General features: G+C 62.6%; 59 protein-coding genes and 1 pseudogene (2 of these 60 only partly in view). 36 read left to right on the top strand and 24 right to left on the bottom strand.

What is annotated here, in order from left to right; genetic code table 11:
• From pth to NKI73_RS04235, 3 genes are all read left to right on the top strand, one after another.
• Positions 1–311: the end of an aminoacyl-tRNA hydrolase gene (pth, locus tag NKI73_RS04245; RefSeq protein ID WP_352627604.1), read on the top strand. 415 nt of this gene lie to the left of the window's left edge; only the last 311 of its 726 coding nucleotides appear in the window; the start codon falls outside the window, past its left edge; the stop codon is at positions 309–311.
• Positions 312–402: 91 nt separating this feature from the next.
• Positions 403–1,506 (top strand): redox-regulated ATPase YchF, encoded by a 1,104-nt coding sequence (gene ychF, locus NKI73_RS04240; RefSeq protein ID WP_023760727.1) that lies wholly within the window; start codon positions 403–405, stop codon positions 1,504–1,506.
• A gap of 179 nt (positions 1,507–1,685) precedes the next feature.
• Positions 1,686–2,438 carry a DUF5131 family protein gene (locus NKI73_RS04235; protein WP_352627603.1) on the top strand — a complete coding sequence of 251 codons (753 nt, stop codon included), beginning with the start codon at positions 1,686–1,688 and terminating at the stop codon, positions 2,436–2,438.
• On the opposite strand, the gene NKI73_RS04230 is transcribed toward NKI73_RS04235, so the two are convergent.
• Positions 2,393–3,307 (bottom strand): three-Cys-motif partner protein TcmP, encoded by a 915-nt coding sequence (locus NKI73_RS04230; RefSeq protein ID WP_352627602.1) that lies wholly within the window; start codon positions 3,305–3,307, stop codon positions 2,393–2,395. The genes NKI73_RS04235 and NKI73_RS04230 overlap by 46 nt on opposite strands.
• A 93-nt stretch (positions 3,308–3,400) precedes the next feature.
• Between NKI73_RS04230 and NKI73_RS04225 the strand changes: the two are divergent.
• From NKI73_RS04225 to NKI73_RS04210, 4 genes and pseudogenes are all read left to right on the top strand, one after another.
• Positions 3,401–3,712, top strand: a pseudogene (locus NKI73_RS04225) (DUF933 domain-containing protein); the annotation flags it as partial.
• 223 nt (positions 3,713–3,935) lie between these two features.
• Positions 3,936–4,910: a magnesium/cobalt transporter CorA gene (gene corA, locus NKI73_RS04220; protein WP_352627601.1), complete on the top strand. Its 975-nt coding sequence runs from the start codon at positions 3,936–3,938 to the stop codon at positions 4,908–4,910.
• Between the two features lie 107 nt (positions 4,911–5,017).
• Positions 5,018–5,494: a MaoC family dehydratase gene (locus NKI73_RS04215; protein WP_352627600.1), complete on the top strand. Its 477-nt coding sequence runs from the start codon at positions 5,018–5,020 to the stop codon at positions 5,492–5,494.
• Positions 5,491–5,961 (top strand): MaoC family dehydratase, encoded by a 471-nt coding sequence (locus NKI73_RS04210; protein ID WP_352627599.1) that lies wholly within the window; start codon positions 5,491–5,493, stop codon positions 5,959–5,961. The genes NKI73_RS04215 and NKI73_RS04210 overlap by 4 nt, the downstream gene beginning before the upstream one ends.
• 73 nt (positions 5,962–6,034) lie before the next feature.
• Here the strand turns inward: NKI73_RS04210 and NKI73_RS04205 are convergent, their stop codons facing one another.
• The 5 genes from NKI73_RS04205 to petA all read right to left on the bottom strand — a co-directional run bounded on the left by NKI73_RS04205 (position 6,035) and on the right by petA (position 10,700).
• Positions 6,035–6,580: an adenine phosphoribosyltransferase gene (locus NKI73_RS04205; protein ID WP_352627598.1), complete on the bottom strand. Its 546-nt coding sequence runs from the start codon at positions 6,578–6,580 to the stop codon at positions 6,035–6,037.
• A gap of 9 nt (positions 6,581–6,589) precedes the next feature.
• Positions 6,590–7,735: an alpha-hydroxy acid oxidase gene (locus NKI73_RS04200; protein WP_352627716.1), complete on the bottom strand. Its 1,146-nt coding sequence runs from the start codon at positions 7,733–7,735 to the stop codon at positions 6,590–6,592.
• Between the two features lie 186 nt (positions 7,736–7,921).
• A complete protein-coding gene (locus NKI73_RS04195; RefSeq protein WP_352627597.1) occupies positions 7,922–8,794 on the bottom strand; it encodes a cytochrome c1 in 873 nt (290 codons plus the stop codon).
• Between the two features lie 27 nt (positions 8,795–8,821).
• Positions 8,822–10,123, bottom strand: a complete 1,302-nt coding sequence (locus NKI73_RS04190; protein ID WP_352627596.1) for a cytochrome b — start codon at positions 10,121–10,123, stop codon at positions 8,822–8,824.
• Positions 10,124–10,139: 16 nt separating this feature from the next.
• Positions 10,140–10,700: a ubiquinol-cytochrome c reductase iron-sulfur subunit gene (gene petA / locus NKI73_RS04185; protein ID WP_352627595.1), complete on the bottom strand. Its 561-nt coding sequence runs from the start codon at positions 10,698–10,700 to the stop codon at positions 10,140–10,142.
• Between the two features lie 260 nt (positions 10,701–10,960).
• Between petA and NKI73_RS04180 the strand changes: the two genes are divergently transcribed.
• The 3 genes from NKI73_RS04180 to NKI73_RS04170 are packed head-to-tail and all read left to right on the top strand — an operon-like array spanning position 10,961 to position 12,008.
• A complete protein-coding gene (locus tag NKI73_RS04180; RefSeq protein WP_352627594.1) occupies positions 10,961–11,236 on the top strand; it encodes a type II toxin-antitoxin system Phd/YefM family antitoxin in 276 nt (91 codons plus the stop codon).
• Complete coding sequence (locus NKI73_RS04175) at positions 11,236–11,658, top strand: type II toxin-antitoxin system VapC family toxin (protein WP_352627593.1); 423 nt, start codon at positions 11,236–11,238, stop codon at positions 11,656–11,658. The genes NKI73_RS04180 and NKI73_RS04175 overlap by 1 nt, the downstream gene beginning before the upstream one ends.
• Before the next feature lie 5 nt (positions 11,659–11,663).
• Entirely contained in the window at positions 11,664–12,008 is a 345-nt protein-coding gene (locus NKI73_RS04170) for a cupin domain-containing protein (protein ID WP_352627592.1), read from the top strand.
• 58 nt (positions 12,009–12,066) lie between these two features.
• Here NKI73_RS04170 and NKI73_RS04165 read toward each other — a convergent pair whose 3' ends face one another.
• Genes NKI73_RS04165 through NKI73_RS04145 form a run of 5 tightly spaced genes read right to left on the bottom strand, consistent with a single transcriptional unit; the run spans position 12,067 to position 17,232 of the window.
• Positions 12,067–12,372, bottom strand: a complete 306-nt coding sequence (locus tag NKI73_RS04165) for a DUF6665 family protein (RefSeq protein ID WP_352627591.1) — start codon at positions 12,370–12,372, stop codon at positions 12,067–12,069.
• 1 nt (position 12,373) lies between these two features.
• Positions 12,374–12,865: a GNAT family N-acetyltransferase gene (locus tag NKI73_RS04160; protein WP_352627590.1), complete on the bottom strand. Its 492-nt coding sequence runs from the start codon at positions 12,863–12,865 to the stop codon at positions 12,374–12,376.
• 3 nt (positions 12,866–12,868) lie between these two features.
• Positions 12,869–14,752: an ABC transporter ATP-binding protein gene (locus NKI73_RS04155; RefSeq protein WP_352627715.1), complete on the bottom strand. Its 1,884-nt coding sequence runs from the start codon at positions 14,750–14,752 to the stop codon at positions 12,869–12,871.
• Between the two features lie 10 nt (positions 14,753–14,762).
• Positions 14,763–16,649, bottom strand: coding sequence for an ABC transporter ATP-binding protein (locus NKI73_RS04150; RefSeq protein WP_352627589.1), 1,887 nt, complete (start codon positions 16,647–16,649; stop codon positions 14,763–14,765).
• 28 nt (positions 16,650–16,677) lie between these two features.
• Complete coding sequence (locus tag NKI73_RS04145) at positions 16,678–17,232, bottom strand: hypothetical protein (protein WP_352627588.1); 555 nt, start codon at positions 17,230–17,232, stop codon at positions 16,678–16,680.
• A gap of 284 nt (positions 17,233–17,516) precedes the next feature.
• Here NKI73_RS04145 and NKI73_RS04140 point away from each other — a divergent pair, with 284 nt between their 5' ends.
• The gene (locus NKI73_RS04140) at positions 17,517–17,975 is read left to right on the top strand and encodes a tRNA (cytidine(34)-2'-O)-methyltransferase (protein ID WP_352627587.1); all 459 of its coding nucleotides are present in this window, start codon (positions 17,517–17,519) and stop codon (positions 17,973–17,975) included.
• Between the two features lie 131 nt (positions 17,976–18,106).
• On the top strand, positions 18,107–18,550 hold the full coding sequence (soxR, locus tag NKI73_RS04135; RefSeq protein ID WP_352627586.1) for a redox-sensitive transcriptional activator SoxR: 444 nt from the start codon (positions 18,107–18,109) through the stop codon (positions 18,548–18,550).
• 30 nt (positions 18,551–18,580) lie between these two features.
• On the opposite strand, the gene NKI73_RS04130 is transcribed toward soxR, so the two are convergent.
• Positions 18,581–18,838: a hypothetical protein gene (locus NKI73_RS04130; RefSeq protein WP_023770299.1), complete on the bottom strand. Its 258-nt coding sequence runs from the start codon at positions 18,836–18,838 to the stop codon at positions 18,581–18,583.
• A gap of 168 nt (positions 18,839–19,006) precedes the next feature.
• Between NKI73_RS04130 and hemF the strand changes: the two genes are divergently transcribed.
• From hemF to NKI73_RS04105, 5 genes are all read left to right on the top strand, one after another.
• On the top strand, positions 19,007–19,921 hold the full coding sequence (gene hemF / locus NKI73_RS04125; protein ID WP_352627585.1) for an oxygen-dependent coproporphyrinogen oxidase: 915 nt from the start codon (positions 19,007–19,009) through the stop codon (positions 19,919–19,921).
• A gap of 311 nt (positions 19,922–20,232) precedes the next feature.
• Positions 20,233–20,493, top strand: a complete 261-nt coding sequence (locus tag NKI73_RS04120) for a DUF1344 domain-containing protein (RefSeq protein ID WP_352627584.1) — start codon at positions 20,233–20,235, stop codon at positions 20,491–20,493.
• A gap of 230 nt (positions 20,494–20,723) precedes the next feature.
• A complete protein-coding gene (locus NKI73_RS04115) occupies positions 20,724–20,909 on the top strand; it encodes a DUF1059 domain-containing protein (RefSeq protein WP_023760708.1) in 186 nt (61 codons plus the stop codon).
• Between the two features lie 257 nt (positions 20,910–21,166).
• Entirely contained in the window at positions 21,167–21,745 is a 579-nt protein-coding gene (locus tag NKI73_RS04110) for a hypothetical protein (RefSeq protein ID WP_352627583.1), read from the top strand.
• 18 nt (positions 21,746–21,763) lie between these two features.
• On the top strand, positions 21,764–22,813 hold the full coding sequence (locus tag NKI73_RS04105) for a S8 family serine peptidase (RefSeq protein ID WP_352627582.1): 1,050 nt from the start codon (positions 21,764–21,766) through the stop codon (positions 22,811–22,813).
• Positions 22,814–22,868: 55 nt separating this feature from the next.
• Here NKI73_RS04105 and NKI73_RS04100 read toward each other — a convergent pair whose 3' ends face one another.
• From NKI73_RS04100 to NKI73_RS04090, 3 genes are read right to left on the bottom strand one after another with little or no spacing between them, the layout of a single operon-like run.
• Entirely contained in the window at positions 22,869–24,131 is a 1,263-nt protein-coding gene (locus NKI73_RS04100) for a CCA tRNA nucleotidyltransferase (protein ID WP_352627581.1), read from the bottom strand.
• Entirely contained in the window at positions 24,128–24,760 is a 633-nt protein-coding gene (locus tag NKI73_RS04095) for a CoA pyrophosphatase (RefSeq protein WP_352627580.1), read from the bottom strand. The genes NKI73_RS04100 and NKI73_RS04095 overlap by 4 nt, the downstream gene beginning before the upstream one ends.
• The gene (locus NKI73_RS04090; RefSeq protein WP_352627579.1) at positions 24,760–25,389 is read right to left on the bottom strand and encodes a DUF1285 domain-containing protein; all 630 of its coding nucleotides are present in this window, start codon (positions 25,387–25,389) and stop codon (positions 24,760–24,762) included. The genes NKI73_RS04095 and NKI73_RS04090 overlap by 1 nt, the downstream gene beginning before the upstream one ends.
• A 141-nt stretch (positions 25,390–25,530) precedes the next feature.
• Here NKI73_RS04090 and NKI73_RS04085 point away from each other — a divergent pair, with 141 nt between their 5' ends.
• Genes NKI73_RS04085 through NKI73_RS04070 form a run of 4 tightly spaced genes read left to right on the top strand, consistent with a single transcriptional unit; the run spans position 25,531 to position 32,482 of the window.
• Entirely contained in the window at positions 25,531–26,535 is a 1,005-nt protein-coding gene (locus NKI73_RS04085; protein ID WP_352627578.1) for an AAA family ATPase, read from the top strand.
• Entirely contained in the window at positions 26,535–27,527 is a 993-nt protein-coding gene (locus NKI73_RS04080; protein ID WP_352627577.1) for a DUF58 domain-containing protein, read from the top strand. The genes NKI73_RS04085 and NKI73_RS04080 overlap by 1 nt, the downstream gene beginning before the upstream one ends.
• Positions 27,524–30,346, top strand: a complete 2,823-nt coding sequence (locus tag NKI73_RS04075; RefSeq protein ID WP_352627576.1) for a DUF4159 domain-containing protein — start codon at positions 27,524–27,526, stop codon at positions 30,344–30,346. Before NKI73_RS04080 ends, NKI73_RS04075 begins: the two co-directional genes overlap by 4 nt.
• A gap of 57 nt (positions 30,347–30,403) precedes the next feature.
• Positions 30,404–32,482, top strand: coding sequence for a hypothetical protein (locus NKI73_RS04070; RefSeq protein WP_352627575.1), 2,079 nt, complete (start codon positions 30,404–30,406; stop codon positions 32,480–32,482).
• Between the two features lie 13 nt (positions 32,483–32,495).
• Here NKI73_RS04070 and clpS read toward each other — a convergent pair whose 3' ends face one another.
• From clpS to NKI73_RS04050, 4 genes are all read right to left on the bottom strand, one after another.
• Positions 32,496–32,801 (bottom strand): ATP-dependent Clp protease adapter ClpS, encoded by a 306-nt coding sequence (gene clpS / locus NKI73_RS04065; RefSeq protein ID WP_027039419.1) that lies wholly within the window; start codon positions 32,799–32,801, stop codon positions 32,496–32,498.
• Between the two features lie 126 nt (positions 32,802–32,927).
• Positions 32,928–33,293: a hypothetical protein gene (locus tag NKI73_RS04060; protein WP_352627574.1), complete on the bottom strand. Its 366-nt coding sequence runs from the start codon at positions 33,291–33,293 to the stop codon at positions 32,928–32,930.
• 215 nt (positions 33,294–33,508) lie between these two features.
• Entirely contained in the window at positions 33,509–33,742 is a 234-nt protein-coding gene (locus NKI73_RS04055) for a hypothetical protein (protein WP_352627573.1), read from the bottom strand.
• Between the two features lie 38 nt (positions 33,743–33,780).
• The gene (locus NKI73_RS04050) at positions 33,781–34,083 is read right to left on the bottom strand and encodes a hypothetical protein (protein ID WP_352627572.1); all 303 of its coding nucleotides are present in this window, start codon (positions 34,081–34,083) and stop codon (positions 33,781–33,783) included.
• 233 nt (positions 34,084–34,316) lie between these two features.
• Here NKI73_RS04050 and NKI73_RS04045 point away from each other — a divergent pair, with 233 nt between their 5' ends.
• A complete protein-coding gene (locus tag NKI73_RS04045) occupies positions 34,317–35,033 on the top strand; it encodes a response regulator (protein ID WP_352627571.1) in 717 nt (238 codons plus the stop codon).
• The gene (locus tag NKI73_RS04040; protein ID WP_352627570.1) at positions 35,030–36,436 is read left to right on the top strand and encodes an ATP-binding protein; all 1,407 of its coding nucleotides are present in this window, start codon (positions 35,030–35,032) and stop codon (positions 36,434–36,436) included. Before NKI73_RS04045 ends, NKI73_RS04040 begins: the two co-directional genes overlap by 4 nt.
• A 33-nt stretch (positions 36,437–36,469) precedes the next feature.
• On the opposite strand, the gene choV is transcribed toward NKI73_RS04040, so the two are convergent.
• The 3 genes from choV to NKI73_RS04025 form a co-directional block, all read right to left on the bottom strand.
• On the bottom strand, positions 36,470–37,651 hold the full coding sequence (gene choV / locus NKI73_RS04035; protein ID WP_352627569.1) for a choline ABC transporter ATP-binding protein: 1,182 nt from the start codon (positions 37,649–37,651) through the stop codon (positions 36,470–36,472).
• A complete protein-coding gene (gene choW, locus NKI73_RS04030) occupies positions 37,648–38,502 on the bottom strand; it encodes a choline ABC transporter permease subunit (RefSeq protein WP_352627568.1) in 855 nt (284 codons plus the stop codon). Before choW ends, choV begins: the two co-directional genes overlap by 4 nt.
• Positions 38,503–38,636: 134 nt before the next feature.
• The gene (locus tag NKI73_RS04025) at positions 38,637–39,572 is read right to left on the bottom strand and encodes a choline ABC transporter substrate-binding protein (RefSeq protein WP_352627567.1); all 936 of its coding nucleotides are present in this window, start codon (positions 39,570–39,572) and stop codon (positions 38,637–38,639) included.
• A 258-nt stretch (positions 39,573–39,830) separates the two neighbouring features.
• On the opposite strand from NKI73_RS04025, the gene NKI73_RS04020 reads away from it, so the two are divergent.
• The 9 genes from NKI73_RS04020 to NKI73_RS03980 all read left to right on the top strand — a co-directional run bounded on the left by NKI73_RS04020 (position 39,831) and on the right by NKI73_RS03980 (position 50,542).
• On the top strand, positions 39,831–40,442 hold the full coding sequence (locus NKI73_RS04020; protein WP_352627566.1) for a thymidine kinase: 612 nt from the start codon (positions 39,831–39,833) through the stop codon (positions 40,440–40,442).
• Between the two features lie 128 nt (positions 40,443–40,570).
• Positions 40,571–40,960: a c-type cytochrome gene (locus NKI73_RS04015; protein ID WP_352627565.1), complete on the top strand. Its 390-nt coding sequence runs from the start codon at positions 40,571–40,573 to the stop codon at positions 40,958–40,960.
• 309 nt (positions 40,961–41,269) lie between these two features.
• A complete protein-coding gene (locus tag NKI73_RS04010) occupies positions 41,270–42,358 on the top strand; it encodes a hypothetical protein (RefSeq protein WP_352627564.1) in 1,089 nt (362 codons plus the stop codon).
• 31 nt (positions 42,359–42,389) lie between these two features.
• The gene (locus NKI73_RS04005; RefSeq protein WP_352627563.1) at positions 42,390–43,535 is read left to right on the top strand and encodes a hypothetical protein; all 1,146 of its coding nucleotides are present in this window, start codon (positions 42,390–42,392) and stop codon (positions 43,533–43,535) included.
• A gap of 24 nt (positions 43,536–43,559) precedes the next feature.
• On the top strand, positions 43,560–45,470 hold the full coding sequence (locus tag NKI73_RS04000; protein WP_352627562.1) for an AAA family ATPase: 1,911 nt from the start codon (positions 43,560–43,562) through the stop codon (positions 45,468–45,470).
• 69 nt (positions 45,471–45,539) lie between these two features.
• Complete coding sequence (locus NKI73_RS03995) at positions 45,540–45,950, top strand: endonuclease domain-containing protein (protein WP_352627561.1); 411 nt, start codon at positions 45,540–45,542, stop codon at positions 45,948–45,950.
• 70 nt (positions 45,951–46,020) lie between these two features.
• Positions 46,021–47,319, top strand: coding sequence for a DUF6638 family protein (locus tag NKI73_RS03990; RefSeq protein WP_352627560.1), 1,299 nt, complete (start codon positions 46,021–46,023; stop codon positions 47,317–47,319).
• A gap of 105 nt (positions 47,320–47,424) precedes the next feature.
• Entirely contained in the window at positions 47,425–48,549 is a 1,125-nt protein-coding gene (locus tag NKI73_RS03985; protein WP_352627559.1) for a DUF2333 family protein, read from the top strand.
• Between the two features lie 313 nt (positions 48,550–48,862).
• Complete coding sequence (locus NKI73_RS03980) at positions 48,863–50,542, top strand: formate--tetrahydrofolate ligase (protein WP_352627558.1); 1,680 nt, start codon at positions 48,863–48,865, stop codon at positions 50,540–50,542.
• 67 nt (positions 50,543–50,609) lie between these two features.
• Here the strand turns inward: NKI73_RS03980 and NKI73_RS03975 are convergent, their stop codons facing one another.
• Entirely contained in the window at positions 50,610–51,254 is a 645-nt protein-coding gene (locus tag NKI73_RS03975; RefSeq protein WP_352627557.1) for a cysteine hydrolase family protein, read from the bottom strand.
• Between the two features lie 127 nt (positions 51,255–51,381).
• On the opposite strand from NKI73_RS03975, the gene NKI73_RS03970 reads away from it, so the two are divergent.
• On the top strand, positions 51,382–52,398 hold the full coding sequence (locus NKI73_RS03970; RefSeq protein ID WP_352627556.1) for a GlxA family transcriptional regulator: 1,017 nt from the start codon (positions 51,382–51,384) through the stop codon (positions 52,396–52,398).
• Here the strand turns inward: NKI73_RS03970 and NKI73_RS03965 are convergent.
• The gene (locus NKI73_RS03965) at positions 52,385–52,942 is read right to left on the bottom strand and encodes a sugar O-acetyltransferase (RefSeq protein ID WP_352627555.1); all 558 of its coding nucleotides are present in this window, start codon (positions 52,940–52,942) and stop codon (positions 52,385–52,387) included. The two genes, NKI73_RS03970 and NKI73_RS03965, sit on opposite strands and share 14 nt — an antisense overlap.
• 185 nt (positions 52,943–53,127) lie before the next feature.
• Here NKI73_RS03965 and NKI73_RS03960 point away from each other — a divergent pair, with 185 nt between their 5' ends.
• The 3 genes from NKI73_RS03960 to NKI73_RS03950 form a co-directional block, all read left to right on the top strand.
• Positions 53,128–53,589 carry a DUF4126 domain-containing protein gene (locus NKI73_RS03960; protein WP_352627554.1) on the top strand — a complete coding sequence of 154 codons (462 nt, stop codon included), beginning with the start codon at positions 53,128–53,130 and terminating at the stop codon, positions 53,587–53,589.
• A complete protein-coding gene (locus NKI73_RS03955) occupies positions 53,586–54,962 on the top strand; it encodes an FAD-containing oxidoreductase (protein ID WP_352627553.1) in 1,377 nt (458 codons plus the stop codon). The genes NKI73_RS03960 and NKI73_RS03955 overlap by 4 nt, the downstream gene beginning before the upstream one ends.
• A 126-nt stretch (positions 54,963–55,088) precedes the next feature.
• Positions 55,089–55,316: the 5' end (the start) of an MFS transporter gene (locus tag NKI73_RS03950; RefSeq protein ID WP_352627552.1), read on the top strand. Its footprint extends 951 nt past the window's final position; 228 of the gene's 1,179 nt are visible here — the first part of the coding sequence; it begins with the start codon at positions 55,089–55,091; its stop codon lies off the right edge, out of view.

The following is a 55,316-nucleotide window of genomic DNA, read 5'->3' as shown; positions in this document are numbered from 1 at the left end:
AAATGGTCCAGCATCATGTGCTTGGCGATTTCGACAAGGTCGATCGCGAATGGCTGGAACCGCTGCTCGATGCGATCGCCGACAATGCCGCCATGATCGTCAAGGGCGACGAATCCGGCTTCATGAACAAGGCCAGTCTCGCCGTCCAGGGCAAGGCCGGCGCCGAACCGGAAAAGCCGGCGCAGAAGCAGCAGGGCTCAAAGCAGCAGAGCCACATCCGCCAGGCCCGCCCGCAACAGGCGCCCGCCAAGCTGCCGGAATCCGGCCCGATGGCCGCGATGCTGAAGAAGCTGTTCGGCGGCAAGGACTGAGCAGGATCGGCGCCGCAGGGCTTGACGTTGATCACCCCGATCGCCCATAGCCCTGATCAAATTTCTATTTTCCCGATAGGACCGGACAAAAATGGGTTTCAAATGCGGCATCGTTGGCTTGCCCAACGTCGGCAAGTCGACGCTTTTCAATGCGTTGACCAGGACGGCGGCGGCGCAGGCCGCCAACTATCCGTTCTGCACCATCGAACCGAACACCGGCGAGGTGGCGGTGCCTGATCCGCGCCTGCAGAAGATCGCGGCGATCGGCAAGTCGAAAGAGATCATCCCGACCCGCATCTCCTTCGTCGACATTGCCGGCCTGGTGCGCGGCGCCTCGAAGGGCGAAGGGCTGGGCAACCAGTTCCTCGCCAACATCCGCGAGGTCGACGCCATCGTGCATGTGCTGCGCTGTTTCGAGGACGACGACATCACCCATGTCGAAGGCCGCATCGACCCTGTTGCCGACGCCGAGACGGTCGAAACCGAGCTGATGCTCGCCGACCTCGACAGCCTCGAGCGCCGCATCGTGCAATTCCGCAAGCGCGCCGGCAGCAAGGACAAGGAAGCGACCACCGTGCTGCCGATGATGGAGGCAGCGCTCGAACTGCTGCAGGCCGGCAAGCCGACCCGCATCCTGCTCAAGGGCATCTCGGCGGAAGATCTGCGCATCCTGCAGGGGCTGAACCTTCTGACCTCGCACCCCGTGCTCTACGTCTGCAATGTCGCCGAGGCAGACGCCGCCACCGGCAACGAGCACACCAGCGCCGTGGAAAAGATGGCCGCCGCGCAGGGCGCGGGCACCGTGGTGATCTCGGCAGCGATCGAGGCGGAAGTCGCCCAGCTCTCGGACGAGGAAGAGATGGAATTCCTGTCCTCGCTGGGCCTCGACGAACCCGGCCTGAACAAGGTCATCCGCGCCGGCTACGATCTGTTGCATCTGATCACCTATTTCACCGTCGGGCCGAAGGAGACGCGCGCCTGGACCATCCACAAGGGCGACAAGGCCCCCCAGGCGGCCGGTGTGATCCACACCGACTTCGAACGCGGCTTCATCCGCGCCCAGACCATCGCCTACAATGATTTCATCACGCTTGGCGGCGAAGTGGCGGCCAAGGAAGCCGGCAAGGCGCGTGACGAAGGCAAGGAATATGTCGTCCAGGACGGCGACATCCTGCTGTTCAAGTTCAACACCTGATGGCAGCAGCACGTTCAAACTGAGTGCTTGGGAAGCCACTGCCTGCCCGCTCTGTAGACATCCATAAAGTGAACAATTTCAATCTGAAGATAAATTCCATTATGTGAACAAATTCCTATTCCATTTCTTAATGGCGCATTTACCCTGTTCGGGCACTGTCTCGTCGCGAGGGAAACTATATGGCCGACACATCTATCGAATGGACAGACGCGACCTGGAATCCGGTCGCCGGCTGCACGATTCTTACCGCTGGATGCACTAATTGCTATGCCATGCGTATGGCGGCGCGACTGGAAGCCATGGGCGTCGAGAAGTACGCCGGCCTTACCCGTAAAACTGGTGGCCGCTCAAAATGGACGGGAAAGATAAACCTAGATCGTGCCTCGCTTCTTATTCCGGCCACATGGTCCAAGCCTCGCCGTGTCTTCGTCAATTCAATGTCCGATTTGTTCCATGCCGATGTGCCGCCAGAATTTATCCGTGACGTGTGGAATATCATGGAGGAAACGCAACGTCACACATATCAAATCCTGACGAAGCGCCCTGACCGAATGGCCGATATTTTGTTAAAGGAAGACTTCAAGGTGCTTCCCAACGTTTGGCTAGGGACAAGCGTTGAGGATGGTCGAGTGCTTCATCGTATTGATGAGCTTCGGTTGGTGCCCGCAGCAATCAGGTTCGTTTCCTACGAACCGTTGATTGGATCGGTTGCGGGTGCCAGGTTGGAAGGCATTCATTGGGCAATCGTTGGTGGTGAAAGTGGCCCGAACGCGCGACCAATGGATCCGAAGTGGATCGATGAGATTTTCGATCAATGCACGGACTCCGACGCTACCTTCTTCTTCAAGCAGTGGGGCGGCAAGAATAAGAAAGCAGCAGGTCGGACCTATCGTGAGCGCACATGGGACGCCATGCCGGAACTGAGAATATGATCTCCGAAACGTTTGGCCAAACGAACTGCCGCGTCTGACGGGTTAGCTATAGCAAAGAACAGGGAAAACCGCTGAGGCTTCTGAACAGGCGGCAGAGGAAACGGGTCTAAAACCAGCGGGAAAATCTCCTTTAGTCGGTTTTTCACATATGCCTCCAAGCCGGCTACGTCAGCGTTGCGTTGACGAATCTCGGGTTTCTCTAAGCCTTCCAAAAAATCATTGGGCGCCTGCACGGTGCTGTACAATTCGTCTTCCCAAGCAGATGTTCCGAGCATTCTCGTCAAGGCACGACGCTTGACTTCGTCGACAGCACTAATGTTTCGTGCTGCTTGACGATATAGACCCGAGAGCGGAAAAAGATACCAGACGTCGATGGCTTTTGTATCAGCGATTGCCTTGAGAGTATCCCATTCAACTTCCATTCCATAGGGATCCAAGAACATTACCGCTCGCGTCTGCCTCCAGCCATCCCACTTGATCTCGTCTTGGATCAATCGGTTGGCATCGCCATTTAGCACGGTAATGTCCCGCCCTTTGTAGATGTCGCGCAACGCTTCCAATGCTTCACAATGCTCATGGCTATGATCCATGAACACAAACCGGTCGAATCCAGGTGTAATATCAAGGGCAATACGGGCCGAGCCGCGGCGTGTTTCCGTTCTAGCAGGAGCGGGCGCATCGAAAAGATCGCCATCGCGAGCCTCGACCCTAACGGTCCGCGACCCTGTTCCCGCGAAAGCATCAATATACCAGAGTTGAGAAAACTTCCCTCGAAGTGCGGCAGTGTAAGCCTTCAGATATTTCTCAACCAACTCCAGTTTTATTTCTGTATGCTGACCACCAAATTCGTGATCTGTACCTGTCGTCATTTTATCCCCCAAAGCCCAGAAAATAAAACGCCGAAAATAGCAAACTGTCTAGCGATCGAGTAACGAATTGAGTAACGACAAGGCGGGCACTCGCTCGACGAGCCCGGCCTGAACAAGGTCATCCGCGCCGGCTACGATCTGTTGCATCTGATCACCTATTTCACCGTCGGGCCGAAGGAGACGCGCGCCTGGACCATCCACAAGGGCGACAAGGCCCCCCAGGCGGCCGGTGTGATCCACACCGACTTCGAACGCGGCTTCATCCGCGCCCAGACCATCGCCTACAATGATTTCATCACGCTTGGCGGCGAAGTGGCCGCCAAGGAAGCCGGCAAGGCGCGTGACGAAGGCAAGGAATACGTCGTCCAGGACGGCGACATCCTGCTGTTCAAGTTCAACACCTGACGCCTCAAGCGGCCGGGTATCCAAAACATCCCGGCGAGCTTTTTTCTCGACGAGTTCTTCCGAGCGGCCGACGCCCATCCGCCGGGCAGCCGCTTGTCTTGATTTTGTCATGCCACAGGTCTAAGCGGCAGGCGCGAGGTCGGCGCTGGCGCCGAGAACCGTGCAATCCGACACGACGCGTCAATCCGAACGCACCCTTTAATCCAACAAGGGAGACCCGGCGATGATCAAGGCCTTCGTCGTGGACAATGACCGCCTGCGCGCCGTCGACGATCTCTTGGCAAACAGCGATAGTGTCGTCTGGGCCGATTTGCTCAACCCGACCAAGGAAGAGGAAGCGGCGATCGAGACCTGGCTCGGCGTTGCCATTCCGACGCGCGAGGAGATGGAGGAGATCGAGATTTCGAGCCGCCTCTACGTCGAGGACGGCGCCTACTTCATGACCGCCACCTTGCCCGCCCAGACCGAAATCGACGATCCCCTGATGTCGCCGGTCACCTTCGTGCTGGCCGGGACCAGGCTGATCACCGTGCGCTATCACGAACCGAAGGCCTTCAAGACTTTTCCGCAGCGCGCCGAGAAGGTGGCGACCGGCTGCACCAGCGGCGACACCATCCTGATCGGGCTGCTGGAGGCGATCGTCGACCGTCTCGCCGATATTCTGGAACGCGCCGGCCGCGACATCGAGACGATCTCGCGCGACATCTTCGAGGCGCGGTCGACCAAGGTCTCCAAGCGCAACCGCGACTTCCAGGAGCTGCTAAAAGCCATCGGCCGCAAGGAGGACATCGCCTCCTCGATCCGCGACAGCTTGATCTCGCTGCAGCGCCTGGCCGGCTTTTTCGCCCATGCCTCGACCCGCACCAAGATGAGCAAGGACACCAAGGCGCGCATCAAGACGCTGTCGCGCGACGTGCTGTCGCTCGCCGACCACGCCACCTTCCTGTCGCAGAAGATTTCCTTCCTGCTCGACGCGACGCTTGGCATGATCTCGATCGAGCAGAACGCCATCATCAAGATCTTCTCGGTTGCCGCCGTCATCTTCCTGCCGCCGACGCTGGTCGCCTCGATCTACGGCATGAACTTCGACGTCATCCCCGAGCTCAAATGGGAACTGGGCTATCCCTTCGCGATTGCCATGATGGTGTTGTCGGCGATCCTGCCGTTCTGGTATTTCCGTCGCCGCGGCTGGCTCTGATCCGCCCGCCAAAGGCCATGCAGCCACGACTTGGCGCTATAGAAATCTCTTGACCAAATGTGCTGCGGCCTGCATCCGGAAACCCTTCGTCAGCCGGATTTCAGACCATGACTGCAAAAACAAAAACCTGGGCCTATGAGGATTTCGTCGAGGGTGCGTCGCTCGATCTCGGTAGCAAGCTGGTGAGCGCCGCCGAGATCGTCGAATTCGCCACAGAATTCGACCCGCAGCCGATGCATCTCGACGAGGAGGCGGGCAAGGCCAGCATCCTCGGCGGTCTGGCGGCGTCCGGCTGGCACACCTGCGCCGTGTTCATGCGCATGCTGTGCGATGCGTTCCTGCTGGATTCGACCTGCCAGGGTGCCCCCGGCGTCGATCAGGTCAGATGGAAGAAGCCGGTCCTGGCCGGCGACCGGCTCACCGGCACTCTGGTAGTTGTTGCCAAGCGCCTGTCGAAATCGAAACCGCAACTCGGCTTCGTGACCATGCGCAGCGAGATGTTCAACCAGCGTGGCGAAAGTGTCTTCGAGCTTGAGAATTCCGTCATGTTCCTGACGCGCGATGCCGCGGAGTATCAGGCATGACGCTCGACAAGTTCTTCCGTATCGGCACCACGGTGACACTCGGCTCGCACACATTCGAGCCCGAGGCGATCAAGGCCTTCGCCCGCAAATACGACCCGCAGATCTTCCATATCGACGAGGACGCAGCGAAGAAGAGCGTGCTCGGTGGGCTCTGCGCGTCCGGCTGGCATACCGCCGCCACGTGGATGAAACTCAATCTCGAAAACCGCATGGATGCCGAGGTCGCCGCGTGGAGTGGGCCCGGTCCGGTACCGGAATTCGGCCCCTCGCCCGGCTTCAAGAACCTGAAATGGCTGAAGCCGGTCTATGCCGGGCAAACCATCACCTTCACACGCACGGCACTGTCCCACCGCCCGATCGCTTCACGCCCCGGCTGGCGCCTGCTGGCGCTGCGATGCGACGCTTTTGAGTCGGCCGGCGACAAGGTGCTGGAGTTCGAGAGCGCGGTGCTGGTGAAGACGGAGTAGTGAATGGTGAATGGTGAATGGTCAGTAGTCAAGGCGTCTGTCATCGAAGCTGATATTCAATATTCACTATTCACTAATGCCCCTCGAACCCAATCAGCGTTCGCACCGGCACGCCGAGCGCTTCGAGCTTGGTGCGGCCGCCGAGGTCCGGCAGGTCGATGACAAAGCAGGCGGCGAGGATGTCGGCGCCGATCTGGCGCAGCAGCTTGACCGCCGCCTCTGCCGTGCCGCCGGTGGCGATCAGATCGTCGACCAGGATCACCTTCTCTCCGGGCGAAATACCGTCCTTGTGCATCTCCATTTCGTCCAGCCCGTACTCCAGGCTGTAGGCGACGCGCACCGTCTCGAAAGGCAGCTTGCCCTTCTTGCGGATCGGCACGAAACCGGCCGAGAGCTGATGGGCAACGGCGCCGCCGAGGATGAAGCCGCGCGCCTCGATGCCGGCGATCTTGTCGATCTTTTGGCCGGCATAGGGATGGACAAGCTCGTCGATGGCGCGGCGGAAGGCGCGCGCATTGCCGAGCAGCGTGGTGATGTCGCGAAACAGGATGCCAGGCTTGGGATAGTCCGGAATGGTGCGGATCGCGGCAAGCAATGTGTCTTCGAGGGAGGATTTCATGGTTCGAGATTACCTGAATCGGAGGTTCTTGCGCGACAATTGTTCGATCGAACTGCAGCCCATCAGCTTCATGTCGCGTTCTATCTCGGCCCGCATCTGTTCAAGCGCCCGTTCGACGCCGGGCTGGCCGGCCGCTGCCAGCGGGAACAGGTAGTAGCGCCCGACGCCGACGGCCTTGGCGCCGAGCGACAGCGCCTTGAGCACATGCGTGCCGCGCTGCACGCCGCCATCCATGATGACGTCGATCCTGTCGCCGACCGCATCGACGATCTCGGCAAGCTGGTCGAACGCCGCCCGCGAGCCATCCAGCTGCCGCCCGCCATGGTTCGACAGCACAATGCCGCTGCAGCCGATGTCGACGGCGCGCCTGGCATCCTCCACCGACATGACGCCCTTGAGGCAGAACGGACCCGACCACAGCTTGACCATCTCGGCGACGTCGTCCCACGTCATCGACGGGTCGAGCATCTCGGTGAAATAGCGGCTGATCGACATCGTGCCGCCGCCCATGTCGACATGCTCGTCGAGCTGCGGCAGCTTGAACCCCTCATGGGTGAAATAGTTGATCGCCCAGGCCGGCTTGAGCGCGAACTGCAGCATGCCGGCCAGGTTGAGCTTGAAGGGAATGGCAAAGCCGGTGCGCTTGTCGCGCTCGCGGTTTCCCCCGGTGATGCTGTCGACGGTCAGCATCATCACCTCGACGCCAACCGCCTTTGCCCGCTGCATCATCGCCCGGTTAAGACCGCGATCCCGATGGAAATAGAACTGGTAGACCTGCGGGCTGCTGCTGATCCTGCGCGCCTCTTCGAGGCTGACGGTGCCAAGCGAGGAGACGCCGAACATGGTGCCATATTTGGCGGCAGCCTTGGCGACCGCGCGCTCGCCCTGATGGTGGAACAGCCGCTGCAAGGCGGTCGGCGAGCAATAGAATGGCATCGCCAGCTTCTGGCCCATGACCGTCACCGACATGTCGATCTCACTTACCCCGCGCAGGACGTTGGGAACCAGGTCGCAGGTCTCGAAGCTTTCGGTGTTGCGGCGGTAGGTGACCTCATCGTCGGCCGCGCCGTCGATGTAGTTGAAGATCGGCCCGGGCAGCCGCTGCTGCGCCATGCGGCGGAAATCGGAAAAGTTGTGACAGTCGCGGAGCCGCATCATCGAATTCCAAACACCATGCCGTCGACAATTCTTTCGTCAAAGATGCTGCGTGGCATACCAATCACAGAGCGCCGTGCCAACGGACCTGTTCGACGACCGCACCTGACCACCAGGTCGCCAGCCCCCGGTTTCAGCAAAAAGGGCGCCTCTCAGCGCCCTTTTGCGATTATTTGATTGCGTGGCTTAATGCGCCACGCCTTCCCACACCTTGCGCTTGGTGAGGTAGACCAGCGCGCCGAACAGGAGCAGGAAAACCAGCACGCGGAAACCGGTCTTCTTGCGATCTTCCATATGCGGCTCGGCTGCCCACATCAAGAAAGCGGAAACGTCGCGGGAATACTGGTCGACGGTCTGTGGCGAGCCGTCGTCATAGGTCACCTGGCCATCGGACAACGGCTTGGGCATCTTCAGCGACACGGCGGACATGAAGTACGGATTGTAGTGCGTGCCTTCCGGGATCACCATGCCGGCCGGCGGCGTCTGGTCGTAGCCGGTCAGCAGCGAATGGATATAGTCGGGACCGCCCGCGTCGTACTGCGTGAAGATGTCGAAGACGAATTGCGGAAAGCCGCGCTCGACGCCGCGTGCCTTGGCCAGCAGCGACATGTCGGGCGGAGCGGCACCGCCATTGGAGGCGGCGGCGGCCTCCTCATTGGCGAAGGGCGCCGGGAAATGGTCGGACGGCTTGCCGGGACGATCGAACATGTCACCAGCGTCATTGGGGCCGTCATGGATCGTGTACTCGGCCGACAGCGTCTTGATCTGGGCATCGGAATAGCCGAGGTCCGACAGCGTGCGGAACGCCACCAGGTTCATCGAATGGCAGGCCGAGCAGACCTCCTTGTAGACCTTCAGGCCGCGCTGCAGCTGCGCCTTGTCATAGGTTCCGAACGGGCCGGTGAAGCTCCAGCTCATTTCCTTCGGCTCGTCGATCGGGAAATGCGTGGGTGCCGCGGCGTTGTGGACCTCTTCGGCGGCGATCGCCCAAGTGCCCGCGGCCCCAGTGCCGGCGGCCACAAGGCCGAGCAGCGCCAGCGAGGTGAGAATCTTTTTCATGCCAAATCCCCTTAGATTCTCTACCGCTCAGCCTTTGGTCTCTGGCGCGGCCATGGCGCGCGCCGGATGTCCGCCGCCGCCCTTGTTCTTCTCGAGCACCGCCTCGGTGATCGAGTTCGGCAACCTTCGCGGCGTCTCGATCAGACCGAGCACCGGCAGCGCGACCAGGAAGAAGGCGAAGTAGAACAGCGTCGCCATCTGCGCCATGAACACATAGGTGCCTTCCGCCGGCTGCGACCCCAGCCAGCCCAGCAGGATGGCATCGGCCACGAACAGCCAGAAGAACAGCTTGTACCAGGGCCGGTAGACCGCCGAGCGCACCTTGGAGGTGTCGAGCCAAGGCACCAGGAACAGCATGACGATGGCTCCGAACATGCACAGCACGCCGCCGAGCTTGGAGTTGATCGGCCCGATATTGAAGGTGATGGCGCGCAGGATCGCGTAGAATGGCAGGAAGTACCATTCCGGCACGATATGGGCCGGGGTCTTCAGCGGGTTGGCGACCGTGTAGTTGTCCGGATGGCCGAGATAGTTCGGCAGGTAGAAGACGAAATAGGCGAAGAAGAACAGGAACACGATCATGCCGAACGCGTCTTTGATGGTCGCGTAGGGGGTGAAGGCAACGGTATCGGTCTTCGACTTGACCTCGATGCCGGTCGGGTTCGACTGGCCGACGACATGCAGCGCCCAGACGTGCAGCACGACGACGCCGGCGATCATGAACGGCAGCAGGTAATGCAGCGCAAAGAAACGGTTCAGCGTCGGATTGTCGACGGCGAAGCCGCCGAGCAAAAGCTGCTGAATCCAGTCGCCGACCAGCGGAATGGCCGTGAAGAAGCCGGTGATGACGGTGGCGCCCCAGAAGCTCATCTGGCCCCAAGGCAGTACGTAGCCCATGAAGCCGGTCGCCATCATCAGGAGGTAGATGATGCAGCCAAGGATCCACAGCAGCTCGCGCGGCGCCTTGTATGAACCGTAATAGAGGCCACGGAAGATGTGGATATAGACGGCGACGAAAAAGAACGAGGCGCCGTTCGAATGCATGTAGCGCAGCAGCCAGCCCGAATTCACGTCGCGCATGATCTTCTCGACCGAGCCGAAGGCAAGGTTGGTGTCGGCCGTGTAGTGCATGGCCAGCACGATGCCGGTCAGGATCTGCGCCACCAGCATGATTGCCAGGATGCCGCCGAAGGTCCAGGCATAGTTGAGATTGCGCGGCACCGGATAGGCGATGAAGCTGTCATAGACCAGCCGCGGCAGCGGCATGCGGGCGTCGACCCAGCGTCCGAGACCGGTTTTGGGCGTGTAGGTCGAGTGTCCCTCGCTCATCGAAATATCCCCTGCCTCAACCAATAAGGATCTTGGTATCGGAAATGAACTTGAATACCGGAACCGCCATGTTCTCGGGCGCCGGGCCTTTGCGGATGCGGCCGGCGGTGTCGTATACCGAGCCATGGCATGGGCAGAACCAGCCGCCGAAATCGCCTTCCTGGCCGAGCGGAATGCAGCCCAGATGGGTGCAGACCTGAACCATCACCATCCAGGCCTCCTTGCCAGGCGTGGTGCGATTGGCGTCGGTCGCCGGTGCGTCGGCCGGAAGGTTGGCGTTGCGCGCGATCGGATCCTTGAGGTCGGCCAGCTTGACAGCCTCGCCGTCCTTCATCTCCTGTTCGGTGCGGTTGCGCACCACGACAGGCTTGCCGCGCCACTTGACGATCAGCGACATGCCCGGCGTCAGCGAGGCGACATCGACCTCGACGGAGGCGAGCGCCAGCGTCGAGGCATCGGGGCGCATCTGGTCGATGAACGGCCACGCGACGGCACCCGCGCCGACCACTGCGGCCATGCCGGTGGCGACGTAGAGAAAATCACGACGGTTGGGATCCTGGGTGTCGGTTGCGCTCACGGGTGCCTGATCCTTTCGCCTCTTCCGTGCCGGTGGCTGAGCCTTGTTCCCCGCTCAATTACGCCAACCCGACAGCGCATGGCGAACAGGCTTGCGAATTCCTCCGGCATTTGGACCTCGGTTTATGCGTGAAGCCCGTTTTTGTCCAGACGGATCAAGGCACAAGGGCAGATTGTCGCGGGCGTTCCACACAGCGATGAATTTGACGTGCTTGGCTAAATGTAGCAATATGTCTACATCTTCCGGATGGAGGTGCTGAAATGAACATCTCGACGAAGACGATAACCATCATGTCGAGCCGTGAATTCAACCAGGATACAGCGCACGCCAAACGGGCAGCCAAGAACGGGCCGGTCATCATTACCGACCGTGGCAAGCCCTCTCATGTGCTGATGTCTATGGAGGAATATCGGCGTTTGGAGAAAAAACCGAGAAGCCTCGCGGACGCGATTGCCGACGATCGCCCCGAAGCAGATTTCGATTGGGAACCACCTCGCCTGGAAGGACCGTTTTTCAAGATTCCCGAACTCGACTGATGTTCATTCTTGACACCAATGTCGTTTCGAATCTGCGTCGTCGGGACAAGGCTGATCGCAACGTTCTAGCTTGGTCAGAGACTCACGACATCGCTAGCTTTTTCATGTCAGTCATCTCGATCCTGGAACTCGAAATCGGAACATTGCTCTTGTCGAGGAAGGATACCCGACAGGCGACCATGTACCGTGAGTGGTTGGATCAGACACTAATTCCACAGTTTGACGACCGGATACTGAGCATAGACAGGGCCGTTGTCTTGCGTTGCGCGAACCTCCACGTTCCCGATCCAAAGCCGGAGCGCGATGCCCTCATTGCCGCCACCGCGCTCGTCAATAATTTGACGGTCGTGACCCGCAATACGAAGGATTTCGAAGGTACCGGCGTGAAGCTGTTCAATCCCTGGATGTTGGCGAAGGGTTAGAGGGCATGGCACACGTGATAGACCGCGACACCTGGGCCGTTCGCTCCGACCGCTGGAAGGGCGAACTGCAATGCGGCGTCTACGGCTCCAACTCCTGCCTGATTTTCAACTACCTGCCTGATGTCGGCGGCGGTCCTCGGCTGCACACGCATCCCTACGCAGAGATCTTCATCATCCGTCAGGGCACCGGACTGTTCACGGTCGGCGACAAGGAGATCGAAGCCTCCTCCGGCCAGATCCTGATCGTGCCGCCCAACACGCCGCACAAATTCACCAATCTCGGGCCGGGTGCGCTGGAGACGACCGACATCCACGAGAACGGCAGCTTCATTACCGAATGGCTTGAGTAGACCATGATCCCGAAAAGTGGGAACCGGTTTTCGGAAAAGATCATGGTCAAAGACAGAGTTATTTGGCGCCGAGCCTCGCAAGCACGGCCTTCGGGATGTTGTATTCGCGGATGACGGCGTCATGCCTACGCAAGCCGCACAGCTCGCGCTGGATGAAATAGCCGTGCACCGCCTCGGCGGCATCCCTAAGCAGCCGGGGGCGTAGTTGCTCGTCGGCATTGTCGCGCAGCCTGGCCAGCGTTTCCTCAACCCGCTGGCCGGCGCGGCCGAGTGAGGCCGCCTTCTCCGCCAATATTTCATGGCCGAGCGCGTCGAAGGCGGCTTCCGCGGTGCCGGCTAGATGAGATGGCGGACGCAAGGACATTTCAGCCTCCTTTCCCGAAGACCATGCGGTGTGTGACGAATTCTTCGCCTTCCACGCGCTGAAAGCCAAGCCGTTCGTAGAAACCGAAGGCTTCTTGCGGCGCGCGGGTATTCAGCACGGCGAAATGGTGACGTGCTCTGTCGATAACGGTCTCGACCAGCATCCGGCCAAGACCGGTGCGACGGTGGCGCGCACTGACGAACAGGTGCCGGATCCGGCCGTGGCCCCTGCCCTCGAAATAGGAATCGATGTTCAGCCCGCACACGCCCGCGAGTTCCCGGCCATTCCAGGCTCCGTAGAGTGCCTCGCCGCGCTTCAGGAACTTGTTGCGGCCACTTGCCCAGCCATCCGCCAGGCGCACCAGCATCCAGTAGCCCCCCAACCGGCTTTCCTGCTTCAGCGCGTCGAAGACCGGCGTGGTTGGCCGGAGCCGCTTGAGCACATAGCTCACCCCGGGGCCGATCTCTGGAATGACCTCTGCCGATCCAACCATGCCCTACTCCGCAGGGCGTGTCTCTTCGAGCACGCTGTCCTCGTGATAGAGAAAACCGCCGGACTGCCGCTTCCACAGCCGCGCGTAGAGCCCGTCGAGCGCCACCAGTTGGTCATGCGTGCCTTGCTCGACGATGCGGCCGCCGTCGAGCACCACCAGCCGGTCGAGTGTTGCGATCGTCGACAGACGGTGGGCGATGGCGATGACCGTCTTGTTCTCCATCAGCCGTGTCAGATTCTCCTGGATTGCCGCCTCGATGTCGGAATCGAGCGCCGAGGTCGCTTCATCGAGAATCAGGATCGGGGCGTCCTTGAGGAAGACGCGGGCGATCGCCACGCGCTGGCGCTGGCCGCCCGACAGTTTGACGCCGCGCTCGCCGACAAAGGCTTCGTAGCCGGCACGGTCCCTGTTGTCGCGCAAGCCGAGGATGAACTCATGCGCCTCGGCCTTTTTCGCCGCTGCGATCACCTCAGCGTCGGTCGCGTCAGGCATGCCGAGCTTGATGTTGTCGCGCAGCGAACGGTGGAACAGGGCCGTGTCCTGGCTGACGACGCCGATATTGGCGCGCAGCGAATTCTGCGTCACCTCAGAGACGTCCTGGCCATCGATGGTGATGGACCCGCCTTCCAGATCGTAGAGCCGCAGGATCAGATTGGCGAGCGTGGTCTTGCCGGCACCCGACGGCCCGACCAGCCCGACCTTCTCGCCCGGCCGCACGACGAGGTCGATGCCGTCGAGCACACCGAACCCTTTGCCGTAATGGAATTCGACGTTCTTCACCGCGATGCGTCCGCCGGCCACCATGAGCTCCTTCGCGTCGGGTGCATCGACCAGGCCAAGCGGCTGCGAGATCAACGCCTTGGAGTTTTCCAGCACGCCGAGGTTCCGCAATATGCTGTTGAGCTGCATCATCAGCCGGCCGAGCAGCATGTTGAGCCGCAGCACCAGCGACAGCGTGAAGGCGACCGCCCCAACCGTGATCGAGCCTTCGACCCAGAGATACACGGCAAAGCAGCCGATCGCGGTGATCATGATGCCCGACAGCGTCGTCAGCGCCATGCGCACGCCGGTCAGCCGACGGGTGAACGGGCGCAGCGCGTCGAGATAGATGTCGAAGCCATTCTTGATGTAGCGGTCGTCGCCGTCGGCCGAGAACAGTTTCAGCGTCTGCACGTTGGAATAGGAATCGACGATGCGGCCGGTGATCATCGAGCCGGCCTCGGCGGTTTCCTCCGCGTGCTTGCGGATTGCCGGCAGATAGAGTTTGGCCAACCAACCGAAGGCGGAAATCCAGATCACCACCAGCACCGCCAGCCTGAGATCGAGGCCAGCGACCAGCGCCAGCGTCGTCACCGTGTAGACTATCATGAACCAGACGACCTCGATGAAGCTTTCCATCAGGTCGCCGGTCGCTTGCCCCGCCTGCCAGACCTTGGTCGCGATGCGGCCGGCGAAATCGTTCTGGAAGAAAGCGTAGGACTGGCGCGACACGTGCCGGTGCGCCTGCCAGCGCACCAGATTGTAGAAGCCCGGCGTGATCGTCTGTTCGTCGACCAGCGCCGACAGGCCGACGACGATGGTGCGGATGACCAGCACGACCGCGATCATGAACACCAGTTCAGGGCCGGCGGCGTTCCACAGAGAATGCCAGCTGCGCTCGGCGGGAAGCTGGTCGAGAATGTCGACCAGCCGCCCGACGAAGTAGAACAGGCCGGCCTCGACCAGCGGCGCGATGCCGCCGATGACCAGCATGGCGAAGAAGGCGAACTTCGCCTGGCCGACATAGTGCCAGAGAAAGCCGCCGACGCTGGTCGGTGGCCGAAGATTCGCCGGCTCCCTGAACGGATAGACCCAGTTCTCGAACCAGCGATAGACGCCTGTCATCATGCGGCGGCCATCATTCTGCGGCTTGCCCCTTTGCAAGTGCATCATTGGCGACATCGGTCGGGATGTCCTCAAGCAGGAACCCGCCCGATTGACGCTGCCAGAGCTGCGCGTAGAGCCCGCCTCGGGCGACGAGTTCCTCGTGCGAACCTTCCTCGATGACACGGCCCTTGTCCATCACCACCAGCCTGTCCATCGCCGCGATGGTCGACAGCCGGTGCGCGATGGCGATGACGGTCTTGCCTTGCATGAGCTTGTAGAGATTCTCCTGGATCGCCGCCTCGGCTTCGGAATCAAGCGCCGAGGTCGCTTCGTCAAGGATAAGTATAGGTGCGTCCTTCAACATAACGCGAGCAATGGCGATGCGTTGCCGCTGGCCGCCGGACAATTTGACGCCGCGATCGCCGACATGGGCATCGAAGCCCTTGCGGTCTTTGGCGTCCGAAAGCCCAGCGATGAAATCCAATGCTTCGGCGCGCCCCGCTGCCTCGACAAGCAGCTCTTCCGAGGCATCAGGCCGGCCATAGAGGATGTTCTCGCGCACCGAACGGTGTAGCAGCGAGGTGTCCTGCGTGACCATGCCGATCTGGGCGCGCAGCGAATCCTGCGTCACAGCAGCGATTTCCTGGCCGTCGATCAGGATCTTTCCGCTCTCCAGGTCGTAGAAACGCAGCAGCAGATTGACCAGCGTCGACTTGCCGGCGCCCGAACGGCCGACGATACCGACCTTTTCGCCCGGCTTCACCGCCAGTGACAGGTTCTCGATCACCCCTTTCTGCTTGCCATAGTGGAAGCGGATGTCCTCGAAGCGGATTTCACCCCTGGAAACGGCGATGTCCTTCGCACCCGGCCTGTCCTCGACCAGGCGCGGCAACGAGATCGAGGCGATGCCGTCCTGCACCGTGCCGATATTCTCGAACAGGCCCGACATTTCCCACATGATCCATTGCGACATGCCCCATAGTCTGAGCACCAGACCGATGACCACGGCGACCGCACCGATCGTCACCGACTGCCCGAGCCACAGCCACAGCGCCATCGCCGTGACCGAGAACAGCAGCAGCGAATTCATGATGTAGAGCAGGCCGAAAAGCACCGTCACCAGCCGCATCGACCGGTAGACCGTCTGCAGGAAGCCGGCCATGCCTTCCCGCGCAAACGACGCTTCGCGGCGTGCATGGCTGAACAGCTTGACCGTCTGGATGTTGGAGTAGCTGTCGACGACGCGGCCGGTCATGGTCGAGCGCGCATTGGCTTGCTCCTCGCCGACCTTGCCCAGCTTCGGGATGAAATAGCGCAGCAACAGGATGTAGCCGACCAGCCAGACGCCGAGCGGCGCCGCCAGCCGCCAGTCGGCCGAACCGACGATGAACAGCATGCCAAGGAAATAGACGATGACGTAGTTCAGGACATCGATCAGCTTGATGACGCATTCGCGCACGGCGAGCGCCGTCTGCATCAGCTTGGTGGCGATGCGGCCGGCGAACTCGTCCTGGTAGAAGCTCATCGACTGCTTGAGCAGGTAGCGGTGCACCTGCCAGCGAATGCGCATGGGATAGTTGCCCATCAGCGTCTGCTGGTTGAGCAGCGAATGCAGCCATACCGTACCCGGCAGCGCGAACAGCACGATGAAGGCCATGCCGGCGAGCTTCCAGGCTTCCGTCTGCAGGAAGGTTTCGCGATTCTGACCCGACAGCCAGTCGACGATGCGGCCGAGGAAGCCGAACATCCACACTTCCGCAATCGCGATCGCCGTCACCAGCACCGCGTCGAGAAGAATATAGGGCCAGGCGCCGCGCGTATAATGCACGCAGAAGGCAACCAGCGTCCTGGGCGGCTCGACCGGTTCCGCCGCGGGGAACGGATCGAGCCGTCTTTCAAACCAGCTAAACAACAACATAGGCCATGCTCACAAATCTGTTTTCCGCTTATGCGGCGCGGGAGCGTACGAAGTCCCCGGACCGCACGGCGCCGAGGGCCGACGGTCCGGAATCATCCGGACCGTCGGCCCTGCTTCGCGCAATATAGGGGCTCGCGGGCTTTTCGCCGACAGCTGTGCCTGACGATCCTGACGGCGCACTGTTCACGATCCGGATTTTCGCACCGGGCCTGATCAGCCGGATGATCCGGCGCACCAGCGACGGCCGGCTCGGGTCGGGAACCGCGTGCGAGAAATCGACATCCGGCAGCATGCCGCGATGCGGCCGGCGGCGGATCTCGGCGTGAACCGCCGACGAATAGGTGTCGCCGATCAGCAGCGCCCAAGTCGGCAGTCGGTGAATATGCAGGCTCCTTGAGCCGGGTATTCTGTAGGGATCGAACATCGGTCCGTCCTCCGTGTGAAAATAGAGATAAAAAGGCGAAGCAACATCGTCCGCCGGCATTCGGCCGGAGGCACGCATTGCGTCGGTCTGGACACGATAGGCATCGGTCTGGACATGCTCAGGTGGGGCGTTCAGCCCTTTTGACTTTTTGAAAAACATCGCAGGATTCCTTCGAGAGCCGAAAAATCGTTTCGGCGGGAATCGGTGCGATCAAGTCTTAGAGAGTCAGGAGAATTGTCGTACCGAAGCCGCCGGCAGGCAGGTAAGCCCACGAGAGGGGCGCTGGATGTGCATGGTCATCATGAATTACCCCTCCATCGGTTCGGGTTGACAATGGAGCTGACATACCCGACTTCGCAGAAAATGGCCACCCGCAGGTCCAGCAATTTCCAAAACCGCGAGCCCGCTGTGGCCGATTTGCCACTTATTAGAAAGACGCGGAAATGAACTGTCGTCTCCGCATCGCGCTCTACCAGCCGGATATCGCCGGCAACACCGGGACAATCCTGCGCTTCGCCGCTTGCCTCGGGCTCGGCGTAGATATCATTGAACCGGCCGGCTTTCCGCTTTCCGACAAAGCGCTCAAGCGAGCCGGGATGGATTACCTCGAAATGGCTGCTCTGACCCGGCATGTCGACTGGCACGCCTTCGAGGACTGGCGCAAAGCCCGCGCACACCGGCTGGTGCTGCTGTCGACCAAAGCCACGACCGCTTACACCAGCTTTGCCTTCGCCGATGGCGACATCCTTCTGGTTGGCCGCGAATCCGCAGGCGTTCCGGATCCCGTTCATCAGGCGGCGGATGCGCGGCTGACCATCCCCATGCAGGGCGCGGCGCGCAGCATCAACGTCGCGCTTTCCGTCGCCATGGTGGCGGGCGAAGCCATCCGGCAACTGGGATAACGGCACTCCGTCTCCCGTCATCTTGACCCAGGCGCACATCGCCTTCTCCTTCGTTTGCAGATCCTGGGTTTCTTCGCTACAAGCTCAACTTAACTTGAGGTCAAGCGGAAAAATCGGGACGAAAAACAGAGATGGCACCGGTAACGGAATTGACGGTCGGCCAGGTGGCCATGCGCAGCGGTGTCGCGGTATCGGCGCTGCATTTCTATGAGGCCCGCGGCCTGATCCGCAGCCACCGCACGTCGGGCAACCAGCGCCGCTACGGCCGCGACGTGCTGCGGCGCGTGGCGATTATCAAGGTGGCGCAAGAGGTCGGCATCTCGCTGGCCGAGATCGGCACGGCCCTGGCATCGCTGCCCGAGGGCCGCACGCCGACGCGCGATGACTGGAACCTGCTGTCAACCGCCTGGCGCGACGGGCTCGATCACAAGATCGCCCAGCTGAAGAAACTGCGCGACGGGCTGACCGACTGCATCGGCTGCGGCTGCATGTCGATCGACAAATGCCCGCTGCGCAACAAGGGCGACCGGCTGGCAAGGGAAGGCACCGGCGCGAGGCGGTTGGTCGCAGGCTGAGCACCCTCCCCTCGTGGAGGAAAGCGCGCTTCAGTCAGCCGCCGGCAAGCGCCTGATGGTGAACTCGATCAGGTCGCCCGGCCGCTCGAACCAGCTTTCGATCTCGGTCCAGTAGGCCTGCTTGGGAAAGCGCTCGAACCATTCCTTGGCCTTGAGCCGCGCATCGGAGCGCGGCAGCACGAAGGTCTCGCGCAGGAAACCGTCGCGCGGCATGCGCGCGCGCTCGGCCCGGCTTTGGTCGAGCCTTTTCTTCAGGCCATCCAGCGGTGGTCTTGCCGGGGTGCGCACGAAACAACTCCTTGCACCTAGCGCATGACCCCGAAATCGGAATCGAGTTTCGGAAAGGATCATGCGCAAAACCAAAGTGACTTGACCCTTGCCCCTAAGAGATTAGGGATCGCGCCGGCAAAAGACGAGTCATTTGTAGGGCTCGCCGCCCACAACCGGAGACGGCACTTGGAACGACCCGAAATACCGGCAGGCCTGCCCGCCGACATCGAACAGAAGAAGATGAAGGCGCGACTGTGGTTCGAGGCGCTGCGCGAACGCATCTGCGCCACCTTCGAGCAGATCGAGCAGGATCTTGGCGGGCCACTGGCCTCATGGTCGCCAGGCCGTTTCGAAAAGACGCCATGGGAACGCGACGCAGGTAAGGGCGGCGGCGGCACCATGTCGATGATGCACGGCCGCGTCTTCGAGAAGGTCGGCGTCCACACCTCGACCGTCCATGGCGAGTTCTCGCCCGAATTCAGGAAGCAGATGCCCGGCGCCGAGGAAGACCCGCGCTTCTGGGCATCCGGCATTTCACTGATCGCGCATCCCTGGAACCCCAACGTTCCGGCCGTGCACATGAACACGCGCATGGTCGTCACCTCGCGCCAATGGTTCGGCGGCGGCGCCGATTTGACGCCCGTGCTCGACCGCCGCCGCACCCAGGACGACCCCGACACGGTCGCCTTCCACCGCGCGATGCAATTCGCCTGCGAGAAGAACGTCGCGGTGGCCGATTATCCGAAATTCAAAGCCTGGTGCGACGAGTACTTCTATCTATCGCACCGCAATGAGCCCCGCGGCACCGGCGGCATCTTTTTCGATTGGCTGCATTCGGGCGAAGACAAGGGTGGCTGGAATGCTGATTTCAACTTCGTCCAGGATGTCGGCCGCTCTTTTCTCGTCGTCTATGGCCACCTCGTACGCGCCAACTTCAACGAGAACTGGACCGACGGTGACCGCGACGAACAGCTCATCCGCCGCGGCCGTTATGTCGAATTCAATCTGCTTCACGATCGCGGCACCATCTTCGGACTGAAGACCGGCGGCAATGTCGCGGCAATCCTCTCTAGCCTGCCGCCAGAGGTTCGCTGGCCGTAACAATTTGGTGAGCGCGGCGTGAGCCGCATTGATGTCCCATTTGCGCGAAATGGGCATGGAATGTGGCACGCGGTGCGGTGAAAAATTTCTTTTTCGTCTAATAGGCTATTGAAAAGGCTGGCCTATTTGTGGCGCCGGGTCGGGAAGCGCCGGCGGTTCGCCCGAGAGCAATTCCAGGAAAGTGTGAAACGGTTTTCCGTTCGGAATTGCCTCAAAACAAGCGAGCCGCGACCCGACGCGACCGGACGGCCCAGACGATGCGGGACACCTTCGTCAAAAAGGATGCCCGCCCCTTCCAGGAGTACTTTGCAATGCGCAAGATCATTGTTTCGGCTGCAGCCGCTGCCCTTCTCGCTTCCGGTTCGGTGGCGTTCGCCGCCGTCAAGCACACCACCGGCACGATCAAGACCTTTGACGCAGCGGCCAAGAGCCTTGTCCTTGATGACGGATCGTCTTTTACGCTTTCCAAGACCTTCAAGGATCCTGGCCTGCAGACCGGCGAAAAGGTCCGCGTCTCTTGGGACATGAGCGGCAAGAAAAAAATCGCCGAGGCTGTCAAGATCGCGAAGTGATGGCCTGCCAAAGCAGGGCAAGATGATGTCTGGTCCTGCTTCGGGCTAGCGCGAAAGGGCGGAGCAGAGCTGTTTCGCCCTTTTTGCCGTTGACGGCAACCGATACCACCCCATCTGTGTTATGCTTTCCACCCGCTCGCGGCTCCGCGGATTCAACCCTGAAATCGGACCATGAGCCAAGAAAGTGCCGGAGCCTCGATCGGGCTCCACGGAGGAAAAGGAGAAATCGCATGAAGGAATTTCACTGCGGGTCGCTCGTGCCCGGCTGTGACTGGCACACACGTGCCGATGAGGAGGCCGAGGTCATGCGCCGTGTCGTCGAGCACATGCGCGAGACCCATGGCGAGACGGTCATCCGCGAGACGATGATCGAGGCGATCCGCTCGCGCATCGAAAAGACCCGCGACGCGGCCTAGCATTTGCCGCTCGGATTCATCCGCAACACCAACAAGCCGCGTTGGCACTTCAAGGTTGGTCGAGAAGCGCCATCGCGGACGTTCTGCCGGCAAGACACGCAGGTCAAAGAATTATATTTTCCTCAGCTAAAATAAACCCTGCGGTAACCGACCCCGTGCAACTGTCGGGGTAGATAATCCGGCTACAGTGGGGCTGCAAGAGAAGCCCGTCGCCACCAGGCACTGGTCCGGGATCGGTGGGGCGAGGTGTTTCGCGCATGCGCGAAAAGTCCGGCAATCGAGTGAGTTTCCGCACGACGGCGCTCCTGCTGTACGGGCTCCTTTCAGCGTCTCCGGCGATAGCCCAGGAAGTGACCACATCGCTGGTCGACCTCCATCAAGGCTCGCCGCTCAGCGATCGCGCGCGCGGCCTTGGCGGCGGCGGTTATGAACTGCAGGACGGAAGCCGGATATCGTTCAACCAATGGTACCACGCAAGCTGGGTCGACATGCATGTCGAACTTTTGACCCAGATCACGGAAGACACCGGCATCCTCTGGGGATTTGGCACCGGAGAAGAAGGTGAGAAATATCGCATCGAGCCCAGCCTAAAGCTGGGTTTCCTCACGCAGATGCATCCGGGTCCGAACAGCACTCTTTCCTTGTCGCTCACCACGACCCTCGGCGGCAAGCTTACCGAAAAGCCATGCGAAGCGAACTACGGCGATTTCGGTACTTACAGCGTCAATTGCCGGCTCGCGGCCAGCGAGATGGCACCAGAGGAAACTTTGAAATATCTGGTTAACGCTAAACCGGAGAGCCAGCACCTCTGGCTGAATTACCGTGTTACTTTCTGATCACCGGGGAGGATGCAAATGAGAAAATCATCTCGTCCCGAAATTCACGTTCGCCCGCCCTGGTTCCTGTTTGAACGGAGTAAGAGCATGTCCGGTAGTTGCTTGAAATTCGTTATCGTTGCGGCTCTCACCACCCTGTCGGCGCCGATGGCTTCGGCACAGGAGGCGGTCAATGCGGATGAGATGGCCGCGCTGTGTCACGGCGGCGGCCGATCCACATGCGCGAGTGCAACGATACCGGCTGCGACCACACAGGCGGTGCAGGGGTGGATGAGCCCCGACGTCGGCGCGGCATGGGCCGCGGGGTACAAGGGCAAGGGCGTCACGATTACCATTGTCGACGATTTCTCCAGTACATCGCGCTTCTCGGGCAATTTCGGTGTCGGGGTTCAAACCCAGCGCCACGGTGAGTGGACGCGCGAGGAAGCCAGCATGATCGCGCCCTTGGCGACCATCAGGTCGAAGGACTTTTCAACCAGTTCGGCCGTCAGCCTGACGCGTGGCCTGAACGTGCTCAATCTGAGCTATGGCATGTACGCCAACGCCGGTTACAGTTCGAACCAGATCGGATGGAGCGCCGAGGAAGCCTCCATCATCTCCTATGCCACCAAAGGGTCGGCCTTTGTTTCGAAGGCGGCGGGCAATGATTCGGTTGCCGTGGGCGGTGTCACAAGCGGTCAGCAGGACTATCTCGACATCGCCTTGGTTGGCAAAGCCTCTGCGGTCTTCGTCGGCGCCCTGTCGACGAACGGCACAACAACCAACAAGGCCCAGCTTGCCTGGTACTCCAACTATGCCGGCTCCGACCCGCTCGTGCAAAGCCACTTTCTTGTGGTTGGCGTCGATGGGAGCAAGACAGGCCTATATGGCACCTCCTTCGCAGCGCCGATCATTTCAGGATATGCGGCGATACTAGGCAGCAAATTCACCAAGGCCACGCCGACCCAGATCACCAACGATCTGCTCAATACGGCTCGTACCGACACCCTGGTCAACTATAGTGCTTCCATGTACGGCAAGGGCGAAGCGAGCCTTTCACGCGCCCTGGCTCCCGTGGCAATCAGGTAGCTTCGCTCGTTCGACGACATTAGACCGTCACGGAGCACAGACTTCGAGCCAAGGCCTAGGTTTCCAGTGCCTTCGCGGCGCGATCAAGCAGTGCGTCGCGATCAGGCGCAAATCCCGTTTCGATCCATTCCGCCTCGAGGTTCTTGAGGATTTCGCCCAGCTTCGGTCCTGGCGTTGCGCCGAGCGCCGTCAGATCGGCGCCTTTCAGCGGGAATACCGGTTTTTTCCATTTGAGCGCGAAGGCCAGCAGCCGCGAAAACCCGCCGGCTTCAAGCAGCGCGTCGGTGTCCTCGACAGCGCGCGCCCGTGCCCCGGCGAGCGACAATCTGAGCCGGTCGACAAACCCCTGCCGGTCGCCGCGATAGAGCCTCTTCGCCAGCTCGCCCTCGGTCGTCTTCGGCTCGACGGCGGTGGCAAGCGCCCAGTGGCGCAGGCGATCCGCTTGGGCAGTCGAAAATTTGAGCCGCTCGGCGAGCGTCTTCGTGCGCGCGGCATCCGGCGGCACGATCGCTTCCAGCCGCAGCAGCGGGTCAGGTGCCCAGCCCAGATCCTTCTCGGCCTTGGTCAGCCCGTGGATCGCATCGATGCCCCATTTCTCGCTTTCCGGCAGCGCGGCGGTCAACACACCAGCCTGCCGCATCCAGAGCAGCGCCCGCGAGGGATCAGGTGCTGACAGAAGCTTCTTCAGTTCCGACCAGATGCGCTCCGCCGAAAGCTGGGCCAACCCTTCCTTCAGCCGGGCACAGGCCTTCAGTCCCTCGGCGTCCGGCCGGCCATCGCCGTACCACGCGAAGAAACGGAAGAAACGCAGGATGCGCAGATAATCCTCACGGATGCGCGCTTCCGCATCGCCGATGAAGCGCAGCCGGCGTGCCTCGATGTCGGCGACGCCGCCGACCAGGTCGACAACCCTGCCATCGGCCTCGGCATAGAGCGCGTTGATGGTGAAGTCGCGCCGCTCGGCATCAGGCTTCCAGTCGCGCCCGAACGACACCTTGGCGCGCCGCCCGTCGGTCTCGATGTCGGCGCGCAAGGTGGTGACCTCATAGGGCTTGCCGCCGGCGACCACCGTGATCGTGCCATGCTCGATGCCGGTTGGCACCGCCTTGAAGCCCGCCGCGTCGGCGCGGCGGATGGTTTCCTCAGGCAAGCACGTGGTGGCGATGTCGATGTCGGCGACCGGCTGGCCCATCAGCGTGTTGCGCACGGCGCCGCCCGCGACACGCGCCTCTTCGCCGCCCTCGGCCAGTGCGGCCAGCAGGCGCTGCAGATGCTTGTCGCCGAGCCAGTCGGCCCTGCCCGCGATCGAGACACTCACGCATAGAGCCTTTCATAGAGCGTGCGGATGATGCCGGCGGTGACGCCCCAGATGCGCCGGTCGCCATAAGGCATGTCGTAGAAGAACCATTCGAGATCGTTCCACATGCGGCTGTCGCGCTTGTGATTAGCCGGGTCCATCAGGAAGCGCAGCGGCACTTCGAAGGCAGCATCGACCTCGTCGGCATTCAAGGTGAGTTGGAAACCCGGCTGCACGATGCCGAGAACCGGTGCGATGCGGTAGCCGCTGCCGGCGACATAGTCGGGCATGCGGCCGATGACCTCGATGCCATCCTGGCCAAGGCCGATCTCCTCGAAGGTCTCGCGCAGCGCCGCGGCCTCCGGGCTTGGATCGGTGGGATCGATGGTGCCGCCGGGAAAGGCCACCTGCCCCGAATGGTTGCGCAGCTTTTCGGCTCGTTTTGTCAGGAGAACCGTCGCATCGCCTTCGTGATCGACCACCGGGATCAGCACCGCCGCATCGCGCAGCGCCTTGCCCTGGTTAAGGCGTGGGTGACCGGGGTTGAAGCGATGATCGCCATAGTCGTCCCCGGCATGCGCATCCGGCTGCGCGGCAAAGCGCGCGCGAAAATCCGCGGATGAAAATGGCGCCGGCGACACCTGGTCCATCACGCGCTCAGCCGCTTCAACTGGTCCGCCGGCATGATCGGGAACACAGCATTCTTCGAGCGCACCGCGAACATGGTCTTGCCGCCGATCTCGACCTCCTCGCCATGTCCGACCAGCTCATACATCACCGGCCGCGCAACCAAGGCCTCGAGCCGGCCGCGCACCAGTACATAGGGCTTCAGCCCGCCGGTCTCGTTCTCGTCGACGAAGCGCAACGGCCGCTCCGGTCCGGCCTCGACCACATCGCCGACATTGGTGCGGAAGGTGATGATTTGCGCGTCGCCGTCGCCAGAAACATCCATTTCGACGGCGATGAAAGGCGCATCGGCGACGCGGATGCCGACCTTTTCCACCGGTGTCACCAGATAGGTCCTGCCGTCGGCATCCTTGCGCAGCACCGAGGAGAAAAGCTGCACCAGCGGCATGCGCCCGATCGGCGTGCCCAGGTAGAACCAGGTGCCGTCGGCCTTGATTTCCATGTCGAGATCGCCGCAGAAGTCCGGATTCCAGCGCTCGACGGGTGCTGCGCCCTTGCCGGCGCGGGCCGCGCGCGAGATCAGCGCCTCGAGCCCCCGCGCCTCGGTGGCGGTCGTCAGGCCTTCTTCACGATGTTCCAAGGGTCCCGTCATGGTCACGAAATAGTCACTGTTGTTCCGCTTGTCAGCCTAAGTCTGTGATTTAAATTCTGATGCAGACGCTAGGCGAGGCCGAATCGCGGCAGTCATGGTATGCTGCAGGCAGGTATTTCCAACCACAAGGATCGATGCGGCATGAGCGTAATGGTCAAGGAAAGCCCGATCAGCGAAACGGACATGATCGCCGAGGCCGAGAAAGCGCTGGCCGACATCTCCAGGATCCGCGACGGGGTCGGCCGGGTCATCTTCGGCCAGGAGAGCGTCGTCGAGCGCACGCTGGTGGCGCTTTTGGCCGGCGGCCACGCGCTGCTGGTCGGCGTGCCGGGCCTCGCCAAGACCAAGCTGGTCGAAACGCTGGGCATCGTGCTCGGCCTCGATTCCCGCCGCATCCAGTTTACCCCCGACCTGATGCCCTCCGATATCCTTGGCTCCGAGGTGATGGAGCAGGACGAGATCGGCAAGCGCTCCTTCCGCTTCATCGCCGGGCCGATCTTCGCCCAGCTTCTGATGGCCGACGAGATCAACCGCGCCTCGCCGCGCACCCAGTCGGCGCTGCTGCAGGCGATGCAGGAGTATCACGTCACCATTGCCGGCGCCCGCTACGACCTGCCAGCGCCCTTCCACGTGCTGGCGACGCAGAACCCGCTGGAGCAGGAAGGCACCTATCCGCTGCCCGAGGCCCAGCTCGACCGCTTCCTGATGCAGGTCGACATCCTCTATCCCGAAATCGAGGCGGAGCGCCGCATCCTTCTCGAAACCACCGGCATCGAGGACGCGAAAGCCCAGAATGTGCTGCAGCCGGTGCGGCTGAAGGAGATCCAGACGCTGATCCGCCGCATGCCGGTGCCCGAAAGCGTCGTCGAGGCGATCCTGACGCTGGTGCGCTCGGCGCGTCCCGGCCAGGGCAATGCCGAGACCGACAAGCATGTCGCCTGGGGCCCTGGCCCGCGCGCCAGCCAGGCGCTGATGCTGTGCACCAGGGCGCGTGCGCTCTACGACGGGCGGCTGGCGCCCTCGATCGACGATGTCCGCGCACTGGCCGAGCCGGTGCTGCAGCACCGCATGGCGCTGACCTTCGCCGCCCGAGCCGAAGGCACCAGCGTGCGCGACGTGGTGGCGAAACTGGCCAAAGGTATCTGATGGCGCGTATTGGCGAGGTCCAGGCTCCGGCAGCGACGCGCGACGCGCTCGCCCGTGGCCGGTTGCGGGCCTCGCTTGTGCCCGACCTGCTGGTCGAGGCGCGCCGCATCGTCAACACCGTAATCGCCGGCTGGCACGGCCGCCGCAAGCGCGGCATCGGCGAGAATTTCTGGCAGTTCCGGCCCTATGTCGAAGGCGATTCCTCACGCATCGATTGGCGTCGCTCGGCGCGCGACGATCATACCTATGTGCGCGACCGCGAATGGGAAGCCGCCCATACGGTCTGGCTATGGGCCGACCCCTCGCCCTCGATGCTCTACAAATCGACCGGCGCCAGCGTTTCCAAGCAATCGCGCGCGCTGGTGCTGGCGCTGGCCATGGCAGAGCTGTTGTCGCGCAGCGGCGAGCGCATCGCCTGGCCCGGCCTCACCGATCCGTTCACCGCCCGCAACGGCGCCGAGCGCATCGCCGCTCAGCTCATGCATGCCGGCGACTTGCCCGCAAAACCCGATTTGTCCGATATCCGACGCTTCTGCGACATCGTTGTCGTCAGCGATTTCCTCGATCCCGTAGAGGAGACGATGGCTTGGCTCGACGTGCTTGCCCGCCACGGCGTGCGCGCCCACCTGATCGAGGTCGCCGACCCGGCCGAGGAAACCTTCCCCTATGCCGGCCGCACCGAGTTCACCGATCCCGAGACCGGCGACAAGCTGACCGCCGGCCGCGCCGAAATCCTGGGTGACGAGTATCGCCTGCTCTATACCGCCCGCCGCCACGAACTGGCCGCCTGGTGCAAGCGCCTCGGCTGGAGCTTTACCGTCAACCACACCGATCGGCTGGCTTCCGACGCGCTGGTGCGCCTGCACATGGCGATGACCGCCGATGGTCCCTCTGTCGGGCCGACCGCTGGTGGCGGTCGTGCCAGCATGATCGCCAGTGGCGATCAGCCCAGGCCGACCGTAGGCGGTCGTGCCGGAAAGATCAGCGCATGAGCTGGCTGCCGCTCTCCTTTGGCGCCCCCATGGTGCTGTGGGGCCTGCTGGCGCTGCCGGTGATCTGGTGGCTGTTGCGGCTGACGCCGCCCAAGCCGCAGACCGAGATCTTCCCGCCGCTGAAGATCCTGGCCCGGGTGTTGAAGCGCGAGGAGACGCCGCAGCAGAGCCCGTGGTGGCTGACGCTGCTCAGGCTCTTGATGGCCGCCCTCATCGTGGCCGCATTGGCCGACCCGGTCTTCAACCCGCGCGAAAAGCTGCCGGCCGAGGGTGCGGCGCTCGCGCTCGTCATCGACAATGACTGGGCCAGTGCCGCCGACTGGGGCAAGCGCGTCGCCACCGCCGAGCGGCTGATCAACGATGCCGGCTCGAACGGCGTGCCTGTTATTATCGCCTTCACGGCCGAAAAACCCAATGCGGAGGTCGGCCCCTTCGATGCCGCCACCGCCCTTGACCGGCTGCGCGCCGCCAGGCCGCGGCCGATCCCGACCGACCGGCCCGCCGTCTATGCCCGCGTCGCCGGCGTGCTGGAGACCTTACCCGGCGCAAGTGTCGCCGTGCTCGCCGATGGCCTTGCGGCCAAGGGCGACGAGGCCGCCTTCAACACGCTTTTGTCGAAAAATGCCGCCCGTGTCGTCTGGGCAACCGCCGACAGGCTGTCGCTGACCGGCCTGACCGCCGCCGACAACCAAGTCGACGGCTTTGCCCTGACGGCCATCCGCGCGCCGGGCGACCCTGCCCCGGCGCAGGTCACCGCCGGCGCATTCGACGACAAGGGCCGCCGCATCGCCGATGCGACGCTGACTTTTTCGCCGGGCGAAACCACAGCCACCGGCACCGTGGCGGTACCGTTCGAGCTGCGCAACGACTTCGCCTCGATCGCGCTCGACGGCGAGCGCCAGGCCGGCGCGGTGCGCGTCCTCGATGAAAGCTCCAAGCGCCGCCGCGTCGGGCTGTTGTCGCAGGCCGAGGCCGACCAGGCGCAGCCGCTTTTGTCGCCGCTCTACTACATCAGGCGCGCGCTGCAGCCCTTCGCCGATCTGGTCGAACCCTCCAGCGCCGACCTCGCCGACGCCATCCCGCAGATCCTCGACCAGAGGCCGGCGATGATCATCATGGCCGACATCGGCACCATTCCCGCACAGGTCCGGCAAAGGCTGGTCGACTGGGTCGACAATGGCGGCACGCTGGTGCGTTTCGCCGGGTCGCGGCTGGCCGCTGCCGGCAATGACGACGATCTGCTGCCGGTTCGCCTGCGCACCGGCGAACGTTCGCTCGGCGGCGCGCTGTCATGGACGTCGCCGCAGCCGGTCACCGAATTCCCCAAGGCCGGCCCGTTCGCCGATCTCGCTCCGCCGACCGAGGTCACCGTCAGCAGGCAGGTGCTGGCCGAGCCGACGCCCGACATCGTCGAGCGCACCTGGGCGGCCCTTGCCGACGGCACGCCGCTGGTCACCGGACTGAAGAAAGGCAAGGGCACGCTGGTGCTGTTCCACGTCACGCCCGAGGCGACCTGGTCGAACCTGCCGATCTCGGGCAGCTTCGTCGAGATGCTGCGCCGCATCGTGCAGCTGTCGCGCAACCAGGGCGCGGCTATCGCCAATGCCGAAGCTGCCGCCACCTCGCTGGCGCCCTATCGCATGATTGCGGCCGACGGCTCGCTGGTGCCGCCAACGCCGGACGCACGGCCCCTGGTGCCGGGCGCCGGCGCCCTGCCGGTAACATTTGAGAACCCGCCCGGCCTCTATGGTTCCGAGACGGGTGTGTTTGCCCACAATTTGCTTGAAGCCGACAGCACATTGACACCGCTGGCACGCCCGCAGATCACTGTTCCGGTCACATCAATCCAGTATGCCTTCGACGAATCGCGCAATTTGAAGGGCACGCTGGTCGCGGCTGCCCTGGTGCTGATGTTGCTCGACACGCTGGCTGTGTTCTGGATAGGCGGCCTGTTTACCCGCCGGCCGCGCCGTACTGCTGCCATGGCCACGACCACAGCGATCCTGATTGCGCTCGGTGCCTTGTTCGGCCATGCCGATCTCGCCCGCGCCGATGACGCCAAGCCGGGCGACGAGGTCGCAATAGAGGCGATTTCGAAGACCCGCATAGCCTATGTGCTGACCGGCGTGCCGGGCGACGATTCGATTAGCCGCGCCGGGCTCGAGGGCCTGACCCGCTTCCTGGTCGAGAAAACGGCACTGGAACCGGGCGCACCGGCCGGCGTCGACATCTCCAAGGACGAATTGTCGTTCTATCCCTTGATCTACTGGCCGATCGATCCGGCTGCACCGATGCCGAGCCAGGCCGCGATCGCCCGCATCGACGCCTATATGCAGCAGGGCGGCACGGTGCTGTTCGACACCCGCGACCAGTTCGCCAACGGTATCGGCGCCGATTCGACCAGCCCGGCGACGGAGCGGCTGCGCGACATCCTCGGCAGCCTCAATGTCCCGCCGCTGGAGCCGGTGCCGTCCGACCACGTGCTGACGAAATCCTTCTTTATCCTGCCCGAATTCCCCGGCCGCTTTGCAGGTAGCCCGCTCTGGGTCGAGGCATCGCTCGAAGCCAGCAATGCCGAGAACCGGCCGGTGCGCACTGGCGACGGCGTCTCGCCGATCATGATCACCGCCAATGATTTCGCCGGCGCCTGGGCGGTCGACGAGAATGGCGATCCACTGCTGCCGACCGTGCCGGCGGACCCGATGCAGCGCATCTACGCACTGCGTGCTGGCGTCAACATCATGATGTACATGCTGACCGGCAACTACAAATCCGACCAGGTCCACGTGCCGATACTGCTCGAACGGTTGGGGCAGTAGAATGATGTCTTTTGTTGCACCTCCGCGGATCAACCCTCCCAAATGGGAGGGTAAGGAATGAACTGGTCAATCTCCTTCGAACCGCTGATCTCCTGGCCCTTGCTGGCCTTGGCGCTGGTGCCGTTGGCGCTGCTGGCGCTGATCGGCCTGTGGTTTCGCCAGCGCGGCTCAGTCTTCCGCTTCATCGCTTTGATGGCGCTCGCCGCCGCCCTGTTCAACCCGGTATTCCTCAACGAGGAGCGCGAGCCGCTGAAAAGCATTGTCGCCCTCGTTGTCGACCGTAGCCAGAGCCAGGATATCGGCGACCGCACGAAACAAACCGACGAGGCGCTGACGGGGCTGGAGCAGCGTCTTGGCCGCTTCAAGCAGTTCGACGTGCGCGTCGTCGAGGCCGGCAAGTCCGAGGCCGCCGAAGAGCGCACCGAAACGCGGCTGTTCAGTGCGCTCGAGGGCGCGTTCCGCGACGTGCCGCCGTCCCGCATCGGCGGCGCCATCATGATCACCGATGGCGAGGTCCATGACGCGCCCCCGGGCGCCCCCGATTTCAACGCCCCGCTGCATGCCCTGATCACCGGCAACGACCACGAAAAGGATCGCCGCATCCGCTTCGAGAACGCGCCGCGCTTCGGCCTTGTCGGCAAACCGCTCGACATGACCTACCGCGTCATCTCGACCGAAAACGAGACCGGTCCGGTCGACGTGCGCGTCTCGGTCAATGGCGAGCAGGTCGCGGTCGAGCACGCCACCGTCGGCCAGGCGATGCCGCTGCAGGTGACCATTCCCGCCGCCGGCCGCAACATCGTCGAACTCGCCATCGACCGCGAGCCGGGCGAGCTGACCGACACCAACAACCGCGCCATCGCGCTCATCGACGGCATCCGCGAGAACCTGCGCGTGCTGCTCGTCTCCGGCGAGCCGCATGCCGGCGAGCGCACCTGGCGCAATCTGTTGAAATCCGACGCCTCGGTCGATCTCGTCCATTTCACCATTCTGCGGCCGCCGGAGAAGCAGGACGGCACGCCGATCAATGAATTGTCGCTGATCGCCTTCCCGACCCGCGAGCTGTTCGTCGAGAAGATCAAGGATTTCGACCTCATCATCTTCGACCGCTACCAGCACCGCGACGTGCTGCCGATCCTCTATTACGACTACATCTCCGAATATGTCGAAAAGGGCGGCGCGCTGCTGATCGCCGCCGGCCCCGAATATGCCGGCGAAAGCTCGATCGCGCGCACGCCGCTGATGTCGGCCCTGCCGGCGATGCCGACCGGCGAAGTTGTCGACAAGGCCTTCTATCCAAGCCTCACCGATCTTGGCCAGCGCCACCCGGTGACGCGTGGGCTGGATGGCTCGGCCACCGAACCGCCGCACTGGAGCCGCTGGTTCCGCACCATAGGGGTGCAGAATCCCGAAGGCGAAGTGGTGATGAAGGGCGCCGACAACCGGCCCTTGCTATTGCTCGACCGCAAGGGAGAAGGCCGCGTCGGCATGCTTCTGTCCGACCAGGGCTGGCTGTGGGCGCGCGGCTTCGAAGGCGGCGGCCCGCACGTCCAGCTCTACCGGCGCATCGCGCACTGGCTGATGAAGGAGCCCGAGCTTGAGGAAGAACGCCTGACCGCCGACGGTCGCGGCATGGTGCTGGAAATCCGTCGCCAGACAATGGCCGACGATCCCGGCCCCGCCCAGATCATCACCCCGTCCGGCAAGACCTTGACCGTCAAGCTCGAGAAATCCGAGCCCGGCGTCTTCCTCGGCAGCGTCGAGACCAGCGAGATCGGCCTCTACCAGGTCGCCAATGGCGACCTGACGGCGCTCGCCCATGTCGGCCCGGTCAACGCACCGGAGTTCGCCGATGTCATTTCCACCGAAAACCGGCTGAAGGCGCCGGCGGAAGCCACCGGCGGCAGCGTGCGCCGGCTGGCGTCATCCACGGCCCTTGGAAGCGACGTGACGCTGCCTTCCATCGTGCCGGTGCGCTCGGCCGGCGCCGCGTCCGGCAGCGACTGGATCGGCCTGCGCACGACGGACGACAGCGTGCTCAAGGCCGTCTCGCGCGTGCCGCTGTTCGGCGGCTTCCTCGGCCTCGGCCTGTTGCTTCTGGCGATGGGTTCGATGTGGTACCGCGAGGGACGGTAGCTTCCACTGCCCTCTACTCCTCCGGCTCCGTCGTGAACATCAGCGGATAGCCCTTGGCCTTACCGGCATCGGTGGCGCGCGTCGCCTTGGTCTCGGCGACATCCTTGGTGAAGACGGCGACGACGCAGACGCCGCGCCGATGCGCGGTGATCATCACCCGGTGCGCCTGGTCTTCGCTGAGCTTGAACTCGCCCTTCAGCACCGTCACCACGAATTCGCGCGGCGTGAAATCGTCGTTGATAAGGATGACCTTGTAGAGCTTCGGGCGTTCGACCTGCGGCTTGACCTGTACGCGCGGTTTTGTGGTGATTTCAGGCATTGGAACCGACAATTTGCGTAAGCGACCTTCGCCATTCTGGCACCAGCGAAAGCAACAGTCTATTTTGATCAACGCCCCAAGCCGGGCGCGGCATTCACACCTATGTGGGAAAGTGTCGTTTGCCGTTCAACGGTCCTGACGGCCGAACATGCGACGGCTGGGACTCTGCCGCGCGGTCGTGGCGGACGGCATATCGGGGCGAAAGCGGTTTCCACCGGCATCCGCCCGGCGTTCCATCCACGCCGCGATCGGCCACGCGGCGACGCAGATCAGCGTCGCGCCTGTCAGCACGATCAGCAGCCAGGTCTGGGCCGGCGTGATGTAGTCCCAGTTGGTGGAAATCGCCGGCGCGAACAACGAAGGCTCGGTGCGGCCGCTGGCCGGATCGGGCACCGGGCTGGCGGTGAACAGGATCAGCACCCTGGCGATGCCGGTGGCAACCAGGCCGCCGATAACCATCGAGCGCACAATGGACGAAAGCCGCTTCTTCATGCGGATTGTCCTACACGGCCGGCGTTGCAAACGGGTTAAGTGTCAGTCGAGGCGGAAGCTGCCGGTGCCAGACTTCGCCAAAGATCAGTTGAACCCATCGACCCGCTTCATCGCCAACGTCAGGCCTTCAGCGTTCCGACAGGAAGAAGGCCGCTCCAGCCGAAACCAGCTGGAGCGACCTTGGTCAACAGGCCGGCATTTTATGCCGGACCTGATTACGTCTTCGGGGCGTCCTTCTTGACGGCCTTCTCGGCAGCCTTCTTGTGCTTCTTGACGGTCTTCTTCACGATCTTCTTCGGAGCAGCCTTGGCAGGAGCGGCAGTAGCCGGAGCGGTGGTCGTCGAAGCAGCCGGAGCTGCGGTCGTGGTGGCAGCGGCGTTGCCGAGAGCCGGCATCGCGAAGGCGAGAGCGACGGCGAGACCGGTTGCGGAGAGGATGGACTTTTTCATGGCTTCGTTTCCTTTTATGCGGGTCGAGTTTTTGAGTGTCACTGGACCGGGTCGTTCGGTGTCACTCCAAGCAGCTTCAAAGCATTGGCGAGCATCCGGATGCCCTGTGCCTGTTTCTTGGCGGCGCAGTACCGGTTACCCTTCCTTTGAAGTGCCTTTGCCGCGGTGACCTGCGTTGCCGCGGCATGGGTTTCGAGGGCTTCATCGAATTGGTGGCTGAGATTGGCGCACCGTTCGCTCCGGGTGGTGGGCGTCGCCTTTGCGTCCGATTGTCCGACAGCGGCAGTGACCAGGCCAAGGCCCAGCAACGCACCCAACAAACTGATCGACAACCTTGGCATCGGTTTATCCGTAAACCCGGAGACTAGCGTCGCAGCCGATGACCTGACCGCCACGAGACCAGTTATGCCCTTGAAATTTTTCAGGAGTTTTTCTGAACTGTAGAATTTTGTTTCTGGATTGTGTCTGAGAGAGCTGGTGTGAACCCATCATCGGCACTGGCCAACATATGGCCTGAATTCTATCGTGTGGGTTCCGACAGAACGGCTTGGCAATCAACAATGACAGGGCTCAAGTGAAATCCGACGCACACATACTGATCGTCGACGACGACAAGGGCATTCGCGACCTGCTGCAGGAATTCTTCCAGAAGCGGGGTCTGCACACCTCGGTTGCCGCCGACGGCATCGAGATGGAGACCATCCTGCGCCGCGCGCAGGTCGATCTCATCGTCCTCGACGTGATGCTGCCCGGCAAGAGCGGGCTGGAGCTGTGCCGCGACCTGCGCGCCCAGTATTCGACGCCGATCATCATGCTGACCGCCGTCACCGAGACGACCGACCGCGTCGTCGGCCTGGAGATGGGCGCCGACGACTATGTGCCAAAACCGTTCGACCCGCGCGAGCTTTTGGCGCGCATCCGCGCCGTGTTACGGCGCAATGGCGCCGCCGAGCCCAAGCGCGCCACCACGAAACAGATCTACCGCTTCGCCGGCTGGACAATGGACTGTTCACGCCGCCGGCTGACCGCGCCCGACGATGTCAGGGTCGAGCTGACCATGGCGGAATTCAACCTGCTGCAGACCTTCGTCAAGAGCGCGCAGCGTGTGCTGACCCGCGACCAACTCATCGAACTGTCCGGCGGCGACAGCGACTACGCCTTCGACCGCAGCATCGACATCCTGGTCAGCCGGCTGCGCCGCAAGATGGAAGACGACCCCAAAACGCCCAAGCTGATCCTGACGGTGCGCAGCGGCGGCTACCAGTTCCTGCCCGAGACGACCTCCGAATGAGACGTTTCCTGCCGCAGACCTTGCCTGTCTGGGTGCTGCTGATCGTCATTGCCGGCCTGCTGATCAGCCAGGTCGCGACCCTCTACATCGTGTCGCGCGACCGCGCCGTAGCCAACGGCGTGGTCGACCTCTACCGCCTCAACGACCGTGCCTTCTCGCTAGTGCAGCTGATGCATGACGCCACGCCGGAGGAACGCAAGGCGACGGCGACCGGCCTGTTCAATTCCACCTACGCGCTCACCGTCTCGGACACGCCGGCGGTCACCTCGTCGATCGCAAGCGACGACGAGCTGGCGGAACTCGAAGACATCCTTGTCGGCCGGCTGTCGAAGTTCGGCATCACCGACGCGCGCGTGCGGCGCGATCCGGCGACGCGCGAGGCCGACGACGCCGACGGCACCGCGCCGGGGCCCGATATCGGCCAGGTGGAACGCGACCTTCTGGTGCTGGCCGCCAACTTCGCCCAGAGCGACAAGCTGACGGCGTCGCTGCGCTTCGCCGACGGTCAATGGCTGAACTTCACCGAGCCGATCACGCCCGTCGGCCCGATCCTGAGCTTCGACAGCCTGCCGCTCTATTCGCTGATCGCAGGCCTGGTGGTGATCATGTCGATCTGGTCGCTGCGCCGGCTGACGGCGCCCTACCGGATGATGGAAACCGCCGTGAACCGGATCGGCAAGGATCTGAAGAGCCCGCCAATCGCCGAGAGCGGCAGCCGCGAGGTGCGTGCCGCCGCCAAGGCGATCAACGCCATGCAGGCCCGGCTGCGCGAATATGTCGAGGACCGCGAACATCTGGCGGCGGCACTTGCGCATGATCTGCGCACGCCGATGACGCGGATGCGCCTGCGCCTGGAGCTGTTGCGCAAATCGGCGGTCCGCGAGGCGCTGGCGCACGATCTCGCCGATGTCGAGAGCATTGCCAGTTCGGTGATCGACTTCGCCACCTTCGAGGTGACGGAGGAGAAGAACGAACGCATCGACTTCTGGTCGCTCGTGGAGTCAATCGCCGACAGCTATGACGACGTCTCGTTCGACGACGATACAAGATCACGCGGCCTCATCTGCATGGCGCGGCCGGTCGCGCTCAAGCGCTGCGTCACCAACCTGGTGCAGAACGCGGTCACCTACGGCAAGAAGGCGCATCTCAGCCTGCGCCGGTCGGAAAACATGATCCTGCTCACCATCCGCGATGAAGGACCGGGCATACCGCAGGCGCAGATCGACGCCGTGTTCGGCTCTTTCGTGCGCCTTGAACAATCGCGCAACCGTCAGACCGGCGGTCTCGGGCTCGGCCTGACCATTGCCCGCAACATCGCGCGCGCCGCCGGCGGTGAGGTCAGCCTGTCCAACAACCCGGGCGGTGGCCTGCTGACGCAACTGCGCCTGCCGCTGGCGACCTGACACAGGTCGCCTCGAAGCCTCGCGACCGGACCGTTACCGCCGCAGCACCGCGCTCAGCACGTCGCGGATGCCGATGGCGCCGACGAAGCGGGACTGGTCGTCGAACAGCGCCACCGGGGCGGTCTGCGAACGGTGCATGGCCAGCATGACGGTTTTCAACGACGTGCCGGGATTGGCCCAGAATACCTGCGCTACTTCCTCGGGCTGGGCCTCGACGTCGGCGCACGACACCCACACCGCCGGCTTGCCGTCGCGTTCGGCCCCCGCCACCAGCCCGTGATCGTCGATCTTGAAGCGCGTCGTCTTGCGCCGGTCGAGCCACACCCAGCCGTCCTTGCCGTGCTCCAGATCGCGACGGTCGCGCATCACGTTCCAGGCGGTCAACACCGACAACGGGTTCACATTGGCGATGAAGTCGCGGACATAGTCATTGGCGGGCCGCAGCACGATGTCTTCCGGTGCCCCGGTCTGCACGATGCGGCCACCCTCCATGATGGTGATGTGGCTGCCGATCTTCAGCGCTTCCTCAAGGTCGTGACTGACGAAGATGATGGTCTTCTTCAATTCGGCCTGCAATTGCAGCAGCTCGTCCTGCAGCTTGGTGCGGATCAGCGGGTCGAGTGCCGAGAACGGCTCATCCATCAGAAGGATCGGCGCCTCGGTGGCGAAGGCGCGGGCCAGGCCGACGCGCTGCTGCATGCCGCCTGAAAGCTCATGCGCGTATTTCTTCGACCACTGGTCGAGATTGACCAGCTTGAGCTGGCGTTGCACGCGTTCCTTGCGCTCGGCTTCCGGCACGCCGGCGAGTTCGAGGCCGAGGCCGACATTCTCCTCCACCGTGCGCCAAGGCAGCAGGCCGAACTGCTGGAACACCATCGCCACCTGTTTCTGGCGCAGGCGCCGCAAGGTCGCCTCATCGCATGTGACGACATCGACGGTCTTGTCGCCATCCTTGACCAGCACCTGGCCGCGCGACACCACGTTGAGCCGGTTGACCGCCCGCAGCAATGTCGACTTGCCCGAGCCGGAGAGGCCCATCAGCACGGAGATCTCACCCTCGTTGACGGTCAGGCTGGCGCCGGCGCAGCCCAGCACATTGCCGGTCTTTTCGAGAATATCGGCACGGCTGGCGCCGGCGTCGATCATTTTCAGCGATCCGGCCTGGTCGGCGCCGAAGACGATATCGACGTTTCTGAAATCGACAGCGACGGTCATTTCTTGCCTCCAACCGCAATGCGGGTCATCCGGTCGAGCACGATGGCCAGCACGACGATGGCCAGACCAGCCTCAAGCCCGAGGTCGATGCGGCGCGAGCCGAGCGCCCGGTTGATCTCGGTGCCGAGACCGCCGGCGCCGATCAGCGCCGCGAACACCACCATCGACAGAGACAGCATGATCGACTGCGTCAGACCGGCCATGATGGTGGGCAGCGCCGAGGGCAGTTCCACCTTCCACAACAGCTGGCTCTTGGTGGCGCCGAAAGCCTCGCCGGCCTCGACGATCGACTTCGGCACCGAGACGACGCCGAGATGGGTGAGCCTGACCGCGGTCGGGATGACGAAGATGATGGTGACGATGAGGCCGGGCGCGTTGCCGAGGCCGAACAGCGTCAACACCGGGATCAGGTAGACGAAGGTCGGCAGCGTCTGCATCAGGTCGAGCACCGGCAGCATGACGCGATAGACCTTAGGCTTGTGCGCCGCCCAGATGCCGAGCGGCACACCGATGGCCATCGCCATGGCGGCAGCCGCGACCACCAGCACCAGCGTCTGCACCGTCTGCTTCCACAGATTCTGGTTGATGATGAAGATCAGGCCGAGAAAGACGCCGATGGCGAGCGTCCGCGAGCGCTGCAGCAGGAAGGCGATGACCGCGATGATCAGCGCCAGCAGCACCGGCGGCACCATCAGCATAATGCCGACCAACCCGTCGAGCAGGAAATTGAGGCCGTTCGAAAAGGCCCTGAACACAGTGTCGAAATTGTCGGTGAGGAAGCCGAAGAATGCCTTTCCCCAGGCGCCGATCGGAATCTTGTGATCGACCATGAATTTCGAAATCGGATCCATATCGCCCCTCTCATGCTCGAGACGGCCCTGCCCCTCGGCCTCTATCGTCGTCATCTTGTCACAGGATATGAAAAAGGGCAGCCTTTTCTAAGATGGCTGCCCTTCCTGGTTCGGCTTTGCCGAATTCAGTCGGCTCAGCTTCCGAGCGCGGTCTTGATGGCCGCCGCCGCGTCGCCGCCGTCGAAGGTGGTCACGCCGGCGATCCAGGGAGTGATCGCGTCCGGATTTTTCTTCAGCCAGTCGGTCGCCACCGTGTTGGCGTCGCCGCCCTTGAGGATCGCGTCCATCATCTGGCCTTCCATGTCCAGATTGAACTTCAGATTGGCGATCAACTTGCCGGCGTTCGGGCACTCGGTGGTGTAGCCCTTGCGCACATTGGTATAGACGGTGGCGGCACCGAAGCCGCTGTCACCCATGCCATCGAGGTAGGTGATCTTCATGGCGCCCATCACCGGATGCGGCGTCCAGCCGAGGAAGGCGATCCACTCATTGTTCTTCATCGACTGCTCGGCCTGTGTCAGCATGCCGGCTTCCGAGGATTCGACCAGCTCGAAGCCTTCGAGATTGTCCTTCGGGTTCTTGATCATGTCGAGGATGATGCGATTGCCGTCATTGCCGGCCTCGATGCCATAGATCTTGCCGTTGAACTTGTCCTTGAACTTGCCGATATCGGTCAGCGATTTGACACCGGCATCCGCGACATAGGTCGGCACGACGATGCCGTAACCGGCGCCGGTCAGGTTGGTGCTGATCGTCTCGACCGAACCGTCGGCGGTATAGTCCTTGATGTCGTTGGTCATCGACGGCATCCAGTTGCCGAGGAACACGTCGAGGTCCTTGTTCTTCAGCGACGCCATGGTCACCGGCACCGACAGCTGGATCGTCTGCGGCTCGTAGCCGAGCGCGGTCAGCAGAACGGAAGCGATGCCGGTCGTCGCCTGGATGTCGGTCCAGCCGACATCGGAAAGACGCACCACCTTGCAGCTCGCCGGATCACCGGCGAAGGCAGCGCTTGTGGACAAAAATGCCGCCAGGCCGAGGCCGGCGACGAAAGAGTTCATACGCGACATAGACAGTCTCCCATTGTGATTCTTTGGCGAAGCGTAGTTACGGTTTCTCTGCCCGCCTTGTTTCGTCAGCCAAACACCATTCTGGTGTGTTTTCAAGCGCTAAGGCAATCACGATCAACGGCGCAGACTGGCCAATGAGCGACACCGCTGACACTTTTGCCGTGCCGGACGGTTTTTTCGAAGACGGGCCGGCTTTTTCAGGGGAATGCGGGCGGCCACCCCTCCCCGTGTCAGGCCAAGTCGGCTTAAAAGAGCGGCATGGCCAAGCTTTACTTCCACTATGCGACGATGAACGCCGGCAAGACGACGATGCTCTTGCAGGCCTCTTACAATTATCGCGAGCGCGGCATGGGCACGATGCTGTTCGTAGCCGGCCACTACCGCAAGGGCGATACTGGCCTGATCTCGTCGCGCATCGGCCTGGAGACGGAAGCCGAGATGTTCCGTGACGGCGATGATCTGTTCGCCCGCGTCGCCGATCACCACGCGCATACATCGGTGCATTGCGTCTTCGTCGACGAGGCGCAGTTCCTCGAGGAAGAGCAGGTCTGGCAGCTCGCCCGCATCGCCGACCGCCTGAACATTCCGGTCATGTGCTACGGCCTGCGCACGGATTTCCAGGGCAATCTGTTTTCCGGCTCGCGCGCGCTGCTGGCCATCGCCGACGATCTGCGCGAAGTGCGCACCATCTGCCGCTGCAGCCGCAAGGCGACGATGGTGGTGCGCCTCGGCCCTGACGGCAAGGTGGCGCGCCAGGGCGAGCAGGTGGCGATCGGCAAGGACGTCTATGTCTCGCTCTGCCGCCGCCACTGGGAAGAAGAGATGGGCCGCGCCGCGCCCGACGATTTCATCGGCTTTATCAAGGGCTGACGGATGGGCAGCCTTGGCCCCGGCCGGTGCAGCGGGATCGCGCATGTTTCCCCAATGCCGCCACGATGCAGCGTTTGTTAAGGCCTCGGCCTTATAAGGCGGCCAGCCAGAACTCTTCGGGGTCAGCCATGTTTCGAGCCGCTTCGTCCGCCAGCATTCTTCTCTTTACCACCGCGCTTGCCGCCCATGCCGGCGGTGACCCGGCCCTGGGTAAGAAGGTCTTCAACCGGTGCATCGCCTGCCATGAAGCTGCCACCGACCGCGACAAGGTCGGCCCGCATTTGATGGGCGTCGTCGGCCGCACCGCCGGCAGCGCCGAGAGTTTTCTTGGTCACTACTCCGAAGCGATGAAGGGTGCAGGCGCCGCCGGCCTGGTCTGGAATGAAGCCAATCTTGCCGAGTATCTCAAGGCCCCCAAGTTGAAAGTGCCCGGCAACAAGATGGCGTTTGCCGGCCTGACCAAAGACGACGACATCGCCAATGTCATCGCCTATCTGAAGGCCGATCCCAAGCCCTGATCCGCTATCCTTCCGCCTCTGCAAAGCCGGCTTTGGCTTCGCATATCGCGCTCGCGATTGCTTCAGTGGTTTGCCGAATACTGCGGCATCCACGCGACGCTTTGTGGCATGACAGTTCAATAACAGCTGAACTAAGCCTGGCCGGCAGGCTAATCACGCCATGACCCCGCCTCCATTGCCTTTCAAGACCGTGACCGACTATTTTGTTTTCGGGGCGGGTCTTGTCTTGCGTCTTTCAATCCCCGAATGCCCCACATATATTCGCCGCTGTTCGCGACCAGCGACGTGATGCCGAAGCGGGAGGCCCCAATGGCGACATTGCAGAATTTCGATGCCGAAATTGCCAAGACCAAGCAGGTCGTGCAGGATATGCGCACCAAGATCGAGCAGTCCGGCACCGTGCTTGATACGCTCGCCACCGCCGACAAGAAGATCGGCGACGCCAATTTCGACATCGAGAACGCCCGCATCGAGGACGTGCTGAAGCAGCAGAAGGTGATGGAAGGCAACATCGCCGACCTGATCATCGGGCTGGAGGACGCCACCAACGTCTTCGGCGCCGAGTTCGAGAGCATGAAGAACTACACCGGCTGGGAAAAATTCATTGGCGTCTTCTCCAGCCAGAGCAAGCAGCGTATGCGCACCGACCGCGTCCGCAACATGTCGCTGGCCGGCAATCTGCAGGAACTGCTGGTCAAATCCGACACCATCGTCGGCATCCTGAAGGCGCAGAAAGAGGTCCTAGACCAGCGCTACAAGACCTCCGAGACCAGCCTGTCGCAGGTCATCGAGCGCCGAAAGACCACCATGTCCAACCTCGAAGCCGTGCAAAAGCGCATCGAGGAACTCAACCCGATGCTGCTCGACATCGAAAACAAGATCGCCGCCTCGACCAGCCAGAAGGAGCGCACGCAGCTCGAAGGCGAGCGCTCCAAGCTGGCCACGGAATACAACGAGAAGCAGGCCAAGGAGCAGGAGCTGTTGGCCGAAAGCCAGACGCTCGAGCGCTACACCTCGATGTTCCAGACCTTCGTCGATTCGCTCAACAATCAGATCGCCGCGCAGTCGACGCTGATCAACAAGCTGACCATCGATACCGAGCAGCGCATCGTCCTTTACAAGGCGCTGGAAGATTCGCTGAAGACCGCCGCCCAGCAGGACGTCGCCCACAAGATCAACACGCTGGGCAGCCAGGTCGACAACACCGCCGAGGAAACGATGGCCGGCATCGGTGCTGCTTCGCAAAAGCACATCGGCGACCTGCTTGAAATGCACGAGAAGAACATGGTCGCCACTGCCGACATCCAGCGCCGCAAGAAGCTGGCCGACGATGCCTTTGCCCGCCGCTTCGACGAGGTGTTGAGGAAGCACAATTCGGCAAACTACGTGCAGTCTTAGGAGTGACAGGACTGCCCGCGAGCGCACAGGCATGACCCCCGAAAACGAAGCGGCTGCACGGTATTTCTCCGCCATCACGGCCGCGCTCAGCGGCCTTGAAGTGTTCATGCGCGACGATCGCTCGCCGCTCTACCGGCATGGCATCGTCGCCAAGATCGTCGCCGAATACATCGCCCGGCTCGACAAGTCCTTTTCCTGCTGGCGCAACCGGCTGGGCTTCATGGACACGTTCCGCATTTCGCGCGCCGAGAGCGGATTTCCGGTGTTCCAGAACCTGCTCGAATTGGAAAACGACCGCCGCCAGGCCGATGCACGGCTTGCCAACATTCCGCTGGCCGGCGAATTGCGCGAGGAGATGGCCGACTTCATCCTGCGCCACAAGGAATTCCCTCAGGCGCTGCAGAAGTCGATGGCCGAGCGGCTCTATCTCGAGGACGTGAAAAGCGAAAACACGTTCGGTCCGTTCACACTGGCGCAAACGGCCAAGGTCTCGGTCAATCCGAAGACGGCGCGTCCCTACTATCTCGTCCACTGGGCGACGTTCGACGGCAGCGCCAACCTGCCGCTGGTCTACATGGTGACGGTGGAGGATTCTTCCGAAGACATGGTCCGACAGCTTGTCGACAGAAACGGCAAGCTGAACGAGATGGTCGACATTCCGCTGCCGGTCGACGGCCTGCTCAATCCCGAGCTTGCCCACCGTTTCGACGATTTCACCGAGAAGAACTCCGCCTATACGCTGTCGCCGGCGACCATCGCGGTCAACCTCGACAAGGATTTCGAGCCGCTGCACCCCAAGCAGCTACGCCGCGTCGTGCTCGGACCGTTCTATTCGGCCGGCATTACCGACAACAATTCGACGGTAACCGAAGTGCTGGCCAAGGTGCGCAAGCCCGAGAATGCCTGGCTGCTGACCTGGACCATCCAGGAGGTCTATTCGAAGGCCGAGAAACCCGGTCGCAAAGGCCTGTTCTCAAGCGAGAAGACGACGCAGGAATTCTTCATCAACACCGACGATCTGGAAGCCGCGCGCCAGGGCGTGTCGAGCTACGAAAACCACGCGCTGATCCCGCACGAAGCCTATCAGGCGCTCTATGCCGTCGGCGAGGCGCAGAAGATTTTTGCCGGCTACAAGGTTCACATCCTGTCCAACGGGCAGGTCATCTCAGACGTCTGACCGTCACACCACGGAGCACCCTTCATGGATACCGGCCTGACCACCATCCCGGAAGCTGCGATCGAAAAGCACCGCGCCACCGCGCAGAGCTTCATCACCCGCATCGTCGTGCTGGAGGATCCGTCACGCGAGTCCGGCACGGCACTTGCCGGCACCAACCGCCGCTTCGTCTCGACCGTTTCGGTCGGGTCGGTGCGCCGCACGCGCGAGGTCGAGCTGGCGAAGACTGTCGGCGCCGTCCATCCCGACGACCAGCTGCTGACCATCCCGCAGCACACGCTCTTGTTTCGTGCCCGGCGAGGCACGGCGATCGCGCTCGCAATATCTGACGTTTTCGCCGAGGGCTCGGACCTCGAAAGCCTGCAGGCCAAGAACACCCGCGCCCCGCTCGAAGGCGACGAGGCGTCCACCTTCAAGAAGCTTCTGTCGGCCTCGGCTTACATCTCCGCCTTCAGCCTCGCCTCCTATCTGTTCCAGCTGATCGACAGCGACGGTGAGGCGCCCAACGACAGTCCCGAGCCGGACTTCCTGTTCGACACGCCGCAAGATGCGGTGAAGTCGATCCTTGCCGGTCTCGACAAGGCGATCTCAGGATCGTCCGACGATGCCGATTTGATGACCAGGGCGCGTGCCTTTGCCCGCGTCGCCATCGACGGGCTTCTGGCGCGCAAGGGCCGCTTCGACGGCATCGGCCCGTTCGAGAACGCCCATATCCGCATCGATGTCGACGATTTCACCCTCGACGGCTTCGACGTCGCGCCGGGCAAGCGCTCCAAGCCGCTGGTGATGACCTTCAAGAAGCCGGAAGAGGTCGTCGGCAACCACATCGCCAAATACCAGTCGGTCAAGCTCGCCAAGATGCTGATGGCCTACGACTTCGAGCGCGAGCTCAATCCGTTCGTCGAACTCGGCGGCTTCCTGTTCACCTTCATCGGCGACGGCGCGCCCGGCACCGGCAAGACGACGCTGATCCAGATGATCGCCGGTCTGGTCAACGGCTACTGCCAGGTCGCCGGCTATCCCTTCGCCTATGAGAATTTCGGCGTCGACCAGATCTCGTCCTACCAGGGCAAGTCGGGCCAGAACTGCCGCCAGTTCATCAACAATGTCTTGAACCCGCGCGTCATCGGCTTCGGCACCATCGACGACATCGACCAGGTAGCGGCACGCCGCTCCGACGACCGCGCCTCGGCCGGCCAGCAGGAAATAACCGGCGTATTGATGGATGCCTTCGCCGGCGCCGCCACCGTGGTGCGCGGCAACTGCTCGTTCGGCATGTTTTCCAACTATCCCGAGAACGTCGACGACGCGCTGCGCCAGCGCGCCGGCGCCCGCTGGCTGGTCGACGGGCCGCAGAGCCGCGACGACTATATCGACATCTTCGTGCTGCTTGCCGGCAAGAACCATAAGATCCCGCTCGGCGACCACGATCTCTACGCCGCGCAGGAGATCCAGCGCGCCGTGACCGAGGCCTATGAGGAGCACGAGAAACCAAGGGAAGACGGCCTGATGAAGGTCTACGAGCGCTACATGAAGGAGAACGGCGCGCCGAAATCGATGGCCGATATCGGCACCTATCTGCATCTGATCAAGGATGCCGAGCCGCGCTTCACCGGCCGCGCCATCAAGAACGTCACCGACGCCATCAAGATGCGCGCCATGGACATCGAGCTTCCCGACGACTGGTTCGAGAAGCCGGAAGTCTTCATGCACAAGGGCTATGACGAGAAGAAAGCGATGATCGAGGAACTGCGCGGGCCGTTCTCGATGGACATGGTCATGCAGGAGATCAACCGCTACGCCGACTCTGAGTTCCGCTACTCCGACAAGTCCGACGACTCCGCGGTGGAAAAGCTGCTGCGCGACGCGCGCCTGCGCGAACGGGCGGCGCGGGAGATGGAGGAGATGAAGAAGAAAGGGCTGTGGAATGCGTGAGGTTGGCACCTCTTCCTTCTCCCCGTTCACGGGGAGAAGGTGCCCGAAGGGCGGATGAGGGGCAGCGCTATGCGAGGCAGTAATGAGCCAAAGGTAGCGAGAGCCCGTCAGCTGCGAAAAGTCGAGAATGATGCCGAGGAATGGCTGTGGCACGAACTGCGTGGGCGACGATTGAATGGCCACAAATTTATTCGCCAACTGCCGATCGGCCCCTACTTCGCCGATTTCGCCTGCCGAGAGGCCAATCTGGTTGTGGAAGTCGATGGAAGCCAGCACGCAAATCGATCTCATGATCGATACAGGGACGAAACCATGAACAGGAACGGCTGGTCGGTATTGAGGGTGTGGCACGCTGATGTCCTCACGGACCGCAGGAGCGTGCTGGAGACGATTGTTGCAGTCCTGGACGGTCGGTTGGATGAGAGAATGATCGGTATCGACGCGAAATTTCTGCCGTCAGCCACGCCAGAGGAAAGATGATGAGCGTTTGCGCCGCCCCTCATCCGCCCTTCGGGCACCTTCTCCCCGTAAACGGGGAGAAGGGAAGAAGATGACCAAGAAACCCGACCTTCTACGCGACAACGAGCTGATCTATGGCCGGCTGCTGACGGTCGACGAGCCGCACCTCATCCAGCGCTACAACAAGGCGCTCGCCGCATTCGGCTTGAAGCCGACGAAACTGAAGAGCTTCCAGATCGACCGCACCGGCTTCTCGCCCGAAGTGGCCGAGGAATGCGACGACTACGACTATCTCGATCCCAACGAGGTCAACCGCCGTTTCATCATCCTGACGCCATCGCAGATCGACCTGCCGGTGGTGCACACGGCCTTCTCCAACACCTCGCAGCTGATGTTCGAGTTCATGTCGAAGAACCAGCGCGCCATCGATGCGCTGACCATCAAGGACGTAATCTACGGCGAGATTGAGGATTCCGTTCCCAAGGTCAACGACATCGAGGACCTGCTGTCGATCAACCAGGTCGAGTTCAAGGTGCTGTCGGCCGAGGATGTGCTGGGCAAGGCCGCCGAACTCGGCAAGCTCGTCGACCGGCTGAAGCAGGAGCCTGATGCCTGGCGCGACAACGCCATGCTGACCCGCATGGTGGAACTGGCGAAGATCTGCGGCGATATCCGCGAGAACGCGCTGGTGCCGGACCAGGTGATCTTCCGCCACAACGCTTACTGGACCAGCCATTTCGGCGGCCTCTATGTGTTCGTCGACCCTGATATGACGACCGTGATCAGCGATCCGGCGGCTCCCGGTTTCCGCCGTTCGCGACCGTGGCAGGTCAGCTATATCTCGATCAGCGACGCCGACAAGGTGTTCAAGTTCCTCGCTACCACGGGCCGCATCGAGCTGCCCCGCGCCTCCTGGGTCGAGGCCTCGGGCTATCTCGAGCACCGCGCCGAGATGGTGGTGCGCGCGCTGATCCGCGATGCAGACCCGAACCGCAACCTGACCGATGTCGACAAGGTCTGGCTGCAGACCTGGATCCAGAGCCATGCCGACCTGATCGCCAAAGACGGCAACTTTCCCTTCCTCAACGCCGCCAAACGCGAGATCGCCCAGCTCGGCCACCTCAAGATCGAGGATGTCTTCCCGCAGCAGCGCTTTCTGGTCATCCGCGCAAAGCCTGATCATCCCGACGCCTGGCTGACCAACCGGCTGATCTCGGATTTCGTGCCGTCGGACTTCGTCTCGCGCTACATCTTCAACAAGCAGGGCTTCTACGAGGACTATGACGGCTTCAGCGACGCCTGGCGATCGCATGTTGTGGACGTTCTCAAAACCACATATTTGAAGGACAAGGTGGCGTTTCGCACACGCCTCTACGGCCTGACTGACTAGAACGAAATGAACCGTAGTTTCGTTCTAACTTATTGTTTTGGTGCATGATGTTGTCCAAAAAGTCTGCAACTTTTTGGCATCATGCTTTGAGGGGATGACATCGCCATGCTCGATCCGATCGTGAACTTCTTCACCCGGATTTTCCAGTGGATCGGCCGCGGCATCGGGCTTGTGATCGGCGTGATCCTGTGGCCGTTCCTGTGGGCCGGGCGTTGGTACACGCAGCGCGGCTGGATCCTCAAGGCCGCGGTTGGCCTGGCTTTGCTGGTGCTGATCGGCCTCTACGCCAATTTCTTCTACGCCACCCAGTGGTGGAACAATTTCAACCCGAACTACCCTGACACATACACTTTCGAGAAGCGTAACGTCTCCGCCGGCGAACAGGTCGCCGCGGGCTCCGGCACCGACACAGCCAAGACCTGCGGCAACTCCGGCATCGCCCAGGTGGCGGCCGACCTGACCGATTTCAACGTCAACCAGAATGCCTGGATCTCGTCGATGATCCTTTACAAGATCGGCCTGTTCGGCATCGACTGGGACAACACGCCGTGGATGGACAACAAGGCCTCGTTCCAGCGCGGCATCAACCAGGCGGTGCGGCGCACCGCAACCGAACTCGCCGACAATCTCGGCCGCGTGCGCACCACCTCGCAGATCGACAGCGATCTGCAGAATGCCCGCGGCAATCTACAGTTCGACGAGGAGACCTGGTATTTCGGCCTGAACCCGTTCGGCCCCAAGACGCCGACGCCTAGCTATTATCGCGACGCCGTGCGCATGCTGCGTTCCTTCAATGCTCGCCTCGCCACCTGCCAGGCAACGTTCGACGCCCGCGCCGACAATCTGAAACAATATATCGATCGTATCTCGTCCGACATCGGCTCGACCTCGGCGATCCTCAAGGAACGCGCTGAAAACCACAACAATGGCTGGTTTGACTTCCGCGCCGACGACCGCTTCTGGTTCGCCTATGGCCAGCTCTATGGCTATTACGGCCTGATGAAGGGCGCCCAGGCGGACTTCGAGGACGTCATCAAGGAAAAGCACCTGCAGAACCTGTGGGACACGATGGACTCGCAGTTCGTCTCGGCGCTGCGCATCCAGCCCTTTATCATCGCCAATGGCCGCGAGGACGGCTGGATCTTGCCGACGCATCTGACTACGATGGGCTTCTACGTGCTCAGGGTGCGCTCCAACATGGTCGAAATCAGCAACGTTCTAACCCAGTAACGCTGTTCCACCGCGGATCGGGTGATGGCGAATTTGCGCCGTCGCCTCTGTCGCATTCCGTGCATTGTGCGGCTGTTTTGAGACGGCGGCGCGACGCGTCCTCTGGCTTCTATACGGCGCGGCAACGGAGCCAGGAAGAACCGATGACAGGTCGGCCGGTCCGCAGAGGAATTTTCTCTATAGGAAACATAGTTGCATGCAAGTTGACGCCGCGGCAGCGACAGGGTTAGAACATGCCCGCGCCCGGTTGCAACCTGCCTGCGAGTGACATCAAACCCGTCCCCTCCACCGTCCAATCCAGAGGAAAGCCGTTATGGCCGAAGTGAAGTCCGACATCGAGATCGCGCGCGGCGCCAGGAAAAAGCAGATCCAGGAGATCGGCCAGAAGATCGGCATCCCGACAGAACATCTGCTGCCCTATGGCCATGACAAGGCGAAGATCTCCGCCGAGTTCATCAAGTCGGTGAAGGGCAACAAGGACGGCAAGCTGATCCTCGTCACCGCCATCAATCCGACGCCGGCCGGCGAAGGCAAGACGACGACCACGGTCGGCCTCGGCGACGGCCTGAACCGCATCGGCAGGAAGGCCATCGTCTGCATCCGCGAGGCCTCGCTCGGCCCGAATTTCGGCGTCAAGGGCGGTGCCGCCGGCGGCGGCTATGCGCAGGTCGTGCCGATGGAGGACATGAACCTCCACTTCACCGGCGACTTCCACGCCATCACCACGGCGCACAATTTGCTTTCGGCGCTGATCGACAACCACATCTATTGGGGCAATGAGCTCGGCATCGACAACCGCCGCGTCGTCTGGCGCCGCGTGATGGACATGAACGACCGGGCGCTGCGCGAAATCATCTGCTCGCTCGGCGGCGTCGCCAACGGCTTTCCGCGCGAGGGCGGCTTCGACATCACCGTCGCCTCGGAAGTCATGGCGATCCTTTGCCTGTCGACCGACCTGAAGGATCTTGAAAAGCGCCTTGGCGACATCATCGTCGCCTATCGCCGCGACAAGTCGGCGGTCTATGCCCGCGACCTCAAGGCCGACGGCGCCATGGCTGTTCTGCTGAAGGACGCCATGCAGCCGAACCTGGTGCAGACGCTGGAGAACAACCCGGCCTTCGTGCATGGCGGCCCGTTCGCCAACATCGCGCATGGCTGCAACTCGGTCGTCGCCACAACGACGGCGCTGAAACTCGCCGATTACGTCGTCACCGAAGCCGGCTTCGGCGCCGATCTCGGTGCTGAAAAATTCTTCGACATCAAGTGCCGCAAGGCGGGCCTGAAGCCGGCAGCCGCCGTCATCGTCGCCACCGTGCGCGCCATGAAGATGAATGGCGGCGTCAAGAAGGAAGACCTCGGCAAGGAAAATGTCGAAGCGGTGAAGAAGGGCTGCGCCAACCTTGGCCGCCACATCGAAAACATCAGGCAGTTCGGCGTGCCGGCGGTGGTCGCCATCAATCACTTCTATTCCGACACCGACGCCGAGATCCAGGCGATGAAGGACTATGTCGCTTCGATGGGTGAGGAAGCTATCCTGTGCAAGCACTGGGCCCATGGCTCGGCCGGCATCGAAGACCTCGCCAACAAGGTGGTGGCGCTGGCCGAATCCGGCGCTTCGCAGTTCGCGCCGCTCTATCCCGATGCCATGCCGCTGTTCGAGAAGATCAATACCATCGTCCAGCGCATCTATCGCGGCTCGGAGGCGATTGCCGACAAGTCGGTGCGCGACCAGTTGCACGCCTGGGAGCAGGCCGGCTATGGCCACCTGCCGGTATGCATGGCCAAGACCCAGTACTCGTTCTCGACCGACCCGAACCTGCGCGGTGCGCCGACCGGCCACACCGTGCCGGTGCGCGAGGTCAGGCTTTCGGCGGGTGCCGGCTTCGTCGTCATCATCTGTGGCGAGGTCATGACCATGCCCGGCCTGCCCAGGGCGCCGTCCTCGGAGAAGATCTTCCTCAACGAAATGGGCCAGATCGAAGGCCTGTTCTGAGACCTTAAGTCTCGACAATAAAAAGGGCGCCGCAGCGATGCGGCGCCCTTTCTGTTTTCCGATAGCCCTACGCGGCGCTGCGCGACAGCGCCCGCTGGTTGGAACCGTAGATCGTGTCGCGCTCCGGCAGCGCGCCGGTCTTCAGGCACTCGACCCATTCGGCGGTTTTGAGCACGGCGGCGAAGCGCGACTGCAGGATGATCGTGACCACGCGGTGGATCTCCTCGGCCGAGGCGTAGCCGGCGCTGTTGGCGTAAGGCACCGAGCCGGTGGCGTCGGACAGGAACTCGACGGCAAAGCCCATATGCACGGCGTGGATGATGGTCGACAGGTCGCAATTGTGCGTCATGTAACCGACCACCGTGATCGTATCGATGGCATTGGCGCGCAGCCAGTCCTCCAGATCGGTGCCGGTGAAGGCGGAGGGCAGGTTCTTCTCGACATAGTGGTCGCGCTCGCGCCTGGCGATCTCGGGATGGAGTTCGCCGCCATGGCTGCCCTTGGCGAAGATCGGCGATGTCTCCGGCGCCATCTGCTTGACGACCACCACCTTGATGCCGGCAGCAGTCGCCGCATCCATCGCCCGTGCCACATTGACGACGCTGTCGCGGAATGGCGGATGCTGGATGGCGAGATTGCCGCCGTCATAATCGTTCTGCACATCGACGACGATCAGCGCCCGGCGCGGCGTGGTGTTGGCTGGGTCAGACATGGTGTTTTCCTTTCCGGCTTGAATGCGATGGGCCGAAGATAGGCGGGTTGCCAGATCGCTGAAAGTGGCCCGATTGACATCATTCGAAAGAATTGGGACAATCCGTGCTCACTCGCTGGAAGCACCCATGACCGACCCGATCATTGCCGTCCTCGCCTTCGACGGCATCAGCCCGTTCCATCTTTCCGTGCCATGCCTGGTGTTCGGCGAGGACAGGACGGCGCTTGGCCTGCCGCGCTTCGACTTCCGCATCTGCGCGGCCAAGGCCGGCCCGATCCACACCGAGGCCGGCTTGACCGTTGCCGCCCCGCATGGGCTCGAAGGACTCGACGGCGCCGACATCGTCATCATCCCAAGCTGGCATCATCTCGGCGAGCCGGCGTCGCCGCTGCTGATGGAGGCGCTACGCCGGGCTCATCAACGCGGCGCTTTGATCGTCGGCCTATGCCTTGGGACCTTTGCCATTGCCGCTGCCGGACTGCTTTCCGGGCGCGCGGCTGCGACGCACTGGGCCTATTCCGAGCAGCTGCAGAAACTTCATCCCGACATCGTCGTCGACCCGACGGTGCTCTATGTCGACAATGGCGATGTCGTGACTTCGGCCGGCGTCGCCGCCGGCCTCGATTGCTGCCTCCACATCGTGCGCGCCCGCTATGGCGCGGAGGCAGCACTGCGGCTCGCTCGCCAGATCGTCCTTTCCCCGCACCGGCAGGGTGGGCAGGCGCAGTTCATCGAGCATCCGGTGGCAAGAAGCGCCGACGCCGACCGGTTCACCCAGGCCCTCGACGCGGTTCGCGCGACGCTCGGCGAGACGCACAGCCTGGACAGCGTCGCCGATGCCGCCGGCCTGACAAGGCGAACCTTCACCCGTCGCTTTCAAAAATCGATCGGCACCAGTTTCGGCGAATGGCTGACCGGCCAGCGGATCGAACTGGCACAGCGGCTGCTGGAGGCAACGGAAAAGTCGATGGACATGGTAGCGTTCGAAGCCGGCTTCGGCAGCGCCACCTCGCTGCGCCAGCATTTCGCCGCGCGGCTCAGGACATCGCCGGCGCAATACCGGCGCGAATTCTCCAGGCGGCCCGATCAGGAGCGAGTACATGGAGCACGGCCTGTTGCACTGATCCCGTTCAATCCCGCGTGACCGCCCGGGCCGGGTTGCCGACCACCGTTGTGTTCGCGGCCACGTCGCGCGTCACCACCGCGCCCGCGCCGACGATGGCGCCCTCGCCGATGCTGACGCCGCCAAGGATGATCGCGCTGCCGCCGATCCAGGCATTGGCGCCGATCTCGACCGGCCTGGCGATCTCCAGTCCGGCTTGCCGCCCGCTGGCCTCCTTGTGATGCTCGGCGCAGTAGATCTGCACATTGGGACCGAGCAGCGTTCCCTTGCCTATGCGCACGCTCGCCGTATCGAGGATAGTGCAGCCAGCATTGAGAAAGACGCCGTCGCCGAGAAAGATGTTGAAGCCATAGGCGCAGTGGAACGGCGCCTCGATGCGGACGCCCTCACCGGCCTTGCCGAGCAACGCCTTCAGGCTTGGCTCGAGATCGCCGCGCTGCCGCGGCGGCAGGCAATTGTGCTCGAACACCGCGTCGCGCGCTGCCGCCCGCAAAACCTCCAGTTCGTCGTCGAGGCACGTGTACCATTGGCCAGCCGCCATTTTTGCGCGTTCGCTTCCAGCCATGACGATGTCTCCATGTGACGTCACTGCCAAAGCACAATTGCAGTTAACGGGAAAGTGCCAGCGCCCCGGCAGCACCCGCGCAAATCCATTCGGATTTTTCGCAGTCATGCGCTGGTCAAATGCCGGACCTATGCTAGCCTGCTCTTGCCGGACTGTCCCGGCCCGGCGATCGAGGGGGATCGACGATGCTGTATATTCTCGCACTTCTGATCGGCGTCATTGCCGGTCTTCGCGCCATGACCGCACCGGCCGCCGTTGCCTGGGGCGCTTGGCTCGGCTGGCTGCCGGTTGCCGGCACCTGGGCGAGCTTCATGAGCCACTGGGCCGCTGTCGGCATCTTCACCATCCTGGCCATCGTCGAGCTGGTCACCGACCAACTGCCGTCGACGCCGAGCCGCAAGGTGCCGCAGCAATTCGGCGCCCGCATCATCATGGGCGCTTTCACCGGCGCGGTGATCGGCGCGACAGGCGGCGCCACCGTCGGCGGCCTGATAGCCGGCGCCATCGGCGCTGTCATCGGCACGCTGGGCGGCGCCGAAGCACGCGGACGGCTGGCAGCCGCCTTCGGCAAGGATCCTCCCGCCGCCTTCATAGAGGACGCGGTGGCGATCGTCGGCGGCCTGCTGATCGTGGCGGCGGTGACATGACGGCAAAAGCCTTCGACGCCATCGTCATCGGCGCCGGACAGGCCGGCCCTTCGCTGGCCGGCCGGCTGAGTGCGGCCGGCATGAGCGTGGCGCTGATCGAGCGCAAGCTGGTCGGCGGCACCTGCGTCAACACCGGCTGCATGCCGACCAAGACCATGGTCGCCAGCGCCTATGCCGCGCACCTGGCGCGGCGTGCGGCCGACTATGGCGTCACGCTCGGCGGCCCCGTCGGCGTCGACTATGCCAGGATCAAGGCGCGCAAGGACAAGGTGACGATCGACGCCCGCACCAATCTCGAGACCTGGATAGCCGGCATGAAGGGCTGCACCCTCTATCGCGGCCATGCGCGCTTCGAATCCGCCAACACGGTCCGCGTCGGCGACGACCTCCTGACCGCCGAAAAAATCTTCCTCAACACCGGCGGCCGTGCCTCGGTACCCGACCTGCCCGGCATCCACGACATCGACTACCTGACCAATTCCTCGATGATGGATCTCGACGTGCTGCCACGCCATCTCATCGTCGTCGGCGGCAGCTATGTCTCGCTCGAATTCGCGCAGATGTTCCGCCGCTTCGGCAGCGAAGTCACCGTCATCGAGAAGAGCCTCCGCCTGACCGGCCGCGAGGACGAGGATGTCTCGGCTGCCATCCTGTCGATCCTCGAAAACGAAAGTATCGCCGTTCACCTAGGTGCCGACGACATCAGCTTTGCGAAGCAGGGCAAGGGCATCGCAGTGACCTTCTCGGCCGGCAAACCGCCGGCGGTCGGATCGCATGTGCTGCTGGCCCTCGGACGGACGCCCAACACCGACGACCTCGGCCTGGAAAAGGCCGGCGTCGAGGTCGATCGGCGTGGCTTCGTCACCGTCGACGACCAGTTGCGCACCAGCGTGCCCGGCATCTGGGCGATGGGCGACTGCAACGGCAAGGGCGCCTTCACCCACACCTCCTACAACGATTACGAGATCGTCGCCGCCAATCTGCTCGACAACGACCCGCGCAAGGTTAGCGACCGCATCGAGGCCTATGCGCTCTACATCGACCCGCCGCTCGGCCGCTGCGGCATGACCGAGGCCGCGGTGAAGAAATCCGGCCGTCGCGCACTGGTCGGCCAGCGGCCGATGACCCGCGTCGGCCGCGCCATCGAAAAGGGCGAGACGCAAGGCTTCATGAAGATCCTGGTCGATGCCGACACCAGGGAGATCCTCGGCTGCTCGGTGCTTGGCCCCGGTGGCGACGAGGCGGTGCATTGCGTGCTCGACCTGATGTACGCCAAGGCGCCCGTCGACACGCTGGCGCGTGCCGTCCACATTCACCCGAATGTCTCGGAACTGCTGCCCACCATTGCCCAGGAACTGAAGCCGCTGGCCTGACAGCCTGTTGGCGACCCATTTCAAAGCCCCCTTCTTTTCTGCATTGCTGCAATGCAGCAATGCAACTTGCGAACGGTGGCGTCCTTCGCGCAGTCTCAATTTGAACCGATTCAGCCTGGACGCCCCATGCCCTTGCCGATCCTTGCGCTTGCCATTGCGTCCTTCTGCATCGGCACCACCGAATTCGTCATCATGGGCCTGCTGCCGGAGGTCGCCGCCGATCTCGGCGTGTCCATCCCCTCTGCGGGCCTGCTCGTCACCGGCTATGCGCTGGGCGTTGTCTTCGGCGCCCCGATCGTTGCGATGGCCACCGCGCATTTACCGCGCAAGCCCGTGCTGGTTGGCCTCGCCGTG

Source organism: Mesorhizobium sp. M0496, from assembly GCF_040321205.1.
In the GTDB taxonomy this organism is placed as follows: domain Bacteria; phylum Pseudomonadota; class Alphaproteobacteria; order Rhizobiales; family Rhizobiaceae; genus Mesorhizobium.
This window is presented reverse-complemented; position numbering and strand designations above follow the sequence as displayed.

Bases quoted from the DNA above. Each gene is read 5' to 3' on its own strand.
- ychF (WP_023760727.1), top strand. From the start codon at position 403: ATGGGTTTCAAATGCGGCATCGTTGGCTTGCCCAACGTCGGCAAGTCG.
- NKI73_RS04235 (WP_352627603.1), top strand. From the start codon at position 1,686: ATGGCCGACACATCTATCGAATGGACAGACGCGACCTGGAATCCGGTC.
- NKI73_RS04230 (WP_352627602.1), bottom strand. From the start codon at position 3,307: ATGACGACAGGTACAGATCACGAATTTGGTGGTCAGCATACAGAAATA.
- corA (WP_352627601.1), top strand. From the start codon at position 3,936: ATGATCAAGGCCTTCGTCGTGGACAATGACCGCCTGCGCGCCGTCGAC.
- NKI73_RS04215 (WP_352627600.1), top strand. From the start codon at position 5,018: ATGACTGCAAAAACAAAAACCTGGGCCTATGAGGATTTCGTCGAGGGT.
- NKI73_RS04210 (WP_352627599.1), top strand. From the start codon at position 5,491: ATGACGCTCGACAAGTTCTTCCGTATCGGCACCACGGTGACACTCGGC.
- NKI73_RS04205 (WP_352627598.1), bottom strand. From the start codon at position 6,580: ATGAAATCCTCCCTCGAAGACACATTGCTTGCCGCGATCCGCACCATT.
- NKI73_RS04200 (WP_352627716.1), bottom strand. From the start codon at position 7,735: ATGCGGCTCCGCGACTGTCACAACTTTTCCGATTTCCGCCGCATGGCG.
- NKI73_RS04195 (WP_352627597.1), bottom strand. From the start codon at position 8,794: ATGAAAAAGATTCTCACCTCGCTGGCGCTGCTCGGCCTTGTGGCCGCC.
- NKI73_RS04190 (WP_352627596.1), bottom strand. From the start codon at position 10,123: ATGAGCGAGGGACACTCGACCTACACGCCCAAAACCGGTCTCGGACGC.
- NKI73_RS04180 (WP_352627594.1), top strand. From the start codon at position 10,961: ATGAACATCTCGACGAAGACGATAACCATCATGTCGAGCCGTGAATTC.
- NKI73_RS04175 (WP_352627593.1), top strand. From the start codon at position 11,236: ATGTTCATTCTTGACACCAATGTCGTTTCGAATCTGCGTCGTCGGGAC.
- NKI73_RS04170 (WP_352627592.1), top strand. From the start codon at position 11,664: ATGGCACACGTGATAGACCGCGACACCTGGGCCGTTCGCTCCGACCGC.
- NKI73_RS04165 (WP_352627591.1), bottom strand. From the start codon at position 12,372: ATGTCCTTGCGTCCGCCATCTCATCTAGCCGGCACCGCGGAAGCCGCC.
- NKI73_RS04160 (WP_352627590.1), bottom strand. From the start codon at position 12,865: ATGGTTGGATCGGCAGAGGTCATTCCAGAGATCGGCCCCGGGGTGAGC.
- NKI73_RS04155 (WP_352627715.1), bottom strand. From the start codon at position 14,752: ATGATGACAGGCGTCTATCGCTGGTTCGAGAACTGGGTCTATCCGTTC.
- NKI73_RS04150 (WP_352627589.1), bottom strand. From the start codon at position 16,649: ATGTTGTTGTTTAGCTGGTTTGAAAGACGGCTCGATCCGTTCCCCGCG.
- NKI73_RS04145 (WP_352627588.1), bottom strand. From the start codon at position 17,232: ATGTTTTTCAAAAAGTCAAAAGGGCTGAACGCCCCACCTGAGCATGTC.
- NKI73_RS04140 (WP_352627587.1), top strand. From the start codon at position 17,517: ATGAACTGTCGTCTCCGCATCGCGCTCTACCAGCCGGATATCGCCGGC.
- soxR (WP_352627586.1), top strand. From the start codon at position 18,107: ATGGCACCGGTAACGGAATTGACGGTCGGCCAGGTGGCCATGCGCAGC.
- NKI73_RS04120 (WP_352627584.1), top strand. From the start codon at position 20,233: ATGCGCAAGATCATTGTTTCGGCTGCAGCCGCTGCCCTTCTCGCTTCC.
- NKI73_RS04115 (WP_023760708.1), top strand. From the start codon at position 20,724: ATGAAGGAATTTCACTGCGGGTCGCTCGTGCCCGGCTGTGACTGGCAC.
- NKI73_RS04110 (WP_352627583.1), top strand. From the start codon at position 21,167: ATGCGCGAAAAGTCCGGCAATCGAGTGAGTTTCCGCACGACGGCGCTC.
- NKI73_RS04105 (WP_352627582.1), top strand. From the start codon at position 21,764: ATGAGAAAATCATCTCGTCCCGAAATTCACGTTCGCCCGCCCTGGTTC.
- NKI73_RS04095 (WP_352627580.1), bottom strand. From the start codon at position 24,760: ATGGACCAGGTGTCGCCGGCGCCATTTTCATCCGCGGATTTTCGCGCG.
- NKI73_RS04090 (WP_352627579.1), bottom strand. From the start codon at position 25,389: ATGACGGGACCCTTGGAACATCGTGAAGAAGGCCTGACGACCGCCACC.
- NKI73_RS04085 (WP_352627578.1), top strand. From the start codon at position 25,531: ATGAGCGTAATGGTCAAGGAAAGCCCGATCAGCGAAACGGACATGATC.
- NKI73_RS04080 (WP_352627577.1), top strand. From the start codon at position 26,535: ATGGCGCGTATTGGCGAGGTCCAGGCTCCGGCAGCGACGCGCGACGCG.
- NKI73_RS04075 (WP_352627576.1), top strand. From the start codon at position 27,524: ATGAGCTGGCTGCCGCTCTCCTTTGGCGCCCCCATGGTGCTGTGGGGC.
- NKI73_RS04070 (WP_352627575.1), top strand. From the start codon at position 30,404: ATGAACTGGTCAATCTCCTTCGAACCGCTGATCTCCTGGCCCTTGCTG.
- clpS (WP_027039419.1), bottom strand. From the start codon at position 32,801: ATGCCTGAAATCACCACAAAACCGCGCGTACAGGTCAAGCCGCAGGTC.
- NKI73_RS04060 (WP_352627574.1), bottom strand. From the start codon at position 33,293: ATGAAGAAGCGGCTTTCGTCCATTGTGCGCTCGATGGTTATCGGCGGC.
- NKI73_RS04055 (WP_352627573.1), bottom strand. From the start codon at position 33,742: ATGAAAAAGTCCATCCTCTCCGCAACCGGTCTCGCCGTCGCTCTCGCC.
- NKI73_RS04050 (WP_352627572.1), bottom strand. From the start codon at position 34,083: ATGCCAAGGTTGTCGATCAGTTTGTTGGGTGCGTTGCTGGGCCTTGGC.
- NKI73_RS04040 (WP_352627570.1), top strand. From the start codon at position 35,030: ATGAGACGTTTCCTGCCGCAGACCTTGCCTGTCTGGGTGCTGCTGATC.
- choV (WP_352627569.1), bottom strand. From the start codon at position 37,651: ATGACCGTCGCTGTCGATTTCAGAAACGTCGATATCGTCTTCGGCGCC.
- choW (WP_352627568.1), bottom strand. From the start codon at position 38,502: ATGGATCCGATTTCGAAATTCATGGTCGATCACAAGATTCCGATCGGC.
- NKI73_RS04025 (WP_352627567.1), bottom strand. From the start codon at position 39,572: ATGTCGCGTATGAACTCTTTCGTCGCCGGCCTCGGCCTGGCGGCATTT.
- NKI73_RS04020 (WP_352627566.1), top strand. From the start codon at position 39,831: ATGGCCAAGCTTTACTTCCACTATGCGACGATGAACGCCGGCAAGACG.
- NKI73_RS04015 (WP_352627565.1), top strand. From the start codon at position 40,571: ATGTTTCGAGCCGCTTCGTCCGCCAGCATTCTTCTCTTTACCACCGCG.
- NKI73_RS04010 (WP_352627564.1), top strand. From the start codon at position 41,270: ATGGCGACATTGCAGAATTTCGATGCCGAAATTGCCAAGACCAAGCAG.
- NKI73_RS04005 (WP_352627563.1), top strand. From the start codon at position 42,390: ATGACCCCCGAAAACGAAGCGGCTGCACGGTATTTCTCCGCCATCACG.
- NKI73_RS04000 (WP_352627562.1), top strand. From the start codon at position 43,560: ATGGATACCGGCCTGACCACCATCCCGGAAGCTGCGATCGAAAAGCAC.
- NKI73_RS03995 (WP_352627561.1), top strand. From the start codon at position 45,540: ATGCGAGGCAGTAATGAGCCAAAGGTAGCGAGAGCCCGTCAGCTGCGA.
- NKI73_RS03990 (WP_352627560.1), top strand. From the start codon at position 46,021: ATGACCAAGAAACCCGACCTTCTACGCGACAACGAGCTGATCTATGGC.
- NKI73_RS03985 (WP_352627559.1), top strand. From the start codon at position 47,425: ATGCTCGATCCGATCGTGAACTTCTTCACCCGGATTTTCCAGTGGATC.
- NKI73_RS03980 (WP_352627558.1), top strand. From the start codon at position 48,863: ATGGCCGAAGTGAAGTCCGACATCGAGATCGCGCGCGGCGCCAGGAAA.
- NKI73_RS03975 (WP_352627557.1), bottom strand. From the start codon at position 51,254: ATGTCTGACCCAGCCAACACCACGCCGCGCCGGGCGCTGATCGTCGTC.
- NKI73_RS03970 (WP_352627556.1), top strand. From the start codon at position 51,382: ATGACCGACCCGATCATTGCCGTCCTCGCCTTCGACGGCATCAGCCCG.
- NKI73_RS03965 (WP_352627555.1), bottom strand. From the start codon at position 52,942: ATGGCTGGAAGCGAACGCGCAAAAATGGCGGCTGGCCAATGGTACACG.
- NKI73_RS03960 (WP_352627554.1), top strand. From the start codon at position 53,128: ATGCTGTATATTCTCGCACTTCTGATCGGCGTCATTGCCGGTCTTCGC.
- NKI73_RS03955 (WP_352627553.1), top strand. From the start codon at position 53,586: ATGACGGCAAAAGCCTTCGACGCCATCGTCATCGGCGCCGGACAGGCC.